This window comes from Hymenobacter sp. (genome assembly GCF_036387835.1).
Taxonomy (GTDB): domain Bacteria; phylum Bacteroidota; class Bacteroidia; order Cytophagales; family Hymenobacteraceae; genus Hymenobacter.
Genome location: NZ_DASVSY010000007.1, coordinates 57,672 through 112,747, shown reverse-complemented (window position 1 = coordinate 112,747; position 55,076 = coordinate 57,672). Strand labels below are relative to the sequence as shown.

Below are 55,076 nucleotides of genomic sequence, written 5' to 3'. Positions count from 1 at the left end.
TGAGGCCTGCTCCGGTTAGGCGTAGCACGTAGATGCCGGGGCTCAGCTGCTGCGTGTTGAAGGTAGCAGGAGCCATGCGGCTGTTGAGGAGTAGCTGCTGCTGGATTACCTGCCGGCCTAAGGCGTCATAGAGCGTCAGGTCGGCAGTTTTGCCGTTGCCAGTACCCGTCAGTTGCACCGTGATATGCTTGCCAACGGCCGCCGGATTGGGGAACACGCTTAATGCAAAGCCAGTTAGTTGCTCGTCGCGCGTGCCTTGTACAATGTTAGCAACCGTCAGTGTGCGCGAAACTACGTTGTTGGTCTCGTTGCTTTCTGCAATATCGTTCACATGGTCGGCCACAAATAATATGTAATAAGTACCCGCTGCTGTATTGGCAGGAATAAGGAGCGAAGTGCTCAATGGCTGCGAAGCACTTGGCCCTAGCAGCCCGGCCTGAGAATTGCCCAGGAAAATATCACTGCTACCAAATACAGCATCCGTCGAGAGATAATAACCGATAGCACTCTGTGGAGCTGTTGTATTGCCTTGATTGTTCAGTAAGCAGCTGGCAGCAGTCGCGCTACCTGCTAGTAGGGTGCTATTCGATAGGGCTGCCTGCGCAATCACCAAGTCAGGAAGCATCGGCGACGACACAAACAGATTCGTAAACGTTACGTTGTTGTTTTCACTGATTTCTGCAACACTGTTCTGCGGATCAGCCACATACAGCAGATAGTAGTTACCCGTTACCACCGAATTAGGAACAGTAAACTGCCCCCCACGCACCGCAGTTTGAGTCGGTACCAATGATCCGCCCGTTACGTTGCCCAATAACAGGTCAGAGGCATCGAAGGTAGTATTGGTCGATAGATAGAAGCCGAGAGTGCTGCTAGTAGCCGCAATGCTGCCTTGATTTCTAATTGACGAAACCAGCGTTATCGTACTACCCGCGTTTGCAAAGCTTGGGTTACCGGTAGAAGATAGTGGAACAAGGTCAGGCAGCGCTGCCGGAACTACGCACGAAACGGCTGCTTCGAAGCCGGTATTTACTACACTGCCATCCGTGTTGAACTGCAAAGTGAGTGCCCCAGTGCTGTTAGAGGCCGTAACAATGCCCGGATTGTTGACAAAAGTACCAATTATGGGCGACGAAGTACTCGGACCATCATAAATTGTTAAACGGTCGCAGCAGGTTTCAACGGCAAAAGAGTTGAACACAAGCTGAATTTTGCTACCCGCCGTGCCAGGGTTGATGACCAGAGTGCCATTTGCATAATCATCATAATTGCTGGTGCCGCCATGGTCGTATACCGTCGTGTTACACGTAGTAATGGTAGCCGTACCGGAGTAAGGCACTAGTACACCGTTGAAAGGTGCTGTCACGACAAACGCCAGCCCAACCACGTTGTTATTCTCGTTGGTTTCATTCACCAATCCGGTGTGGTCGGCTACATACAATATGTAATAGTTGCCGGGCGTGGTACCAGCTGGTATGCCAAGCACAGCACTGCGGCTGCTGTAGTCGTTAGCGGCCAAAAATCCACCGCTCGCTGTCCCGAGCAGCACATCACTCGCACTTAGCACATTGTCAGCAGAAAGGTAGTATCCAACGTTACTGCTCGAAGCAGCTGAGTTGCCCTGGTTATTGATGGATACATAGGCATTGAATGAGACGCCTGCCCCGGCAGAAGTACGCGAAAGGTTAGGTTGCGACAAGGCGAGGTCTATTCCGGGAGCAACAACTGTGAGTATTACGCTCCGAACGTTGTTGGTTTCGTTGGTCTCCGCTACAACATTCAAGTTATCGGCAACGAACAGCACGTAGTAGGTACCAGGCGTAGTTGTGCTTGGCAGCGTAAACTGCGGATAAGTGGTGTATCCCTGATTGGTTGTTAGCTGAGGCACGCTGTTAGTTATCAACAACTGATCGTTGGAGCTCAGCGTGGCATCAGTAGATAAGTATACCCCCGTGCTGCTGTTTCCGGAAGTGGTATTTCCTTGGTTATAAGTAAATGCTGTTGCACTGACACTACCGCCCGGCACTGCTGAGACCTGACTAATTTGGGCCTGCTGTACCACAAGGTCTATGCTTGGGGCCGATATTGTAATTGATACCGCAGCTACGTTGTTGGTTTCGTTCGACTCATTAACAACGTTTTGATAATCGGCGGCAAATAAAATATAGTAGTTACCAGGTGTAATACCAGGTGGTACGTTGGCCGAAGCACTGCGGTACTGGTTGAAACTAGGTGTTAGCTGTCCACCAAACGAGGATGTTAATAGCTGGTCGTTCGCATCAAGAGCAATATCCGTGGAAATGTAGTAGCCAACACTGCTGAAGTTAGCCGTAGCATTACCCTGATTCACTATCGTGCACGACAAGTTAAGTGTATTGCCTGGTGCCGTGTTGGGCGTAAGTACGTTGCTTTGCTGAATTACCAGATCGACACTAGGGGGCACCACGTTTACCGAGATGCTGGCAATGTTGTTGTTTTCATTGCTCTCATTCACCACGTTCAAGTAGTCGGCGGCAAACAGCAAATAGTAGTTGCCCGTGGGCGTAGAAGCTGGCACCGGCAACGTAGCCGAGCGGTACGACGACTGATTGGCCCCTAGTGCGCTACCAAATGAGCTTCCCAGCAGTACATCGTTGGCACTCAACGTAGCATCCGACGACAAATAATAGCCCACGTTGCTACTTTGCGCGGTTGCCCCGGAAAGGTTGTAAACCGTGCAGTTCACTGATAAAGTATTGCCGGGCACAATGGCCAATGGCTGCGCAGATGCGCCCTGAATAGCTAAATCAGCCTGCGGAGCAGAGTTCACACAGGCAATAGTAGCCGAGAAACCACTATACTGTCCTACGAAGTCGCTAGTAAAACGCACTGTGAGGGTGCCAGCACTAGTGGTGGCATACACAGTACCCGGAGTCTGCGAATCGTAGGTACCAATAAGGGGAGCCGCCGTACTTGAGCCATCGTAGATATAGAGCCGATCGTAGCCAGTCTCTATATTGAATGAGGTAAAATCCAGGCGAATCTTGTTGCCGGCCGTAGCGGGCGTCAATGTCACCGCACCATCAACGTTCGCCGAATACGTGCCGCCAGCACCGCCATCGTCGTAGAGTGTACCACTACAAGTAGTGAGAGCGGTTGAACCTGTAGTAGGTAGCAGATAGGTCTGGGCCGTGGCAGGAAACGCCAAAACTAAGGGCAGTAACAAGCTTCCAAACAACGAGAATAGTCGTCGTTTAAGCAAAAGGTAGAGTTGGGCCATACAATAATGAGAAAGGATAAAAAAGAAAAAGCCAACCCTACGCTCCTGACTAGGAGCGGGCTGGCAAAAAGAAAATGTAAGTAAAAAACGCCTGAAGGCGCAAAAAGCTATTTTCCCTCTTGGTGAGGCACCAGAATAAATACGTCTTCACTAGGGCGTTTCATAATATATCGTTCTCGGGCAAACTTTTCCAGTAGCTCTGGGCTACTCAGCAGCTCTGCCCGCTCTTTTTTTACTGTCTCAATATTTTCTAGATAATAATTACGCTCGGCCTGCAATTCGTGCAGCTTAGCATACATATCATATTGTTTTGCGAAGTCGTTCGCATCAAACACCAGCATCCACACCAGGAAGCTTACACCTACATAAAAGTAAAAGCTGCGTAAAAAACCAGGAATGCGCATGTTTGTACTACTGCTAATCAACTTTCAAATATAGAATCAATTATGGTAGATTTAAAAGATAGCGGCATTCTTTTATTCTCCGGTCATCTACCTCTTTACCTACCACACCATATAGTGTAAACGAAACAAAAACGGTCCTGTTGCCTTCAAGCAACAGGACCGTTTTAATACAGAGCAGCCTAAGCTACTGTCTAACGTTACATTTTGCGACCAGGGAAGTATGCTACCTCTCCTAGTTCCTCCTCAATACGGAGCAATTGGTTGTACTTCGCCATGCGGTCAGAACGCGAAGCCGAACCCGTCTTAATTTGACCGGTGTTCAATGCTACTGCCAGGTCGGCAATAGTGTTGTCCTCAGTTTCGCCTGAACGGTGGCTCATGATGCTCTTATAGCCGTTGCGGCGGCCTAGGTTAATAGCGTCAATGGTTTCGGTGAGCGTACCAATCTGGTTCACTTTAATCAGGATAGCATTGGCAATTTTCTCGTCAATACCACGCTGCAACCGAGTTACATTGGTCACAAACAAATCATCGCCTACCAGCTGCGTAGTAGAGCCAACGCTGTCCGTCAGCGCCTTCCAACCAGCCCAGTCGTCCTCGTCCATACCATCTTCCAAGCTGATGATCGGGTATTTCTTGGTCCAGTCGGTCCAGTAAGCTACCATCTCCGAAGAGGTCAGCTTGTCGCCAGTGCTTTTCTTGAAGTGGTACACGCCATCCTCGTAGAACTCCGATACGGCAGCATCCATAGCAATCATCACATCTTCACCAGGACGGTAACCAGCCACTTCTATGGCCTGAAGTACAATCTTGATGGCGTCTTCGTTGGATTTGATGTTTGGGGCAAAGCCCCCCTCATCGCCTACGTTCGTGCTGAAGCCTTGCTTCTTGAGTACGTTCTTCAGGTGGTGGAAAATTTCGGTACCCCAACGAAGCGCCTCCGAAAACGAAGATGCGCCTACTGGCATAATCATGAACTCCTGGAAGTCGATAGAGTTGTCGGCGTGCGAACCACCGTTCAAGATGTTCATCATGGGTACGGGCAGCGTGGTAGCCCCTACCCCACCCACATAGCGGTAGAGCGGCATACCGGCCTCTTGTGCAGCAGCACGGGCAATTGCCAATGAAGCACCCAAGATGGCATTAGCACCAAGGTTAGCCTTGTTGGGTGTGCCATCCAGTTCCAGCATAATCTTATCGAGCAAACCTTGCTCGAATACCGAAAAACCAATCAGCTCTTCGGCAATCTGGCTGTTCACGTTCTCAACTGCTTTGAGCACGCCTTTGCCCATGTACATGCTCTTATCGTCGTCGCGCAACTCTACGGCTTCGTGCTTGCCGGTGCTGGCACCCGAAGGAACGGCCGCCCGGCCTACCGTACCACTGTCGGTGGTCACGTCCACTTCTACGGTCGGGTTGCCGCGCGAATCAAAAATCTGACGGGCATGAATGGCGGTGATGATGCTCATAATGGAAAGAATGAGGTTGGAAAAAGTTGGGTAACCGCGAAACGAGCAACTACTACAGCTCGACAAAAACACTTTTGTTTGTGGCGGCAAGGTAAGGAATTCAGAAAACAGCCTATCCTGTTTCAGCACCTTTTGCCTGAATCCTTTTAAGGCGACGCTGATTAAACTTCACTCAAATAAAAAGGGACGTACCAGCCGGCACGTCCCTTTCGATTCATATACTAGATGCTCAGACTATGAAGCCGACTCATCGTCCTTCTTCTCGTCACGGGTTTCGCCTTCTTTCAGCGTATCCGTAGCAGTATCTTCAGGAGCAGCAGCAACAGGAGCTTCAGCTACTACTTCAGCCGACGATTGGCCTTCGCCAGCCGTAGCCTTCTTCTTGCCGCGCGAACGACGAGTGGTAGTAGTCTTCGCTTCAGCAGCTGATTTAGCTTCCAGCAGCGTTTCGTTGTAGTCCACGAGTTCGATAACGCACATCTCAGCGTTATCGCCAAGACGGCTCTCGCTTAGTTTGATAATGCGAGTATAACCACCCGGACGAGTAGCAATTTTAGCTGCTACATCGCCGAACAGTTCTTTCAAGGTTTCCTTGTTCTCCAGTACCGAGAATACCGTACGACGCGAGTGCGTAGTGTCGTTCTTAGCCTTAGTGAGTAGGGGCTCCACGAATTGACGTAGAGCTTTGGCTTTAGCTACTGTAGTTGTCACGCGCTTGTGCATGATCAGAGACGAAGCCATGTTAGCCAGCATCGCATTGCGGTGCGAAGCTGTGCGGCCGAGGTGGTTAATGGTTTTACCGTGACGCATAAAAAAAGAAAAGTGTGGGCTTGCGAACGACGACCACGGCGGAAGGCAAGCTAGTTACGTTGCCTCCTCATTAGAACCGTCGCCCCTTGGGCTCACTAATGAAAAAAGTGAGTGGGCAAAAAAAGGTGCTCTTCCCATAGGCCGGAGCCATAGCGGGAAGAGCACCAATACAATCTATTCTTCGTCGAGCTTATACTTGCTCAAGTCCATGCCGAAGTTCAAGCCTTTCTCCTCTACGAGGTTTTCCAGCTCGGTCAGCGACTTCTTACCGAAGTTGCGGAACTTCATCATGTCCGACATATCCAACTGTACCAAGTCACCAAGGGTCTTGATGTCGGCGGCCTTGAGGCAGTTGTAGGCACGTACGCTCAGATCCATGTCCGCCAGCGGCGTCTTCAGAACCTTACGCATGTGCAGCGTTTCTTCATCCACGGTCTCCTCTTCTTCAGCTTTAGCCGTTTCGAAGGTCATGGTGCTGTCCGAGAACAGCATGAAGTGCTGGATCAAAATATTGGCAGCACCTTTCAGCGCTTCTTCCGGATGAATAGAACCGTCGGTATGAATCTCGATGAGGAGCTTCTCGTAGTCGGTTTTCTGTTCTACGCGGGTGTTCTCGATGCTATACTTCACGTTCTTGATAGGTGTGAAGATGGCATCGATGGCAATCTGTCCGAATACCTGGTCGGTTGGCTTGTTCTCTTCAGCTGGCACGTAACCACGGCCTTTCTGAATAGAGAACTCAAACTCCAGTTCCACCGAAGGATCGATGTGGCAGATTACGAGGTCCGTATTCAGGACTTCGAAACCGTTGGTGAACTTGTTGATGTCACCAGCAGTAAACGTCTCCTGGCCTTTGATGCGTACGGTGATTTTGTCCTCGATAGCATCACTAACCTTCTTGAAGCGTACTTGCTTCAGGTTGAGGATGATTTCGGACATGTCCTCAATCACACCTTCAATGGTCATGAACTCGTGCAGAACGCTGCTGGTGCGAACCGACGTGATGGCGTAGCCCTCCAGCGACGACAGCAGGATACGGCGCAACGCGTTGCCGATCGTGACGCCGTAGCCTTTCTCCAGCGGTTTAAATTCAAACGTTCCGTAGAAGTCGTCGGATTTCTCCATCACTACCTTCTCCGGCATTTGAAAAGCTAAGATTGACATAAGTTGGGGCGGTTTTAGTATTGAGTAATGGGTATTGAGTATTGAGAAAGCTCTCAGTACCCACTACCCAATACTTGAATCCATTTAAAGAAAGTCGAAGTAAGAAAGCAGCCTGCGCTAACAGGCTTACTTTTAAGATTACTTCGAGTACAACTCGACAATAAGCTGCTCGGTAATCTTCTCCGGAATCAACTCACGTGAAGGAGCGCTGATGAACTTACCAGCCATTTCCTTGCCGTCCCATTCCAACCACGAGAATGCGCGAGCATTACGAGCGCTCAAGCTAGTGGTAATAGCTTCCAATGACTTCGACTTCTCACGTACCGCCACGATGTCGCCAGCGCGGAGCTTGTAAGAAGCAATGTTCACAATTTCACCATTTACAGTAACGTGCTTGTGCAACACCAACTGACGAGCAGCACGACGCGTTGTGGCAATGCCGAAACGGTACACAGTGTTGTCGAGGCGCGACTCCAGCAAAGCCAGCAGGTTGTCACCGGTGATACCGGGCATCGTAGCTGCTTTGTGGAACAAGTTCTCGAATTGCTTCTCGAGCACACCGTACATATATTTAACTTTCTGCTTCTCCATCAACTGGACAGCATACTCGCTTTGTTTTTTGCGACGACCACGGCCGTGCTGGCCGGGAGGATACGCTTTCTTGGTGAGTGCCTTGCTTGGGCCAAAGATCGGCTCACCAAAGCGACGGGCAATCTTGGTTTTTGGACCTGTATAACGTGCCATTTCGGGGTTATGAAGTTTTGAGGGGGTTGAACTGCGCGTGTCGGGCTTCTTAGATCCGCCTTACTGAATAGAAAAGGCGCATCAGAAACCCGACACCGGTGGCAAACACTAGGCTTGCCAGTTCAGATAATTATACGCGACGACGTTTGGGGGGACGGCAGCCATTGTGGGGCAGCGGCGTCACGTCCTTGATGGTCGTTACCTCAATACCCACGTTACCCAACGTACGGATAGCCGACTCACGGCCAGCACCCGGGCCTTTAACAAACACTTCGGCTTTGCGCATGCCTAAATCATGAGCTACTTTACCGCAGTCGGTAGCAGCCATCTGAGCAGCGTAAGGCGTATTTTTCTTGGAGCCACGGAAGCCCATCTTGCCAGCAGAAGCCCAAGAAATAACTTGGCCGTTGTTGTTGGTGATGGAGATGATGATGTTGTTGAACGAGGCTTTGATGTGTACCTGGCCTACTGGCTCAACAACGACAACGCGCTTTTTGGCTTTGTCTTTTCTTTTTTGTGCCATTTGGTTATCGCGAAAATGCGCGGAAGGTGTTGACGCCTGCTTTGAGAACATCAAAGCAGGAGCCGATTCCCGCTACGGTTTATTTAGTAGCCTTCTTCTTACCAGCAACAGTCTTGCGCTTGCCCTTACGGGTACGCGAGTTGTTCTTGGTGCGCTGACCACGAACAGGCAGACCTTTGCGGTGACGCAAACCCCGGTAGCAACCGATGTCCATGAGGCGCTTGATGTTCAGCTGCACTTCTGAACGCAGTACACCTTCGGTTTTAAACTCAGCGGCAATTACGCCACGGATTTCGCCTGCCTCTGCTTCGGTCCAGTCTTTCACCTTCTTGTTCAGGTCAACGCCTGCTTTGGTGAGGATCTGCTGAGCAGAAGGACGGCCAATGCCGAAAATGTAGGTCAGCGCGATTTCACCGCGCTTGTTGTCTGGGATATCTACCCCTGCAATACGAGCCATGTGCTTTATTAAAAAGTCTGGTGCTACTACCCTTGACGCTGCTTGTAGCGTGGGTTCTTTTTGTTGATGACGTAGAGCTTGCCATTACGGCGGACGATTTTGCAATCGACACTACGCTTTTTGATGGACGTTTTGACTTTCATATCGTCGGTTATTTGTAACGGTACACAATTCGCCCCTTCGACAGATCGTAGGGTGACATTTCTAGCTTTACTTTATCTCCCGGCAAAATCTTGATGTAGTGCATCCGCATCTTGCCCGAAATGTGGGCAATCAGTTGGTGACCGTTCTCCAGTTCCACCCGGAACATGGCATTAGAAAGGGCTTCCAGGATGACTCCGTCTTGCTCAATGGAAGTTTGTTTGGCCATAAGGCTACTGTAAGGCTTTTTCTATGTATTCGAAGGAAGTAAGAATCTCTGCTTTATCTTTTCGTATTACTACGGTGTGCTCGAAATGCGCTGAAGGCTTATAGTCTTTGGTGCGAATGGTCCAGCCATCCTTCTCTTGTACTACATCCTTCTTTCCTAGGTTCACCATCGGCTCGATAGCAAGAACTAACCCCGTTTGCAACTTTAGTCCCGAACCACGTTTACCGTAGTTAGGTACCTCAGGCCGCTCGTGCAGCTTCTTACCAATCCCATGGCCGACAAGTTCCCTAACCACTCCATAACCTTGTTTTTCAACATGGTTTTGAATGGCATAGCTAACGTCTCCCATCCGGTTACCCGCCACTGCCTGCTCAATACCGAGATACAGTGACTTTTTGGTTTCCTCTAAAAGCCGGAGTACTTCCGGCGCCACTTCCCCTACTGGATAAGTGTAAGCACTATCTGAGTGATACCCATTCAGCAGTACTCCGCAATCGACCGAAATAATGTCGCCACTCTTCAGCATATGGTCACCTGGAAAACCATGGACCACAACAGCGTTAGGTGAGATGCAGAGACTGTAAGGAAAATCATTATAACCTTTGAAAGAAGGCTGTCCGCCATGGTCACGAATGAATTCCTCTGCGCGCTGGTCCAACTCTCGCGTCGTTATTCCTTCCCGAATCATACCCGCAACTTCTCCGTGGGCTTGAGCTAGCACTTTCGCACTGGCCCGAATGAGTTCTATTTCTTCCTCAGTCTTGTAAACAATCATGACTGGTTAAGATGCCATAGCTATGTTCTGCGAACGGCCACGCAACTTGCCAGTTTTCATCATGCCATCGTAGTGACGCATCAACAAGTAGCTTTCTACTTGGTTGAGCGTATCCAGCACCACTCCTACCATGATGATAAGCGAGGTACCGCCATAGAAAGCTGAGAAAGGACGAGTAACGCCAGCCAGCAGAGCAAGCGACGGGAAAATAGCAATCAGTGCCAGTGCTACAGCACCCGGCAAGGTGATATGAGTTAACACCTCATCAATGTACTCCGAAGTATCGCGGCCAGGCTTAACACCGGGCACGAAACCACCACTCCGCTTCAAGTCATCAGCAATCTGATTAGGATTGACGCTGATGGCTGTGTAGAAGTAAGTGAAGACAATGATAAGGGTAGCAAAAACCAAGTTGTACTGCCACGACGTGTAATCCGAGAATTTCACACCTATATAGCTAGCAGTTTCGCTATCGTTCTGCCAAACCGAAGCAAGAATAGCGGGCACGAACATCAACGACTGAGCGAAGATGATCGGCATTACACCGGCTGCATTCACCTTCATCGGGATGAACTGACGCTGCGCATTCAACTGAGCAGTGCTACCTACTTGCTTAGCATACTGAACCGGAATCCGGCGTACAGCCTGCGTCAGTACAATAACTGCCATTACCACTAAAAACAGAACAACCAGTTCAATCAAGAAGATCAATGAACCGCGCATGCCTTTAGCAGCCGCCTCACCGATGATAGCACCTGGCAGACGTGATACAATCCCGATCATAATGATCATAGAAATACCGTTGCCAATACCTTTATCGGTGATCTTTTCACCCAACCACATGCAAAACAGTGTTCCGGCCGTAATAATCAACATCGTGGTGACGGTGAAGAACGTGCCAGGGCTGATAATGGCATCAGCGTTAATGGTAGCGATGAAGCCAACCGACTGCGCCATTACAATAGGAATGGTGAGAATACGTGTATACTGATTGATCTTCTTCCGGCCCGACTCCCCTTCTTTTTGAAGTTTTTGGAAATATGGCACTGCTATCGTGAGCAATTGCAACACGATAGAGGCTGAAATGTAAGGCATAATGCCCAAGGCGAAGATGGAAGCATTACTGAACGCACCGCCAAGCAGCGTGTCTAGAATGCCAAACACCCCTGATGCACCACCCGTTTTAAGACGAGTTGCATCAACGCCCGGCAGCACCACGAAAGAACCTAACCGGTATATGGCAATGAAGAAAAGCGTATTGAAGATCCGCATACGCAGATCTTCAATCGCAAAAATGTTCTTGATCGTAGTGATGAACTTGTTCATTGCCAATCTTGCTTTACAGCGTCACAGCTTTACCCCCGGCTTTTTCGATAGCTTCAACAGCCGATTTCGAGAAGGCGTGAGCGTGAACTTCCAAAGCCTTGGTGATTTCACCACGACCTAGAACTTTGATCTTAGCGCTTTTCGAAACCAGACCAGCTGACACGAAGAAAGCACTATCAAGCGTAGTAGTAGCACCGCCTTCGGTTAAACTAGCCAGTACGTCTAGATTAACTGCCTTGTACTCGATCCGGTTAATGTTCTTGAAACCGAACTTAGGCACACGGCGCTGCAAGGGCATCTGGCCACCTTCGAAACCAGACTTTTTGGAATAGCCCGAACGGGACTTTTGGCCTTTGTGACCGCGCGTTGAAGTGCCGCCACGGCCGGAACCCGTGCCACGGCCAAGGCGCTTATTATTGCGCGTTGAACCTTCGGCGGGTTGGAGATTACTGAGATTCATGGTCGGGATATCCTAGAGTGCGGTTACTTCCAACAAGTGCTGCACGGCAGCCACCATACCAGCTACTTGAGGAGTGTTTTCCACTGCCTTAGTGCTGCCAATTTTACCAAGGCCAAGGGCCTTAATCGTGCGTTTCTGACGCTCAGGGCGGTCAATAACGCTCTTGACGAGTTTGATTTGGATCTGCGCCATCGTTAGTTAACCGTTAAAAACTTGGGCGAGAGTGATACCACGAGCCTGAGCGATTTGCATCGGGTCGCGCATCTTTAGCAGAGCATCAAAAGTAGCCTTTACTACGTTGTGGGGGTTCGACGAACCCTTTGACTTGGCTAATACGTCTTTGATGCCAGCGCTTTCAAATACAGCACGCATAGCACCACCGGCAATTACGCCTGTACCTGCTGCTGCTGGCTGTACCAACACAAAGCCACCAGAGTATTTGCCTTCCATCACGTGAGGCACAGTGTGCTTGTAAAGAGGAACGCGTACTAGGTTTTTCTTGGCGTCGTCAATGCCTTTGGCAATGGCGTCGGTTACTTCGTTGGCTTTACCGAGGCCATAGCCTACAGTGCCATTGCCGTCACCTACTACTACGATAGCCGAGAAGCTGAAGCGACGACCACCTTTTACTACTTTGGCTACGCGGTTGATGGCTACTACCTTCTCTTTCAGATCAGATTCGCCAGCACGAGGAGCTTGCTGCTCACGGTTGCCACCACGTTCACGGTTTTGGCCTTGGCCGCCGCGATTATTGTTGTCTTGGGCCATATTCTTAGAAATTGAGGCCGCCTTCGCGGGCTCCTTCTGCCAATGATTTTACGCGGCCGTGGTAGAGATAACCGGAACGGTCAAATACCACTTTCGAAATTCCTTTTCCTGTAGCACGGGCGGCAATTTCTCTGCCGACTGCGGCGGCGAGGGCGACTCCGTTGCCCCCTTCCACCGAAACGTGCTTCGAGGAAGCAGACGCCAACGTGTGGCCGGTAGTGTCGTCAATAATCTGAGCATAGATGCCCGTATTGCTGCGAAACACCGACAGACGTGGACGCTCGGACGTGCCAGCCACCTTGGTGCGGATGATGCGCTGGATCCGTTTTCTTCTAGTTGCTTTATCGAAAGCCATGGTCTGTTATTATTTCGAAGCTGTTTTACCGGCCTTACGACGAATCTGCTCACCCACGAAGCGCACGCCTTTGCCTTTGTAGGGCTCAACTTTGCGCAACGAACGAATCTTAGCGGCCACTTGACCGAGCAGTTGTTTGTCGATGCTGTTTAGCGTAACGATAGGGTTCTTACCTTTCTCAGTTACAGCAGTAGCAGTTACTTCCTTTGGCAGAGCCAAGAAGATGTTGTGCGAGTAACCCAAAGATAATTCGAGCGTAGTACCAGCCATTGCGGCTTTGTAACCTACACCAACTAGCTCCAGTTTGTGCTCGAACCCGTTGCTAACACCTTGGATCGAGTTGTTGAGCAGCGAGCGGTAGAGACCGTGCATCGCCTTGTGGCGCTTCTGCTCGGTCGGACGCTCCACTACCAACTGACCGTCGGCTTGCGAAACAGTGATGTCGCGGTCAACTGGAACTAGCAAAGTGCCTTTCGGGCCCTTTACAGTTACTTGATTTTCTTTGCTCACTTCAACCTGAACACCGGAGGGCAGGCTGATGGGCAGTTTACCAATGCGTGACATATCTAGTTCTTGTCGATTAGTAAACGTAGCACAGCACTTCGCCGCCCACGTTCTCGGCTTTAGCTTCTTTTTCCGTCATTACCCCTTTCGAAGTAGAGAGGATAGCAATACCCAGGCCGCTCAACACGCGGGGCATATTGTCAATGGCAGCGTACGTACGCAGACCAGGTGAGCTAATACGCTCCAGCTTCGTGATGGCAGGCTGCTTGGTAGCAGGGTTGTACTTCAACGCGATTTTGATCGTGCCTTGTACTGCAGCATCGTCAAAACGGTAGCTCTGAATGTAGCCTTTCTTATAGAGTACCTTCGTGATTTCCTTTTTGATGTTGCTGGCCGGAATCTCTACAACCCGGTGGTTTGCCTTGATGGCATTGCGCACCCGGGTCAGGTAATCGGCAATTGGATCTGTATTCATTTCGGGGTAAAAAAAGAGGCGCCCTTTTTTAGGGAGCCGCAAAGATATGAAAAATTTCACCGCCGCCGTAAGCGGCGGTGAAATTTTCGTATAAGACTTCTTGGCTCGTCTTTGCGGGAGCGGCCAATGGTTTCTCTCGGCAACCTGCCAAGTATAATTGCTTCTAGCATGAGCTAAAAAGCAATAGGCAACAAATTACCAGCTGGATTTTGTTACGCCGGGGATCTTACCAGCCAACGCCATCTCGCGGAAACGTACACGGCTGATGCCGAACTTACGCATGTAACCACGGGGGCGGCCGTCAATCAGGTCGCGGTTGTGCAAACGCACGGGCGACGAATCACGGGGCAGTTTGTCTAGGCCTTCATAGTCACCAGCAGCCTTCAGCGCTTTGCGCTTCTCAGCATAGCGGGCAACTAGGGCGATGCGCTTACGCGCTCTTGCTTTTGCTGATTCCTTAGCCATTGTTGTCTTGCTTCTTGGCGTTAGCGAAAGGCATTCCGAAAGCGCGGAGCAACTCGTAGCTCTGCTCGTCGTTTTCAGCGCTGGTTACGAAAGTGATATCCATACCCGAAATCGACTTGATCTTGTCGATCGAAATTTCGGGAAAAATGATTTGCTCTTTAACGCCGAGAGTATAATTGCCACGACCGTCGAAGCCCTTGTCATTGATACCCTTGAAGTCACGAACTCGGGGCAGAGCCACCGTCAGAAGACGGTCCATGAACTCGTACATCCGCTCGCCACGCAGCGTTACGCGGGCACCAATTGGCATCCCTTCACGCAGCTTGAAGTTCGAAACTGAACGCTTGGCGATGGTCGGAACAGCTTTTTGACCAGTGATGGTCGACAGTTCATCTACACCATTGTCCACTAGCTTCTTGTCAGCTACGGCAGCACCAATACCGCGGTTAATGCAGATCTTGGTGATGCGCGGTACCTGCATGATGCTCTTAAACTGGAATTTCTCCTGGAGCGCCGGTATTACTTCCTTGTTATATTTCTCTTTGAGTCGTGCCATTGTCGTCGTATCGAATTAGGCTTTTGGAGCTTCCACTGCCTTCACGTTACTCACGTGAATACCAGCTTCGATCTTGGTGATGCCGCCCTGTGGGTTTTTCGCACTTGGTTTATTGTGCTTAGTCACCAGGTTCAGGCCTTCTACGATAACGCGCTCCGTGGTGCGGTTCACCGACTTTATAACGCCGGTTTTACCTTTTTCATCACCAGCGATAACCAAAACGGTATCACCAGTTTTCACGTGCAGTTTCGCAGGCTTTTTGTCTTTGGTCTTCGTTGCCATTGCTTAGAGAACTTCAGGAGCGAGCGAAACAATCTTCATGAACTGCTTCTCGCGCAGTTCGCGGGCCACTGGACCGAAGATGCGGGTACCGCGGGGCTCATCGTTGTTGTTGAGCAGTACCGCAGCGTTGTCGTCGAAACGAATGTAAGAACCGTCTTTGCGACGAATCTCTTTCTTCGTGCGAACTACAACTGCTTTTGATACAGTGCCTTTTTTAGCGTTGCCGGAAGGAATAGCCGACTTGATGGCTACTACAATCTTGTCGCCTACGCTGGCGTATTTCTTGCCCGTGCCACCGAGGACACGAATGCAGAGAACTTCTTTGGCGCCGCTGTTATCAGCGACGGTCAGACGGGATTCTTGCTGTATCATCTTACTTGGCGCGTTCTACAATTTCAACCAATCTCCAGCGCTTGTTCTTGCTCAACGGGCGGGTACCCATGATGCGAACAGTATCGCCTTCGCCACATTCGTTATTCTCGTCGTGCGCCATGAACTTGGTCGACTTGGTAACGAACTTACCGTAGATCGGGTGTTTCATTTTGCTCTCCACCATTACCGTGATGGACTTGTCCATCTTGGCGGAAGTAACGCGCCCGATGATTTCTTTGCGCAGATTCCGCTCAACGGCGGATGTTGCCTGCTGCTCTTCGTTGCTTGCCATCGTTAGTTAGCAGTTTTAGTAGCCTGCTCGTTCTTCCGACGGGTCTGCTCAGTCAGCAAACGGGCGACGTTCTTGCGGCTAGTTTTCAAACGACCTGGGTTTTCCAATGGGGAAATAGCATGCGCGAAACGCAGCGACTGACCATTGGCTTTTTCGGTCTTAATTTGTTCGTTCAGGGCCTCGTCCGAGAGGGCCAGGATTTCAGTGTTCTTCATCTTACTTGCTTTCTACGTAGTCGCGACGAACAACAAACTGAGTCCGAACTGGCAACTTCTGAGCAGCCAGACGGAGTGACTCCTGAGCCACTTCCAGCGATACGCCGTCCGATTCAAACATGATGGTACCAGGCTTCACGCAGGCTACCCAATACTCGGGCGAACCTTTACCCTTACCCATCCGCACTTCAGCAGGCTTCTTGGTAATTGGCTTGTCTGGGAAAATACGGATCCATACTTGCCCTTCACGTTTCATGGCGCGGGTCATGGCGATACGAGCAGCCTCAATCTGGCGAGCCGTAATCCAAGCCACTTCCAACGATTTGATAGCGAAGGAACCGAAGTCTATGGAGCTGCCGCGGAAGGCGAGACCTGTCACGCGACCCTTTTGCATCTTGCGATACTTGGTCCTTTTCGGTTGTAACATGAGTTATTAAAATTGAAATTCAGAAGAAGGAAAAGGACTAGCGACGTGGAGCACCACCGCCACCACGGTTGCCACCACCGGCAGGACCGTTACGACGTGGGCCAGCATTGCCACCACCACGGTTGTCACCGGTACCAGCACCACCGCCGCGGTTCTCACCGCCACGGTCGCCACCACGGTCACGACGTGGGCCACGGTCACCACCACGGTCGCCACGCTCACCGCGTGGGCCGCGCTCGTTACCACCGCGCGTCTCGTTGCCTTGGTTAGCAGGAACCTGATTCGGGGAGAGGTCGGGCTTACCGAACACTTCACCACGCATCACCCATACCTTGATGCCAATTTTGCCATACACGGTCTGAGCTTCCGACAAAGCATAGTCGATATCAGCGCGCAACGTGTGCAGCGGCGTACGACCTTCTTTGTACTGCTCGGAACGGGCAATTTCAGCACCACCCAAACGGCCACCGCACTGGATCTTGATGCCTTCGGCACCAACACGCATTGCAGCCTGGATAGACATCTTCATAGCACGACGGAACGAGATACGCGCTTGCAGCTGCTGAGCAATGCTCTCCCCTACTAGCTTGGCGTCGAGTTCCGGACGCTTAATTTCGAAGATGTTGATCTGAACGTCTTTGCTGGTGATCTGCTTCAGTTCGTCCTTGATCTTGTCAACTTCAGCGCCACCTTTACCAATTACCACACCCGGACGAGCCGTGTTGATAGTGATAGTGATACGCTTGAGGGTACGCTCGATAACGATGCGGCTAATGCCACCTTTCGGGATACGAGCGAGTATATATTTGCGGATTTTTTCGTCCTCAACCAGTTTATCGGCAAAGTCCTTGCCGCCGTACCAGTTCGAGTCCCATCCTTTGATGACGCCTAGACGGAAGCCAACCGGATTTACTTTCTGTCCCATAGTGCTTATGCGGAGGCTTGAGCCGTAGTTTCAGTGGATTTCTTGGCTGAGCTACGACGAGTTTTCGTGGCTTTGCCTTCAGTAGTTGTAGCAGCAACAGCTTCGATAGCTGCTTTGCTCCCAATACGCTCAACTTTTGCGTCAATCACAAGAGTGACGTGGTTGCTACGCTTGCGGATGCGGTGACCACGACCCTGAGGAGCAGGGCGCAGACGCTTCAACTGACGTCCTTCGTCCACGAAAATCTCCTTGATGTAGAGATTAGCATCCTCGATGCGCTCGTCCTCGTTCTTCTGCTGCCAGTTGGCCAAAGCCGAAAGCAACAGTTTCTCGATACGCTCGGCACCTGAGTTGGCTTCGAATTTTAGCAAGCCCAAGGCGCGGGTCACTTTCTGACCACGTACCATGTCGGCTACCAAGCGCATCTTGCGCGGCGAGGTAGGAACATTACTTAGTTTAGCTCTTGCTTCCATCTTAGCGTTTGCCTTTATCTTTCTTGGCTACGTGGCCACGGAAGTTGCGCGTTGGAGCGAACTCGCCGAGCTTATGACCGACCATGTTTTCGGTCACGTATACCGGGATGAATTTATTGCCATTGTGCACCGCGAAGGTGTGGCTAACGAAGTCTGGAGAAATCATCGAGCGGCGCGACCAAGTCTTGATGACGGCCTTTTTGCCCGACTCTTCCATCGTCGTTACTTTTTTCTCGAGCCGAAAGTCAATGTACGGCCCTTTTTTTAGTGAACGTGCCATTGGTTATTTCTTGCCTTTGCGATTAACGATGAGCTGCTCTGAGTACTTGTTCTTGTTGCGGGTCTTCTGACCCTTAGCGAAGATACCGTTACGGCTACGTGGGTGACCACCCGACGATTTACCTTCACCACCGCCCATTGGGTGGTCAACAGGGTTCATTGCAACACCACGAACGCGCGGACGACGACCTAACCAACGATTACGACCAGCTTTGCCGAGACGTACGTTCATGTGGTCACCATTCGATACGGTACCAACGGTAGCCATGCAGGTTACGAGAACCATGCGCATCTCACCGGAAGGCAGTTTCAGAGTGGCGTACTTGTCTTCACGAGCTACAAGCTGAGCGTACGTGCCAGCCGAGCGGGCCATTGCTGCACCAGCACCGGGCATCAGCTCGATGTTGTGAACAATAGTACCAAGTGGGATTTCGCGGAGCGGCAATGCGTTGCCTACTTCCGGCGCAACACCGGTACCCGATACAACCGTACGGCCTACTTCAACACCAGCGGGCGCAATGATATAGCGCTTTTCGCCATCGGCATACTGAAGCAAGGCGATACGAGCCGTGCGGTTTGGATCGTACTCGATGGTCTTCACTATAGCAGGCACGCTGGCCTTGTCACGCTTGAAGTCAACGATACGATACTTGGCTTTGTGTCCACCACCGATGTAGCGGTTAGACATTTTACCAGAGTTATTGCGGCCACCGGAGTTTTTCATGGGTGCCAACAGCGACTTCTCCGGCGTCGACGTCGTAATCTCGTCGAACGTCGGGGCGATACGGAAGCGCTGACCCGGTGATGTTGGTCTTAGTTGTTTGAGTGCCATTACTCTTGCTTAGGAATTATTCTTTTGCAGAAAGGCGAAGGCTAGATGCCGTTGTAGAAGTCGATAACATCGCCTTCTTTCACGGTCACGACGGCTTTTTTGCCGTGGGCGCGACGGCCCGAGATGGACCCACCCTTCGTGAACTTAGATTTGATCTTGCCGTTCGTGCGCATGGTGCTGATGCCAGTCACCGTTACGCCGTAGAACTGCTCGATGTCTTTCTTGATCTGAACCTTGTTCGCGGTACGCTCTACTTCGAAAACGTACTGACCTTTTTCATTCAGGCCCGTGGCCTTCTCGGTCACGATTGGTTTCTTCAGTGTGCTCATTACTCAGCGACGGTATAAAGTTGTTCCAACGACTTCAGGCCGTCCTCTGACAGCAGCAGCGTATCCGTGTTCAGCAGGTCGTGGGTATTCAGAGCAACGGGCGTAGCCACGGTTACACGCTGAATGTTACGAGCGGACAGAACTACATTTTTGTCTACTTCGCCAGTTACCAGGAGGGTCTTTTTGCCGTTGTTCAGCTTGAGGCCGTTCAGGATGCTGAGGAAGTCTTTGGTCTTAGGAGCCGACAGAGTGATGTTCTCTACCAAGGCTACTTTGCCATCTTTAGCCAAGCTCGAAAGAGCTGACAGACGAGCAAGACGCTTAGTTTTTTTGTTAAGCTTGAAGCCGTAGTCACGGGGCTCAGGACCGAATACACGGCCACCACCGATGAACACTGGCGACTTCATGCTACCAGCACGAGCACCGCCGGTGCCTTTCTGCTTCTTCAATTTCTTGGTAGTACCGTGCACTTCATTGCGCTGCTTCGACTTGTGCGTACCCTGGCGCTGATTGGCCAAGTACTGCTTCACGTCGAGATACATCACGTGCTCGTTAGGCTCCAGACCGAATACGGCTTCCGGCAGCATTACCTTGCGACCGGTGTCTTCACCCTTGATGTTATATACTGACAGTTCCATCTTCAAGGTTATTTTTCCAGGACCACGAAAGAGTTCTTGGCACCGGGAATCGAACCACTCACCAGGATGAGGTTCTTGTCGGCTACCACGCGCATCACCTTTAAGTTCTGCACTTTCACCCGGTCGTTACCCATGCGGCCACCCATGCGCATCCCTTTGAATACGCGCGAAGGCCACGAGCAGGCACCAATAGAACCAGGGTGACGTAGACGGTTGTGCTGACCGTGGGTCTGCCCGCCTACACCGGCAAAGTTGTAACGCTTAACAACGCCCTGAAAGCCTTTGCCTTTCGAGGTGCCTACTACGTCAACAAACTCACCCTCCTCGAAGGAAGAAGCGTTGATTTCAGCGCCGGCAACGTACGTAGACTCTGTATCAAGGCGGAACTCAACTAATTTTCTTTTGGGGGTAGTACCGGCTTTCGCGAAGTGACCAGCCAAGGCTTTGGTGGTGTTCTTTGCTTTTTTCTCGCCGTACCCGAGCTGGACAGCTGTATAGCCATCCTTGTCGATAGTCTTAACCTGCGTCACTATGCACGGACCCGCTTCGATGAGCGTGCAAGGGATGTTTTTCCCGTCCGGAGTGAAGAGGCTTGTCATACCGATCTTTTTACCGATGATGCCAGGCATTCTGTTTTAGTTTAGTAAAAGACACAGAAGAAAACGCCCGAGTGGCGTTTTCGTAATGGGAGTGCAAAGCTAGGAAATTGTTACGAGAATTAACAGCGTCATTCTTAAATATTTTCACTGTCACGACTTTAGCTCCAAACGCATGATTTGCCATGAGCTAGTTAGTGCCATGTAATTGGGTTTTTCCAACTAAGCTCAAAGAATAACCATTCCCACGTTGTAAAAAAAATACCCTACTGGCTCGAAAGCCGGTAGGGTATCACCTAATCAGTCGACAGCCTCAGTCCTCAGACTTTGATTTCAACGTCAACGCCGCTTGGCAATTCAAGCTTCATTAGTGCATCTACGGTTTTCGACGAAGTCGAGTAGATGTCAACGAGACGCTTGTAAGTGCAGAGCTGGAATTGCTCACGCGACTTCTTATTCACGTGGGGGGAGCGAAGAACGGTGAACTTCTCTTTGTCGGTCGGCAATGGAATGGGGCCGCTTACGATAGCGCCCGTAGCCTTCACCGCCTTCACGATCTTCTCCGACGATTTGTCCACTAAATTGTGGTCGTAGGATTTGAGTTTAATGCGAATTTTCTGGTTCATGTCTTATGTGTGAAAGCGGATTAGCGGATAGCGTTACCCTTTTGCTTGGCAATGATTCCTTCGGCAAGGTTTTGCGGCACCTGATCGTAGTGCGAGAAAGTCAACGAAGCCGAAGCACGACCTGAAGAAATCGTACGCAGGGTAGTTACGTAGCCGAATAGCTCGGACAGCGGAACGTCGGCTTTGATAACCTGAGCACCACCTTTGGTGTCCATGCCTTTCATGATGCCGCGGCGACGGTTCAAGTCACCCGTTACCGGACCGGTGTATTCATCTGGCGAAACCACTTCTACTGCCATTATGGGCTCGAGCAATTTCGGACCAGCTTTCTTGCCTGCTTCACGGAAACCACCACGAGCTGCGAGTTCGAACGACAGAGCGTCCGAGTCAACATCGTGATAAGAACCGAAGAACAGACGAACACGCATACCCTCAATAGGGAAGCCTGCCAATGGGCCGTTCTTCATAGCCTCTTCGAAGCCTTTCTGAACTGGCGAAATGAATTCGCGAGGGATGACACCACCCGTGATATCGTTCACGAACTCCAGACCTGGCTTCTCTGGATCAGTTAGTTTTGGACCGAGTTCGAATACAATGTCACCGAACTTACCACGACCACCAGTCTGCTTCTTGTAAGTCTCGCGGTGCTCAACCGTTTTGGTAAGTATTTCTTTGTAAGCAACCATTGGAGCACCCTGGTTGATTTCCACCTTAAACTCCCGACGCATACGGTCGATGATGATTTCGAGGTGAAGCTCGCCCATACCTTTCAGTACGGTCTGGCCCGTTTCAGGGTCAGTCTGCACGACGAGGGTAGGATCTTCTTCCACCAGTTTGGCAATGGCCATACCCATCTTATCGACGTCGGCCTGAGTTTTAGGCTCAATAGCGTAGCCAATAACCGGCTCGGGGAACGACATCGACTCGAGCACAATGCGCGACTTCTCGTCGGTCAATGTATCACCTGTCTTTATGTCTTTGAAACCCACACCAGCAGCAATATCACCAGCTTGGATTTTATCAATCGGGTTTTGCTTGTTAGAGTGCATCTGCATAAGGCGCGAGATACGCTCCTTCTTGCCCGTGCGGTTGTTGAACACATACGAACCAGCATCCAACACGCCGCTATAACAGCGGAAGAAGCACAAACGACCTACGAAGGGGTCAGTAGCAATTTTGAATGCCAGTGCGGTGAAAGGCTCGTCGTTATCAGGGTGACGCTCCAATTCGGCACCGGTATCAGGATCGGTACCAATGATGGCCGGCATGTCGAGAGGCGAAGGCAAGTAAGCCATTACACCGTCGAGCATCGACTGAACACCTTTGTTTTTGAAGGCCGAGCCGCACATTACGGGCGAGAACTTCATGTCGATAACCGCTTGACGGATAACAACCATCATTTCCTCGCGCGTGATGCTGTCCGGATCATCAAAGAATTTCTCTAGCAGAACCTCGTCGTATTCCGCAACGCTTTCTACTAGCTTCTGACGCCATTCAGCCACGGTGTCCACCAGATCCTCGGGAACGGGAATCTCATGGTACGACTTGCCTTGGGTAGCATCATCCCATACGATAGCTTTACCAGTTAGCAAGTCAACAACACCTTTGAAAGTGTCTTCGGCTCCGATTGGAATCTGCAACGGCACGGGGTTAGCACCTAGCTTCTCCTTGATTTCGTTAACCGCCTTGAAGAAGTCAGCACCAGCACGGTCCATCTTGTTGACGAAGCAGATGCGGGGCACTTTGTACTTGTCAGCCTGACGCCATACGGTTTCCGACTGCGGCTCTACACCCGATACGGCGCAGAACAGAGCAACAGCACCATCGAGAACCCGCAACGAGCGTTCAACTTCTACGGTGAAGTCAACGTGGCCGGGAGTGTCAATCAGGTTGATTTTATACTGCTTGGTGTCTGGAGTCGGATCACCTTGCTCGTTGGTAGGATAGTTCCAGAACGTAGTAGTGGCAGCCGACGTGATAGTGATACCACGCTCCTGCTCCTGCTCCATCCAGTCCATCGTGGCGGCACCTTCGTGCACTTCCCCGATTTTGTGGGTCTTACCGGTATAGTAAAGAATGCGCTCCGAGGTTGTGGTCTTACCGGCGTCGATGTGCGCCATAATCCCAATGTTGCGGAGGTATTGCAGGTCTTTGTTAACAGCCATGTCCTTTATATGAGGGAATGAGAGATTGAGTGAATAAGTGATTGTCGAGTTTGTGGTCTTAACCATTAAACTCATTCACTCATTCACTCAAGCACTCATTTTTTTAGAAGCGGAAGTGCGAGAAGGCTTTGTTGGCCTCAGCCATCCGGTGCGTATCGTCTTTTTTCTTGACGGCAGCACCTTCGCCTTTAGCGGCAGCGATGATTTCGCCAGCCAGCTTGTCTTTCATGGTTTTCTCACCACGACGACGAGCGTATTGAATCAGCCACTTAGCACCTACCGAAATCCGACGGTCGGGGCGAACTTCGATTGGAACTTGGAAGGTAGCACCACCTACGCGGCGGCTCTTAACTTCTACGGTTGGCATCACGTTGTTCAAGGCTTTGCGCCACATTTCAACGCCGCTTTCTTTGGTGCGCTGCTCCACTAGGTCGCAAGCATCATAGAAGATGGTATAGGCCAGGTTTTTCTTCCCGTCGTACATCATGTAGTTGACGAAACGGGTTACTAGCGTCTCCTTGTACTTAGGGTCGGGCAGGAGGATGCGCTTCTTTGGTTTTGACTTTCTCATGGGTATAGAAATGAGTTGAGGCAAGGGGAAGTGGGATAAGAACCATGTGCTATCCAGCACTTCGCGTTACCTCACTCGGTTTCGATTACTTCTTCTTAGCTCCTGGTTTGCCGCCCTTGCCTGCTGCAGCAGCTGGTTGACCGGGCTTCGGACGCTTAGCGCCATATTTAGAGCGACGCTGCGTACGACCGTTTACACCGGCAGTATCCAAAGCACCACGGATGATGTGGTAACGTACGCCGGGCAAGTCTTTCACGCGGCCACCACGAATCAGCACGATGCTGTGCTCCTGCAGGTTGTGGCCTTCGCCTGGAATGTAGGCGTTGACTTCCTTGCCATTGGTGAGGCGCACACGAGCTACTTTACGCATAGCCGAGTTCGGCTTCTTGGGCGTGGTGGTGTATACGCGGGTGCAAACGCCACGGCGCTGCGGGCACGAATCAAGAGCCGGCGACTTCGACTTCGTCGTCAGCTTCTCGCGGCCTTTTCGTACTAACTGATTGATGGTAGGCATTTAATGTATGTTTTGTCAAGGAGGGTTCTCTCCCAAAAAATTAGGCTTGCAAAGGTATAGAAGTTGAGTTGAAATAGCAAACGGGTTGAAATAGATAATTTTAGAGATACTCACTGGCCTAGATTCCGCTCCCTATTCGACGTTTTAAACCTCGATTCAGATTGGTACTAAACAAGAAAACGCTCCTGCTTATGTCTAGAAGCGTTTTCCTTGTTGGAGTATTTGCCGAAGCTACGCCTCCCCTATTTTTCCACCGAATCCCATTGGGTAATTGGGCGCATCCTGCTGCGCCTTAATAGTGCCGAACGCCTGTTCAAACCGCTCGATGTTTTCGCCTAGCGCAGCATGTAGCCGCTTCGCATGCTCAGGCGTGATGACAATGCGGGCCTTCACCTTGGCCTTAGGCAAGCCGGGCATCAACCGAATGAAGTCGATAACAAACTCGCTGCTGCTGTGCGCAATCATGGCGAGGTTGGCGTATTCACCTTCCGCTATTTCTTCGGAGAGTTCGATGTTGATGGCGTTGGGGTCTTGCGGTACGTTCGGGTCGGGCTGTTGGGGTTGGTTCATGTAATATTAGTTGAGTTGGAAATGCTAAAGATTTGTTACTGCATGGTTAATGGCAATGGGCGCATGTTTCTCACTTACTCTATTTGCGGAGCCACGAAAACGCCTTATACAATCCTAGTAATAGTGGCAAGAAAAGCACAAAAAATAATACTTTACCGTCATCATCCCATATTTGTGCTGAAGCGAGAGCTAGAATCCAAGCAAGCACCAACCCAATGGTACGGTAAGTTGGGTTGTTTTTCAGCACTAGAAATAAAGCTATGGCGAAGCCAATGATTAATATAAAGGCCGTTATAAAGGTCATTATCGACCCCACAAGCCCTAAAATATATTCGTCGCTTAAAAGCAATGAGAGAATCATACTCTGCAAAATATGTGAAACTCCTACAAAGAAAAAGCCGGCCGAATTACTCCGGCCGGCTTTCCTTTATTTGCTTAATGCAGGACTAGTCCTGAACCGATTCGCGGCGTGAGGCGCGAGCCGTACGCTTGGCGGGAGCCACAACATCGTCGGCTTTTGGCGACTGAAGTGCCTCCAGTTCCTCTTTCGAGCCGACAATCTGGCGAGTGTATTCGCGCAGACCGGTACCGGCCGGAATGAGGTGACCAACGATTACGTTCTCCTTCAGGCCCAACAACTCGTCGGCTTTGCCACGGATGGCAGCTTCCGACAGCACCTTGGTCGTTTCCTGGAAGGATGCGGCCGAGATGAACGATTGGGTACCCAACGAAGCCTGCGTGATACCCTGCAAAGTTGGGCGAGACACGGACGGCTGTGCGTCGCGTACTTCTACCAATTGCAAGTCGCGGCGGCGCAGGCTGGAGTTTTCGTCGCGTAGGCGGCGGGCACTCACAATCTGGCCGGGCTTCAGGTTTGGCGAGTCGCCGGCTACAGTTACCACCTTCATGTCGATGATGGTGTCGTTCTCCTCCATGAAGATAATCTTGTCGATTACCTGGTTTTCGAGGAACGACGTGTCACCGGCATCCAGAATCACAACTTTCTGCATCATCTGGCGAACTACCACCTCGATGTGCTTGTCGTTGATTTTCACACCCTGCAAGCGGTATACTTCCTGAATCTCGTTCACAAGGTATTCCTGCACCGCACCCGGACCCTGAATGTTTAAGATGTCGGATGGCGTGATAGCACCGTCGGAGAGTGGCATACCGGCCCGGATGAAGTCGTTGTCCTGTACCAGGATGTGCTTGGACAGCGGCACCATGTACTTCTTCTTGACGCCGTCTTTCGACTCCACGAAGATTTCACGGTTACCACGCTTCACGGTACCATACGTTACCACACCGTCGATTTCCGACACAACGGCCGGGTTCGAAGGGTTACGTGCTTCGAAGAGCTCGGTAACGCGGGGTAAACCACCGGTAATGTCGCGGGTTTTGCCTACGGCACGCGGAATCTTAGCTAGAATGTAACCAGCCTTGATTTTCTGGCCATTTTCCACATTCAAGTGAGAGCCTACCGGGATGCTGTAGCCACGCTGACCTTCTTCTTCGCCCTTCTTACCAGGGCGAATAATGATGGACGGGTTCTGATCCTTAGCCTTCGATTCGATAATCACTTTCTCACGGTGACCGGTCTGTTCATCCGACTCCTCACGGTAGGTAATACCTTCCGTTATGGCATCGTACTGAACCGTACCATCGAACTCTGCCAGGATGACGGCGTTATAAGGGTCCCAATTGCAAAGCTCAGCGCCCTTCTCCACTTCCTGACCTTCCTGCACGAGCAGGAACGAGCCGTATGGAACGTGGTTGGAGATGAACACTTTGCCGGTGCCTTTCTCCACGATACGTACTTCGCCCGAGCGACCCATTACAACAGTTGCAGTTTCACCATCACTGTTCACGGAGTCCACCGTGCGGATATCCTCGAACTCGACAACACCAGCAAACTTGGCTTTGAGGCTGGCTTCTACCGCAATGTTAGAAGCTGTACCACCTACGTGGAAAGTACGCAGGGTCAGCTGAGTACCAGGCTCACCGATAGACTGCGCGGCAATTACACCAACGGCTTCACCCTTCTGGACCATGCGGCCCGACGACAGGTTACGGCCATAGCACTTGGCGCAGATACCACGCTTCGATTCGCACGTCAGTACCGAACGGATTTCCACCGATTCAATACTAGCATTGTCGATACGACGTGTGATGTCTTCTATGATTTCCTCGCCAGCGGCCAAGATTACCTCGTCCGTTACCGGATCAATGATATCGTGTACCGCTACACGGCCAAGGATACGCTCCGACAGCGGCTCTACCACGTCCTCGTTATCCTTTAGAGCGAAGGTTTCGATACCGCGCAGGGTACCACAGTCGTTCTCGTTTACGATAACGTCCTGCGATACGTCTACCAGACGACGAGTCAGGTAGCCAGCATCAGCCGTTTTCAGTGCCGTATCAGCAAGGCCTTTACGAGCACCGTGGGTTGAAATAAAGTACTCGATAACGTCTAGACCTTCTTTGAAGTTAGACAGAATCGGGTTTTCGATAATCTCACCTACTGAACCTTGCAACGACTTCTGTGGCTTGGCCATCAGACCCCGCATACCGCCGAGCTGACGAATCTGCTCACGCGAACCACGGGCGCCGGAGTGCATCATCATGTAAATCGAGTTGAAGCCCTGGTCCTCTTTTTCAAGACGGCCCATGAGGGTTTCAGTGATTTGGTTGTTGATGCGGGTCCAGATATCGATAACCTGGTTGTAACGCTCGTTGTCGGTAATCAGACCCATCTGGTAGTTCTGAGTCACGGCCTTCACGTCGTTCTGCGCTTGCAGAATCAGGGCATCTTTCTCTTTCGGGATGTTGATGTCGCCTAAGCCCATCGACAGACCACCTTTGTAAGCCGACTGGAAGCCGAGCGTCTTGATGTCGTCGAGGAACTGAGCAGTGCGAGCCATACCGGTCCGCTTGAACACCATCGAAATGATTTGCTGCAGCTTCTTCTTGGTCAACAGCTCATCCACGAAACCTACTTCCGTTGGTACGAGCTGGTTGAACAGCACGCGGCCAGCTACAGTCTCGATGATCTTCGTAACGAGGTTATCGTTCTCGTCGCGAACCTGCGTGCGCACCTTAATATAGGCGTGCTTCGAGAGTTGACCTTCGTTGATAGCAATAACAACTTCCTCGTCCGAGTAGAACATGCGGCCTTCGCCTTGGATGCTCTCGTCGGGAGTGCTGCGCTTGCCTTTGGTTACGTAGTACAAGCCAAGAACCATGTCCTGCGACGGTACCGCAATGGGCGCGCCGTTGGCCGGGTTCAGGATGTTGTGCGACGCTAGCATGAGCATAGAGGCTTCCAGAATAGCGGCTGGTCCGAGGGGAACGTGCACAGCCATTTGGTCACCGTCAAAGTCAGCGTTGAAAGCGGTACACACCAGTGGGTGCAGCTGAATAGCTTTGCCCTCAATGAGGCGCGGCTGGAACGCTTGGATACCCAAGCGGTGCAAGGTAGGAGCACGGTTCAGCAGGACCGGGTGGCCCTTCAGTACGTTCTCCAGGATGTCCCATACCACAGCGTCTTTGCGGTCAACGATTTTCTTCGCCGACTTCACCGTCTTCACGATGCCGCGCTCGATGAGCTTACGGATAATGAACGGCTTGAACAGCTCAGCAGCCATGTTCTTAGGCAGACCGCACTCGTGCAGTTTCAGCTCGGGGCCTACCACAATAACCGAACGGCCAGAGTAGTCGACACGCTTACCGAGCAAGTTCTGACGGAAGCGACCCTGTTTGCCTTTCAGCATATCGGACAGCGACTTCAGGGCACGGTTACCTTCAGCACGCACGGCATTCACCTTACGCGAGTTGTCGAACAGCGAGTCAACAGCTTCCTGCAACATGCGCTTCTCGTTCCGCAGGATTACTTCAGGCGCTTTGATTTCGATCAGGCGCTTGAGGCGGTTGTTCCGGATGATAACGCGACGGTACAAGTCGTTCAAGTCGGAAGTAGCGAAACGGCCACCATCCAACGGCACGAGAGGACGCAGTTCCGGTGGAATTACCGGCACCATGCGGATTACCATCCACTCAGGCTTGTTCTCTACACGGGTGGCAGCGTCACGGAAAGCTTCTACTACACGCAGACGCTTCAACGCTTCAGCCTTACGCTGCTGCGAAGTCTCGTGCGCAGCAGAGTCACGCAGCGAGTACGATAGTTCATCGAGGTTAATACGCTCCAACAGGAGTTGCAGCGCGTCGGCCCCCATGCGGGCAATGAATTTATTCGGGTCCTCGTTTGGCAGCATCTGGTTCTCCCGGGGGAGTTTGTCGATGATGTCGAGGTACTCGTCTTCCGTGAGGAAGTCGAGTTGCTGCACGCCTTCTTCGGCGAGCACACCCGGCTGCACTACTACGTAGCGCTCATAATAGATAATCTGGTCGAGCTTCTTGGTAGGCAAGCCTAGCAAGTAGCCGATCTTGTTGGGCAGGGACTTGAAGTACCAGATGTGCGCAACGGGCACCACCAGTTCGATGTGGCCCATCCGCTCCCGACGTACTTTCTTTTCAGTCACCTCCACGCCGCAACGGTCGCAGATGATGCCTTTGTACCGGATGCGCTTGTATTTACCGCAGTGGCATTCCCAATCCTTTACCGGACCGAAAATACGCTCGCAGAACAAGCCACCCATTTCGGGCTTGTACGTCCGGTAGTTAATCGTCTCCGGCTTCACCACCTCCCCGTTCGACCGCTCCAGAATGGATTCGGGCGAGGCCAGCGAGATAGTGACTTTCGAGAAGTCCTGTACCAGTTTTTTGTTTTTTGCAAACGCCATGTAGAGAAGCTGTTAGCTGTTGGCTTTGTGGGCTGCTTTGAATGATCGGCTCTTCTTAAGAAAAGTCCGAAAAACCAAAACAGTTCGACTCTGATAAAAGTGCTCTGCAGACCGGATAGGTACGTCGTACAGCAGGTTTTACTAGGTCTTGTTGATACTATGGTCTGTCTTTCAATAAATGCAAACCTCGCTACGGCCAGATGCTTCCGGAAATTGTTGCCGCTCTGACCTATCTCGGAACGGCTCCGGCAGCAACTGCAATCAGCTATTCCGACCGCAGACTTTATCTATTGAACAAGTAGCTGCCGGTACCGAAGCACCGACAGCTACTTATCAACAAGCGTTACTCTAGCGTGATTTCCAGGGCCAGACCACGCAGCTCGTGAATGAGTACGTTGAACGACTCGGGGATATTCGGCTTCGGCAACACGTCACCTTTTACAATAGCCTCATACGCTTTGGCACGGCCTACCACGTCATCCGACTTTACCGTCAGGATTTCCTGGAGCACGTTGGAAGCACCGAACGCCTCAAGCGCCCATACTTCCATTTCGCCGAAGCGCTGACCACCAAACTGCGCCTTACCACCCAGCGGTTGCTGCGTGATGAGCGAGTACGGCCCGATAGAACGAGCGTGCATCTTGTCATCAACAAGGTGACCCAGCTTCAGCATGTAAATCACACCAACCGTTACCGGCTGGTCGAAACGCTGACCAGTCAGACCGTCGTGCAGATACGCACGACCAAAGTGCGGCAAGCCAGCTTCCGCCAGTTCTTTTGATACTTCCTCTTCGGTAGCACCGTCAAAAATTGGGGTAGCGTAGGTGCGACCCAGCTTGAGGCCGGCCCAGCCCAATACCGTCTCGTAAATCTGACCGATGTTCATCCGGCTTGGTACACCAAGCGGGTTGAGCACGATGTCCATTGGCGTACCATCTGGCAGGAACGGCATATCCTCATCGCGCACGATGCGGGCTACCACCCCTTTGTTACCGTGACGACCAGCCATTTTATCACCCACCTTCAGCTTACGCTTCTTGGCGATGTACACTTTGGCTAGCTGCACGATGCCTGCTGGCAATTCGTCGCCTACTTCCAGCGTGAACCGGTCGCGCTTGAAACGAGCCGTAATGGTGTTGCGGCGCTTGGCGTAGTTTTTCACCAGCTGCGTCACCATCGTGTTTACGCGAGCATCAGAAGTCCAACCTTCAAGAACCAAGTCCTTGAACATGTTCACTTCTTCTGGCACGGCGTAGTTGCTCTCGTCCTTGTAAGGGTTCTTCTCAGGGAACAACGCCTCAGCAATGTTCTTTTTCCCGAATTTTACGCCCTTCGACAGGATTTCGTCGCCGAACTTGTGCTTCACTCCTTGCGAAGTTTTGCCTTCCAGCAACTGTACCAGCTTGTCGACCATTACAACCTTCACAGCACGAAGCTCCTTGGCGTAAGCGTCCTTCAGCTCTTCCACTTCCTTCTTCGACTTGGCCCGGAGGTTTTTGTCTTTCTTAGGACGTGAGAACAGCTTGGTGCCGATAACTACACCGTTCAAGGATGGCGGCGCCTTAAGCGAAGCATCCTTCACGTCGCCGGCTTTGTCACCAAAGATGGCACGGAGCAGCTTCTCTTCCGGCGTCGGGTCCGTCTCGCCTTTCGGCGTGATTTTACCGATCAGAATGTCACCTTCCTTGACCTCAGCACCCAAACGGATAATACCGTTGTCGTCGAGGTTACGGACAGCTTCTTCGCTCACGTTCGGAATTTCCGACGTCAGCTCTTCTTCACCACGCTTGGTTTCGCGCACTTCCAACTCGAACTCCTCGATGTGAATCGAAGTGAAAATATCGTCGCGCACTACTTTCTCGGAGATGACGATGGCATCCTCGAAGTTGTACCCCTGCCATGGCATAAACGCCACCTGCATATTACGGCCGAGGGCCAGTTCCCCTTTATTGGTACCGTAGCCTTCGCAGAGCACTTGGCCTTTCGCTACCCGCTCACCGGTCTTCACCAGCGGCGTTAGGTTAATGCAGGTATCCTGGTTGGTGCGGCGGAACTTGATGAGGTCGTACGAAATCTTCTCAGCATCGAAGCTTACGAGGATATCGTCTTCCGTCAAGTCGTAGCGTACCACGATGCGGTTAGCATCTACGTAGTCGATTACACCGTCACCTTCCGCTACCACGAGGGTGCGAGAGTCGCTGGCTACGCGGCCTTCCAGACCAGTGCCCACAATCGGAGCCTCGGCTTTTAGCAGCGGAACTGCTTGCCGCTGCATGTTCGAACCCATCAGGGCACGGTTGGCGTCATCGTGCTCCAGGAACGGAATCAGCGAAGCAGCAACCGATACAATCTGGTTAGGAGCTACGTCCATGTAGCTGTACTCCGAAGGACCTACAACCGGGAAGTCACCTTCGAAACGACCTTTTACAAGCTCGTTTGTGAAGTTGCCTTCTTCATCGATGCGGGCGTTAGCCTGCGCGATGTGGTGCGTGTCTTCTTCTTCAGCCGTCAGGTATTTCACGTTCGAGCTAACGTCAACCTTGCCGCCCTCTACGTTGCGGTAAGGCGTCTCGATGAAACCCATCGAGTTAACCCGAGCGTGCACGCAAAGCGACGAAATCAGACCGATGTTCGGTCCTTCCGGCGTTTCGATGGTGCACAGACGGCCGTAGTGGGTGTAGTGAACGTCACGTACTTCGAAACCAGCCCGCTCGCGCGACAGACCTCCTGGCCCGAGTGCCGATACGCGACGCTTGTGCGTCACCTCGGCCAGCGGATTAGTCTGGTCCATGAACTGCGAAAGCTGATTGGTACCGAAGAACGAGTTGATTACGCTCGACAAAGTACGAGCGTTGATCAAGTCAACTGGCTTGAAGTCCTCGTTGTCACGCACGTTCATGCGCTCCTTGATGGTACGCGCCATACGGGCCAGACCTACGCCAAACTGAGCGTACAGCTGCTCCCCTACCGTGCGGACACGACGGTTGCTCAAGTGGTCAATGTCATCGACAATGGCCTTCGAGTTGATCAGACCAATCAGGTACTTCACAATCAGAACAATGTCCTGGTTGGTCAATACCCGAGCCTCTTGGCTCATATCGATGCCAAGCTTCTTATTGATACGGTAGCGGCCTACGTCACCGAGGTCGTAGCGCTTATCCGAGAAGAACAGCTTCTGGATGATGTCGCGGGCAGTTTCTTCGTCAGGAGCCTCCGTGTTTCGGAGTTGACGGTAGATCTGCTCAACGGCTTCTTTCTCCGAGTTGGAGTTATCCTTTTGAAGCGTGTTGTATATGATTGCGAAGTCCGCAATGTTCACGTTCTCCTTATGCAGAATCACCGACTTAGGGCCTGCATTGAGAATCGTTTCGATGTCGTCTTCCTGAATAGTCGAGTCGCGCTCCAGTAACACTTCGTTACGGTCGATAGAAACCACTTCTCCGGTATCCTCGTCCACGAAGTCTTCCGTCCAGGTGCGCAGCACCCGGGCAGCCAACTTGCGGCCCACTGCGCGCTTCAGATTCTTGCGGTCAGCCTTCACCTCTTCCGACAGCCCGAACAAGTCGAGGATGTCTTTGTCGGTACCATAACCGATGGCGCGGAGCAGCGTAGTAACCGGAAACTTCTTCTTCCGGTCGATGTAAGCGTACATCACGTTGTTCACGTCCGTGGCAAACTCAATCCACGAGCCTTTGAACGGGATGATACGAGCTGAGTACAGCTTCGTACCGTTGGTGTGCTTGCTTTGCGCAAAGAACACTCCCGGCGAACGGTGCAGCTGCGATACAATAACACGCTCAGCACCGTTGATAACGAACGAGCCTTTCTCGGTCATGTAAGGGATATTCCCCAAGAACACTTCCTGCTCGATCGTCTCGAAATCCTCGTTGTCCGTGTCATTGCAGACCAGGCGCAACTTAGCTTTCAGTGGCACTGAATACGTCAAGCCACGGTCAATACACTCATCTACCGAATATTTCGGAGGATCTACGTGATAGTCGATAAAGGTTAGAACAAAGTTCTCGCGAGAATCCGAAATCGGAAAGTTCTCGGCGAACACCTTGAAAAGGCCCTCATCAGTGCGGTTTTCGGCAGCCGTCTCCAATTGGAAGAAGTCCATGAACGAGCGAACCTGCACGTCCAGGAAATCCGGATACTCGATAACCTTTTTAATCTTGGCAAAATTGATCCGCTCGTCAGCGGCCTGCAGCTTCTGCAATGCAGTTTGTGCGTTCGGTGTAGCCAATGTATGTGGGGTTAAAAAATGACACTGGGAAAGCACTGACTCACCAAAATAATTTTGGTGACAAATTATCGGCAAGCCGTCTGAAAGCTTACTTAGCCGATACACAGAAGCGCGAAGCAGAACTTCACGCATCAGGGTCCGTAGGCACAAAAAGCCGCAAAGCGGCGTGCAAACGGACTTCAGTATAGTTTGTTGCCTACAAACAGGAAAAGACCTGGCTTAGTTGCCAGGCCTCCCCTTATTTGTCGGTTAAAAGCGGCGTTGCAGGCAGGGTAATTACTTAACCTCTACTTCAGCACCAGCTTCTTCCAGCTGCTTCTTCAGCGATTCAGCTTCGTCTTTGGTTACGCCTTCTTTCAAAGGCTTAGGAGCACCGTCAACTAGTTCTTTAGCTTCTTTCAAGCCAAGACCGGTTAGGTCTTTCACCAGCTTCACAACAGCCAGCTTAGCGCCACCGGCAGCCTTCAGGATTACGTCAAACGAAGTCTTCTCTTCTGGAGCCTCAGCTACAGCAGCGCCGCCACCAGCAGCAGCTACGGGAGCAGCAGCAGCAGCAGGCTCAATGCCATACTCGTCCTTCAGGATGGTAGCCAACTCGTTTACTTCTTTTACCGTCAGGCTAACGAGCTGCTCGGCGAATGCTTTCAAATCTGCCATTTCTGTAGATTGTTAAAAAAAGGGGTTGTTGAACTTTTGAATTGTATAGGTGAAAAAGATGAGCAGCGGTTAGCCTGCAACCTCTTCTTTTTCGGAAAGCGTTTTGAGGATGCCAGCCAGTTTGTTGCCGCCGCTCGACAGAGCAGAGATAACATTCTTGGCAGGCGACTGGAGCAGACCGATGATATCACCGATAAGTTCCTGCTTGCCTTTGATCGTGCTGAGCGTTTCGAGCTGGTTGGAACCAACGTAAATACTAGCATCGATGTAGGCGCCTTTCAGAGCAGGTTTCGGAACAGCGTTTTTGCCGTAGTTCTGCGCCTTATAGAAATCCTTCAGCAGCTTAGCAGGTGCCGAGCCCGACTCTTTCGAGAACAGCACGCCCGACTGGCCAGCCAGTGCAGCATCCATCTCGGTCGTGTCGCCACCTAGCGTGTCGAGGGCCTTACGGATGAAGGTGTTCTTGTACACCTTGTACTCCATCCCACGGTTGAAGCACAGGCGACGGAATTCATTGATTTTCGCCACCGACATTCCCGAAGCATCGGCAATGTAGAACGCGTTGTGCGATTGAAACTTCTCGCTCAACTCGTCGACTAGGGCTTGTTTTTCTTCCCGGTTCATATCGTCGTGTTGGTTTTACTTAAGCGGAAGTTACCTGCGTGTCAACCGGAACGGCCGGGCTCATCGTGCTCGAAAGCGTGATGCTCTTGATGTAAGTGCCCTTGGACGAAGAAGGCTTCAAACGGGTCAGCGTCTGAATTACTTCAATAGCGTTTTCGGCGAGCTTCTGCTCATCGAACGACACTTTGCCTACCGAGCAGTGGATGATGCCAGTTTTGTCAACTTTGAAGTCGATTTTACCAGCTTTCACTTCCTGCACCGCCTTGGCTACGTCTGTAGTTACGGTACCCGACTTTGGGTTTGGCATCAGGCCGCGAGGACCGAGTACCCGACCCAAACGACCAACCTTAGCCATCACAGATGGCATCGTGATGATTACGTCAATATCCGTCCAGCCTTTCTCGATTTTCGAGATGTAGTCATCCAAGCCAACAAAGTCGGCACCAGCAGCAGTGGCTTCGGCTTCCTTGTCGGGAGTCACGAGAGCTAATACACGTACAGTTTTGCCGGTACCGTGGGGCAACGTAGCTACGCCACGTACCATTTGGTCGGCTTTGCGAGGATCAACACCCAAACGAACGTCGATATCTACAGAAGCATCAAATTTGGTATAGGTGATATCCTTAACCACTTTGGCTGCTTCTACCAGATTACGAACTTGCGTCAGATCGTGCTTAGCAAGGGCTTCCTTGCGCTTTTTGCTTACTTGTGCCATGTCTTCTCCGTCGTTAATTATTCAGCAAAAGGAGAAGCGCCCGACACAGTGATGCCCATGCTACGCGCCGTACCGGCTACTTGCAGCATTGCCGACTCCACTTTGAAAGCATTCAGGTCTGGCATCTTCGTTTCTGCGATAGTGCGCACCTGGTCCCATGATACCGAACCAACCTTGTTACGGTTAGGCTCTTTCGAACCGCTCTGGAGTTTAGCAGCCTCCTTGAGGAGAACTGGCACCGGAGGAGTTTTCACGACGAAGTCAAACGACTTGTCGGTGTACATGGTGATGAGTACAGGACAAACTTGGCCGGCCTTATCTTGAGTGCGCGCATTGAATTGCTTGCAGAACTCCATGATGTTAAGGCCCTTGCTACCAAGTGCAGGTCCAACCGGCGGCGCGGGGTTCGCGGCACCTCCCTTTATCTGAAGCTTCAGATAACCTCTAATTTCCTTAGCCATTTGGTTTATAAGGCTTTGGACTCAGCGACGTAACCCGCATCATCCTCAGTTTTGTAATAACTCCGAGTGGAAGCCCCGCCGGTCCGGAGTCGATAACCGACGACGTTTTTTTTAGTAAGAAGTCGTTGGTAGTAAGTAGTGAGACTACATGAAATCTTACTACTTACTACCAACGACTCTATATGCTATGACTCTTTCTCAACCTGCGTATAGCTCAACTCCATAGGAGTGCTACGGCCGAATATTTTTACGATTACGTTGAGCTTCTTACGCTCTTCAAATACCTCCGACACGTTGCCCGAGAAGCCACTGAAGGCACCGTCCACTACTTTCACCAACTCGCCTACAACGAAAGGAGTTTCCAGTGTTGCCGTTTCCTCTTCCGTCTCGTCCACAATACCAAGGATACGATTTACCTCGGCCATCCGTAGTGGCACTGGCTTCGTATTAGCCGACTTACCTTCTTTGTCACTTAGGAAGCCAAGAATGCCAGGCGTACTCGTGATGATATGGTCCACTTCACCGTGCGACAAGTCAGCATGGATCAAGATGTAACCAGGAAAGAAGTTACGTTCGCGCACGCGCTTCTTACCGTTACGCATCTCGTACACCTTCTCGGCCGGAATTAATACCTGAGGCATTAGGTCTGAAAGACCATGCCGGCCAATTTCAGTTTCGAGATAGGTTTTGGCCTTCTTCTCTTGTCCGCTCACCGAGCGAACCACGTACCATTTCAACTCACCCATCTGTAGACCGCTTAACGAAAGGAGTTATAGAACGCCTCCAGACCGGTTCTGAAAATTACGTCCATTAGGCCCACGACAGCAGCGAAAACCAACGAACCAATAAGTACCAAACCGGCACTTTTTTGAAGCTCTTCAAAGGAAGGCCACGTTACTTTGTAACGCATCTCCTCGGTAGTGTCGCGGAAGTATTTAGTTAGCTTGCTCATTATGCGTGGCCTAGCGGCTAGCTTTTGATAACTCGAAAATGGGCTAGACCCACTTTTCTAGAGCACGAGTGGAGAGATTCGAACTCCCATCAAAGGTTTTGGAGACCTCTATTCTACCCTTGAACTACACTCGTGTATTTGCCCCGATATCACCTCTGTGAGATTGGGACTGCAAATGTACTGAACTACTTAGACAAAACAAATCCGCCCCCGAAAAATCGGAGGCGGATTTGTTTTGTTTTAGCAGAAAAATTAGTCGAGGATCTCAGTTACCTGACCAGCACCTACCGTACGGCCACCTTCGCGGATAGCGAAACGTAGGCCTTTTTCCATTGCCACCTTGTTGATCAACTCAACAGTGATGGTAACGTTATCGCCAGGCATTACCATTTCCACGCCTTCGCCTAGAGTGATGATACCGGTTACGTCGGTGGTACGCAGGTAGAACTGCGGACGATAGTTGTTGAAGAACGGTGTGTGACGGCCACCTTCCTCTTTCGAGAGAACGTAAACCTCGGCCTTGAACTTCTGGTGGGGAGTTACTGAACCTGGCTTGCAGATAACCATACCGCGACGGATGGCTTCTTTTTCAATTCCACGAAGCAACAGACCTACGTTGTCACCAGCTTCGCCACGGTCAAGAATCTTGCGGAACATCTCAACACCGGTTACGGTCGACTTCAGGCCGGGGGCAGCGCCCATACCCAAGATGTCAACTTGCTCACCCGAGTTGATGATACCACGCTCGATACGGCCGGTTGCAACCGTACCACGACCCGTGATAGAGAACACGTCCTCTACAGGCATCAGGAAGGGCAGGTCCGTCAGACGAGCAGGAATCGGAATGAAGCTGTCAACAGCGTCCATCAGTTCCTCGATCTTGGGAACCCAGTTGGCATCGCCGTTCAAGCCACCTAAAGCCGAGCCTTGGATAACTGGAATGTTGTCGCCGTCGAAGTCATAGAAAGAGAGCAACTCGCGGATTTCCATTTCCACCAGCTCAAGCAGCTCAGGATCGTCTACCATGTCCACTTTGTTCATGAACACAACGAGCTGAGGTACACCTACCTGACGAGCGAGCAGAATGTGCTCACGAGTCTGAGGCATTGGGCCGTCGGTAGCAGCTACTACGAGGATAGCGCCGTCCATCTGAGCAGCACCAGTTACCATGTTCTTCACATAGTCAGCGTGACCAGGGCAGTCAACGTGCGCGTAGTGACGATTAGCAGTAGCGTACTCAACGTGAGCGGTGTTAATCGTGATACCGCGCTCTTTTTCTTCGGGAGCGTTGTCGATTGACGAGAAGTCACGCTTAGCGGCCAAACCTTTGCCCGCCAATACCGTGGTGATAGCAGCAGTCAGGGTGGTTTTGCCGTGGTCGACGTGCCCGATCGTACCGATGTTCACGTGCGGCTTGGAACGATCAAAATTTTCTTTGGCCATTGTAATAAGATTAAAGGAACTTTAAGGTAAGTGGGCGGAAAAACGTGACTCAACTATACTGCAAGAAAGCGAAACGCAGCTCCATATGAATGAGAATTGCACATCGCTTCACTTATCTGATAGATCCAATCAAAACAGACTTGCTATTTTGGTGGCACTCGTAATTCTGAGCCATTTATGGGATTTGAACCCATGACCTCTTCCTTACCAAGGAAGTGCTCTACCACTGAGCTAAAACGGCTTATTTTATTTTGCAAAGCTACAACGAATGCCGCACAGTTTGTAAACTACTTGTCATCTGTTGCACTGAGCGGGAGACGAGGTTCGAACCCGCGACCTGCAGCTTGGAAGGCTGCCGCTCTACCAACTGAGCTACTCCCGCGTAAAAATAAATTGAGTAGCTGAGTAAATAAATGAATTCTAAACTCACTTAGCTGCTCAATTACCAACTCGTGGGGGCGAAAGGACTCGAACCTTTGAACCCGAAGGAGGTGAGTTACAGTCACCCGCAATTGCCGCTATGCGACGCCCCCGTACACTTTTCAAAGCCGTTTACCCCGAAAAATATTCCCTTACAATCCGGGCTTGTTAGAGCAGGTTGTTAAAAGGAGTTGCAAAATTAGCGGGTTTATGATGTAAGTCAAGCCCTGTACCTAAAACAATAGATATTTTTTCAAGACCATAACCGGATTCACAACGATGAAATGGGCTAACTAGTTGATTGTTTATAGAAAGCGACGTAGCTGTGGCCAACTTAAATACTCAATTTTTTTTGCCGCTTTACTGCATCAGGGCGTAATATGCCTTCACCTGCTCGTCTTTTTCCTTGTTACGGATGTCTTGCATGGTAGCTTTTAGAGTTGGCATGTTAGATGATAAAATGCTCAACCCTTTATAGGCACCTAGGCGCACATAGTCATTGGGGTCAGTGCGCGCTAAGCTTTCGAGGCGCTGTACTCCTTTATCACGTTCGATTGGAGGAATACGCAGCATGAAAGTAGCGAAGTTAGGCAGGTAGGCTTGATACAAGTCTACTTTACTTACGTCAGGCATACGACGCAAAAACCATTGATACTGCTCAATAGTGTTACCATTCAAAGCATAAAATGCCGACAAAGCACTCAATACTTCATGGCTATTTGTTTCCTGAAGCCCGTTGACACGGTCACGCGAATCAGTGGCAGGTGACTTGGCTAAAGCCTGAACAGCTGCACTAACTACATGATACGAGCTATCGTTGAGGGCCGCCGTATAGTTGGCGCTGTAGTTTTCGTTGATGAAGGCTGACAGAGTAGTCAGAGCAGTTGCTCGTACTAGGCTCTTCTTATCGGAGGTTGCTACACGCTGCAATTCTTTGCGGACGGCGTTGCCTTCTGCTCCTTTGTAGCGACGGAGAGCTTGAACGGCGGCTAGCCGTACAGCCCAAAAGTTGTCATTGAGAGCGTTGCGCAGCATTCCACTTACTGCTAAGTCGGAATTTTTGGTACGTAACAGGTCGATGGCTTCGTACTTCTGCAAGTAATTGCGCGCATGGCTGAACTGGAATAAAAGCTCATCCTGGTTCCGCTCTTCGTCTATCTGAGCTAATAGTTGGGCCTCACTATCAAACTTGACGAGGTTAGGACGCTGAGAGCTGTTAAGACGAAAGGTTTGATCTGACTTTGTGACGACAATACGATGGTCAGTTGCCTGGTTGTTGATCCAGGTTGTAACAGTAACCGGTAGCCGGTAGATAGGCGAGAACGTTGAGTCCTGTAACTGTTGCACGCGCAGGGTAACCTGACCATTGGCGAAGCTGTGGGTAACTTTAAGCTCTGGATGCCCACGCTGCAAAAACCACTGGTCAAAGAACCACATCAAGTCTTCGCCAGTCGTTTCTTCAAAAGCTATGCGAAGCTTGGCTATTTCGGAGGGTGAAAACTTGTTTTGAGTTAAGTAGCGGTTCAGCGCCGTGAAGAAAGCATCATCACCTACATATTTGCGCAGCATATGCAGTACGCGGCCACCTTTATCGTAGGAGTGCCGGTCGAACATATCTTCTTGAGAAGCATAGTGATACCGGATAAGCGGCTCACGCTTGCTTTGTGCTTCATCTAAGTAACGGCTCATCTTTTCCTGCTGCACTAATGCCGCCGCATCCACGCCATACTTGTATTCAGCCCATAGCAGCTCGGAATAATCAGCAAAAGATTCGTTGAGCGGCAGATTGGCCCATGATTCACTCGTTACATAGTCGCCGAACCAGTGGTGAAAAAGCTCGTGTGCTACGGTTGACTCCGGGTCGTAACCGACATCAGGTAGTTCACGAGCAGTGAACTGCACCAAGCTTTGCTCGAATGTGACGGCTGTGGTGTTTTCCATAGCTCCCGACACAAAATCGTGAACAGCTATTTGGGAATACTTTTCCCAAGGAAAATCAACGCCTAACTTTTTAGAGAAAAAATCCAGCATCTGCGGGGTATTGCCGAAGATGGCCTTGGCAGTGCCCGCAAACTGAGGATCGACATAATAATCAACCGCCTTCCCTCGCCAAGTATCGTTTACTACAGCAAAGTTGCCGACAGCCAGCATAGTCAGGTAAGGGGCATGCGGTAAGCTTTGCTTCCAAATGTCGGTGCGCGTGCCGTCGCTGTTTCTCTTAGAGGAAGTTAGTAGCCCGTTAGACAGCGTTTTCAGGGATTCCTCTACCGTGAGGCTAACCTCTTGCGTCATGCGCTGGTTAGGCTTATCGATAGTAGGAAACCAGCACGAACTACCTTCTGTCTCGCCTTGGGTCCAGATCTGGCGCGGCTTGGTTTTGTCGGCACCTTGCGGATTGACAAAATACAACCCCTTATCCTGCGTAATGGCGGCACTACCTCCGGCTTCCAGATCATTGGGCTTGGCCGTGTACTGGACGCGCACTTGATAGGTTTCGGTACGGCTATACGACTGGTCAAGAGCAATAGTAATTTTCTTCTTGTCGTAGGTGTAGTTGAGGTTCTTTTCCTTGTTAGCGGTGACTAAACGCACGTTTTTAATATCAAACCCTTTGGCGTCGAGCACCAGCTGGTTTTGGGGATAAAAGTGCGGTCGGAGGGTAAGCGTAGCCGTGCCTAACACCCACTGCCGATTCCAATCGAAGCGAATATCAAGTTTAGTATCTAGTAGATCATGCACGATAGTGGCGGCCGGCTGCACTGGATTAGTAGGTGGCAACCAAGAAGGTACTACCAGAGTAGCAGGCGCTGGAGTAGCGGGAACTGGCTCGCTGGCCGCCGACGTTTTTTTGTGCGTAGTTGATTTAGTGGCCGCCGGCTTGCCGGACCTAACCGCTTGAGCCGGTGCTTCCAACTGACACGCGAGGACTAGGCCTAGAACGCCGAGAAGCGAATATTTCATGCGAAAATGCAATGATTGGATGGGACCTCAAGTTCCGAAATTATTTCAGAATTGGGCTATCTTTAAGCCCTTTTCCGCCCTAGCCTTCCCCTTTGCTTATGTTACAGGTCAGCACGAATTCAACTCAAACCTGGGACGTAGATTACCGCGCCGAGAACCTGATAACTATCAATAACGAGCCTTTTAGTTGGGATATCGTGGTTTTAGGTCCGGGACGTTTTCATATACTTCACGAAAATAGATCGGTAGCAGCGGAGGTGATTCAGGCTGATTATAGCACTAAAACTTTTCAGTTTAAGCTCAACGGTCAGCTAGTGGATCTGCAAGTTAAGGATCGGTTCGATTTATTGCTTGATAAGCTTGGCCTGAGTGCCGCTATAGCCAATAAGATAAATGAGTTGAAGGCCCCAATGCCTGGCCTCATTGTAGCTGTACGCGTGGAGACCGGCCAGGTGGTCCAAAAAGGCGACCCATTGCTTGTGTTGGAAGCCATGAAAATGGAGAATATTTTGAAAGCTCCCGGTGATGGTGTGATTAGCGCTATCAAGGTTGGTGTGCGCGACAACGTCACCAAGGGGCAAGTCCTCATTCAGTTCAGCTAGCCTACACCTGCGTACAGCATTGCTCTTTACAGAAGCATAGAGCCCAACTGTACAAGAGCACGTACGTGTTGCCTTCTCCTGTTTCAACTATTTGTTTTTACTCCTGATGAATGATAAGCAGCGCCTTCGTGAAATAGAGGAAGTGTTAACTGTAATTTTGCAGGAGCAAGAACGCCTAAAAGCTGAGATGCACTGGCTACGCGCCGAGCGTGACCGAGCAGAAGAACGTATAAGCAGGCTGGAACGAGCTGTGGAAGCGCAACAGCAGGGTCATTACCCGTTTGTGGGTTTCACCAACGAAAGCATGCAGCTGCTTCAGGCCGAGCGTTTGTTGCTCTTACTGACTCAGCCGCAGACGCAGAATTAATAGTCCAGAAAAATTCACCTAGATTCTTCACTTAACCTCCCTTGTTTTGAAGTACAAACGAATCCTACTCAAGCTAAGCGGTGAGGCTCTAATGGGCCACCAACAGTATGGCATTGATGCTACACGGCTCATGCAATACGCCGAGGAAATCAAATCGGCGGCCGCTACGGGTACCCAGGTGGCCGTTGTGATTGGGGGGGGCAACATCTTCCGGGGAGTGCAAGCCGCTGCGCTAGGGCTAGACCGGGTGCAAGGTGATTACATGGGTATGCTCGCTACCGTCATCAACTCTATGGCGTTGCAGAGTGCCTTGGAAAAGCTGGAAGTAAGCACTAGGCTGCTTTCCGGACTAACCATACAGCGGGTGTGCGAGCCTTACATTCGGCGGCGCGCTGTACGCCATCTAGAGAAAGGACGGGTTGTTATTTTTGGGGCGGGTATTGGCTCCCCCTATTTCACTACCGACTCAGCCGCCTCGCTACGAGCTATTGAGATAGAAGCGGATGTTGTTATGAAGGGCACTCGGGTAGACGGAATTTATACGGCTGACCCGGAGAAGGACCCTTCCGCTGTGCGGTATCCGGAAATCACTTTTGAGGAAGTGATGGAGAAGAATCTTAACGTAATGGACATGACGGCCTTCACGTTGTGCAAGGAAAATAATTTGCCCATCATTGTTTTCGACATGAACCAGGAAGGCAATTTACAACGTCTTATCGACGGCGAAACAGTGGGCACACTGGTAACTATGAGCGGGGGTGACAAATCGGCTGCTCTAGACTCCAAACACAGCAGCCTTCATCCTAGTCTGGATGCGCCTACCAACCACGAATAATTTGTACTTAAAGGCTAAGGGCAAAAGCTTCAAAGCTTATCTACCACTGCCTTTTACTACTTGGTTTAAATTCTTTCTTTTCACACATGGACGAAGAAATTCAGTTTTACTTAAGCGAAGCCGAAGAATCAATGGGCAAGTCGCTGCAACACACTGGTTTAGAGTTGAGCCGCATTCGTGCAGGCAAAGCTTCTCCGGCGATGCTCGATTCCTTGCGTGTTGATTACTACGGTACCCCCACGCCTATTGCCCAGATTGCCAATATCTCGACTCCTGATGCTCGCTCTTTGTTCATCAAGCCTTGGGAAAAGAACATGATTTCGGAAGTAGCAAAAGCTATCAAAAACAGTGACTTAGGTTTGAATCCTGCTTCGGATGCGGAAGGTATACGCCTCAATATTCCGCCTATGACGGAGGAGCGCCGCCGCGACCTAGTGAAGCAAGTGAAGAATGAAACGGAAAGCGGGAAAGTGCGTATCCGAGGCATCCGCAAAGACGTGAACGACTCTTTGCGTAAGCTGCTGAAAGATGGAGCCGCGGAGGATGCCATCAAAGACGCGGAGGCAAAGGTCCAAAAAGCAACCGATACCTATATCAGTAAGATTGATGAGCTAATGAGCAAAAAGGAATCAGAAATCATGACCATCTGATTTGTTGTCTACGGTGCTCTAAAACAACAATGCCTCCTAAAGCTTAGGAGGCATTGTTGTTTTAGCGTATGTCAGTTTTGCCAATAGCCACCGGCTACAATTTGTTGCTCTACCACTTCAGGGACCAGATAACGGATGGATTTGCTGGTTTGAACGCTCTGCCTGATAAAAGTGGCAGAAATGTCTAGCAGAGGCGCCGCGACAATACGCAAGCGTGGGTTTTGGCTTGCCTCGTCCGGCAAAGGATGACCTGGCCGCGGATAAACATAAATGTCGAATTCGTGTTGAATACGCGCGGTGTCTTTCCAACCAGCTAAGCCAAGTAAGTTGTCTCCCCCCATCAGGAGCACAAACTCTGATGTTGGGTGTAACTGACGAAGTTCGTCGAGCGTGGTGATAGTGAAATTCGGCTTAGGGAGCCTGAACTCTATATCCACAGCGCGCAACTGCTTGTTACCCATAATAGCAGCCGCTACCATTGCGAAGCGTACATCTTCAGGTAGCAGCTCTTGGTTTACTTTATAAGGACTCTGGGGCGACACAACAAACCACACTTCCGCTAAATCGGTGTGCGTGGCCATATGCTGCGCCAAAATCAGGTGCCCAATATGAATTGGGTTAAAAGAACCAAACAGTAACCCAATGCGTGCCGAACCGGAGGCAGCTGTGGTGCTCACAGAGTAGCAGGGTCAGGAGCCGCAATAAAATTACGTACCAAGCGTTCAGCTGTTGCTGTGGCTTCATCGAGGTCGTCGTTGACTACCGTAACGTCGAACCGGTCCTCGAACGTGAGCTCGAAGTTGGCTTTGTAGAGGCGAGCGGAAATGCTCGCAGCCGAGTCGGTGGCGCGATGACGCAAGCGGCCTTCGAGAACCTCTAAAGATGGAGGCTTGACGAAAATAGCCAGCGCCCGGTTTTTGTAAAACTCCTTGATGCTTAGCCCGCCTTTCACGTCTACGTCGAGTACGGCGTGTTTGCCGCTCTGCCAGATGCGTTCAATTTCGGATTTAAGGGTGCCATAAAAAGCGCCCTCATACACCTCTTCCCATTCCACAAAGGCATTCTCCCGGATTTTATCCTGGAATTCCTGGACGGAAATAAAGTAGTAATCCTTGCCGTTCGCCTCGGCCCGACCCCGACGGTCGCGGGTACAAGCAGAAATAGAGAAGTTTAGCTCTGGAATACGCTCCAACAGCCGATGAACTATAGTGGTCTTACCAGCTCCTGAAGGAGCCGAAAATGCTATGATTTTGCCCTGCATCGGGCAAAATTAGACCATTTCCACTTGTAAGCGCGACAAAATAGTTTGCGACAAGGAATTTGGGGCACCTTTACGGTTGACATAAGTAGTCAGGAAGCCGACGAAAGCCTGCTGCTTACTGATATCGTCAAAGCAAGGCGAACAATCATCGGCGTGGCTAACGATGTATTCTTCGTCTTCCACGGTAGGCTCATGGCCTACTACAAGCTGGTCGAGTATCATATTCACACGTTCACAGTCGGCAGCGGGCGTTACGGCTTGCTGCGTGGGAGATTTGGTTTGAGTAGTAGAGTTGCTTTCCATGATTTTCTTTCTTTTTTAATCAGTTGTGATGTCGTCTTCGTCGGTTTCCTGGTCTTCGGCCCCGCTGCCGTAGCCCATTGACTGTGCGTACTTGTCTAACTTGTCCTTCAAGAAATTCCGGGCCCGGTGGAGGCGTGAACGGACCGTTCCGATCGGGATATCCAGCACTTTGGCCATCTCCTCGTAGGTGAACCCTTCCAGGTCGCAGAGGATGATGACGGTGCGAAAATCCACGGGCAGTGAGTTGAGTGCGCTAGCCACTTCGTCGCCGATGAGGTCGCGCACGGCTTGCTGCCGCATATCAGACGAGGTACCACCCGCGTCACTGTCGGACTCGACGTCTTCCGAATTGTAATACCCTTCAATTTCGCTATAGTCGACTTTGGCGGGTTGCTTACTCTTCTTTCGGAAGTCGTTGATGAACGAGTTTTTCAGGATGCGAAACAGCCATGCTTTCGCGTTGGTTCCCTGTTCGAAGTACTCAAAGAACCGATAGGCCTTCAAATAGGTCTCTTGGACGAGGTCATTGGCATCGTCTTCATCGAGAGTTAGGCGGAAGGCAAAATTGTACAGAGAGTCGATTACAGGCATTAGCTCCGCCTGGAACCGTCGGTCCTTTTCTTCTTTACTTAACTTCGGAACCCGGTCGGGAGAGTCGCTCATAGAGGCTCGGCAGATAGAGGCAGCTTAGTGAAAACTACCTTGTAAACAAATGTACTAATTATACTATCCCGTTCAAGTGGCTAAAACAGCCGTATGGCGGGCCTCTCGTTCAACGCTTGCTACTAAAAGATAGTAGAGAAACAAGAACATATTGAAACAAATTTGCACTTGTAGCAGCGAAGTAACCAAGTTGGCCACGCTCATTTGTGAGCAGGAAATGTATCACGTACGGATTTCTACGTAACGGAGGTTGCGAAAAGGTGTAACAGAACTTATCCACCACAGCAACAACTCTATCACTCCGCCACCAACAGCGTAGCATAGGCACTGGTTATGAGGCACAGCCGAGTTTTGGGTCCAAGGCCAAAATTATAGTACGCGGCGCTAGACCAGCGTGACCTTTTCCCCACTGTGTTGCTATTCTTGCAAGTGAAGTGCCTGCTTTAGATGATACCAAGGCAAGTCAAATGCTGCAAGGAATTTTTAAGCAGCTTAAGCAGCTGGTAGCAGGAACTGCACCTGTCAACTAGCCGAGTTAGGCAGGGGTTTCCACGCTAGAATATGCTGCAAGGCTTGTGCAGGAGCCAGAGCTTTTATACAAGTACAGGAGGCAGGCTGGCGGCGGCACTTCTGACAATCGGGCTGGTTGAAAACAAGATACTCAGCGTGTGAACCTAAGGGCGCCCAGCGGCCCGGATGCATGGGCCGAATAGGTGGATAGATGCCGAGTGCGTAACGTCCTAAGGCGGCAGCTATGTGTAAGGGCCCAGTGCTGCCCGCTACTATTCCGTCGGCCTCGTACAAAAAAGTCAGTAGTTGGGGCAAAGTCAGGCAGCCCGTTAGGTCGGCAGCTAAATACGGCTGGTGTTCTGTTAGCCACTCTCGTAGTTCCTCTCCTTCGGCAGCGGTTCCCGTCACGAATACGCGGTGACCCGCCGTGTGTAGCAGCCGGGCCAGCGTGCCGAAATGAGGTAGTCCCCATTCGCGGGCGCTACCACGGCTACGTGGGTGCAGCACAACGTTGAGCTGAGTTTCTGTTCGTTGGTTTAGCACGTCTTGCCATTTTGTGGCAAGTGGCTCCAACGGCTGTAATCGAACCAAATCGGCTACCTGAGACAAGGGCAACAGGACGTCGTTGTGAAGCGGCGCTAACAGCTGCAAATTCAATTGCGCTTCGTGCAAGGAAGAGTGGCGCCGACTAAGTGCAACTAGGCGGTTGCAGGTGAACCAATGAAACAGCCGGTTGCGGGTGCCGATGCGGGTAGGAATACCCGCCTCGCGAGCAAGGCCGGCGAGCAGTTTATTGGGAAATACGTGTAGAATAGCTTCGGCCTGCTCGGCTTGCAGTTGTCGGACCTGCTCGGTCCTGGAAAGTGCGCTTAGAAGGTCAAAATTCAGAAAACCGTCCACCCATGGGCAGGCTTCAGCTACAGCTTGCGTGTAGGTGCGCCCAATCAGGACTACCCGACAACCTGGAAACAGCTGTTTGAGTCGCCCACATACGGGCAGCGTGAGTACCACGTCGCCAATAGCATCTGTACGGCTTACCAGGAAGGTCATTTTTGATGATTATGTAGGGGAAAGTGCAGGTGAGGGGTAACGGGTCGCAAATGAGAGGTAAAGAGGTAGCCTGTTTGGCTTGTCACTTATCACTTCTCCTCCCCTATCGCCTTTTCACTTCGTGTAAACTTAAGCTTGGCAAATTTCAAGAACACTCCGAGAGCGGAAATGACAGCGATACTGAGTCCGGCAAAGCCATCTAAAAAACCAAGGCGGAAAAAGTAACCGTGTAAAAACCGCCACCAAGGCTTCAGCAGCAGATGAAACAGGTTGACTTTGCGCCGGCCGCGCAGCCACAACTCATCGGCGGCAATGCTAGTGAAGCGGTTGAGCTGGCTGACGTGCTGCTCTACGGAATGGTAGGAGTAATGCAGCAAATCGCCGGACAAAGTGCCCACTGACTGACCGGAAACTAACTCGAAACGTTCATGCAGCAACACGCCTTGCCACTCGCCCAGCCGCCGGTCATAGAGGCGCAGCTTCCGGTCGGGATACCAGCCGCCGTGGCGCACCCAGGTACCGCAGTAGTTAGTGAGGCGCGTCAGGGTGTAGCCTGCGTGCTGCCAATGCTGCTTTGCGTGGCGAATACTGGCGCGTAGCTCTTCCGTAAGCACCTCATCGGCATCGAGTTGCAACACGAAGTCGTGTTGGGCTTGCGTGGTGGCGAAGTTCTTTTGCGCTACATATCCCTCGAATGCGTGCTGCACGACACGGACGCCGTGTTGCTGACAAATAGCAACGGTGCGGTCGGTGGAGAAGGAGTCTACTACTACTACGTCCTCTGCTACGTCGTACAGGGCCTCCAAACACCGCCCAATATTTTGCTCTTCATTGTAGGTGATAATGACAACGGACAAGTGGACAGTAGGCATGGCTTGCAAATATCCGGGATTTCTACGGCCTGGGTTACTTCTTTGCTTGAATAGCATTAAAAGCCGCTTATCCGCCGCCGTATGCCTGCCTCCAACTTATTTCGATCAGGCCGCTTGTGTCTTTGGCTGTGGTTGTTGTTTTGGTGCGCAGGCTGCGAAAGGCTAACTGATTGGCCACCGCATTTTTACTTTAGTCGCTACCCGGTACATCACTCGCTCGACCTAAGCAAGATACTCGGACAAGAGGCGCGTCTGCTCTCCTCTCAGGATACCCTGGAACTACGTATTCAGCACCAACCAGCTACTGGGCTCACTCTTATTACAGACGCGGTTACCGGTGACACCCTACAGCAAGTGTGGGTAACACGCTACCGGCATCTCTATTATTTTACCTGGCCTATCAACGATACCTGCTATTGGGTTCATGCCGTGCGAATTAGGCGGGGGCAGGTGCAAGGGTTGGGGCTAGATGGGGCTTATTATCAACTTCATCAGCTAGACAAGGCGGTTCGAGCTGGCCAGTTCCCGGAGTTAATGCAACGCCAAGACTCGGCCAGCGGCCTTATGGAAATTCGCTTCGAGCCCAACAAGCTGCAGAAGTTTTATGCCGGAGTCCTCGACAGTCTGCCTGTATACCATCTTGAATCTAGCCTAGCTCATCTGCATACCACTATTTCGACGCCGCCTACTCCACCCACACAGTATCGGGCAGAGCCACTATTTTGCCGCATGTATCCTAATCCGGCCGCGGATATTCTAACACTACAGCCTGCAAACGACGGGCTATATGAGGTAACGATTCTAGATATGCTTGCCAAGCCGGTACAAGTCGGTTCAGTTTCGAAAGGCATTGCCACTGTGCGGGTGCAGCATTTGCCTGTGGGTCGCTATGTGGTTTGGGTGCGAGAAGAAACTACCGGTCGCGTTACGAAGCAACAGTTGTTGATTGAGCGTTAGTGCCGTCAATAAAGATTTTGAATCCAGGAGTGGCCTCAACCGTTAGCCTGCGTATACTTCGGCTATATTCCACTCAACTCATTGTATGCCTAACTTGAAAGACAAAATTGTTCTTGTTACGGGGGCCACGTCAGGAATTGGTGAAGTGACAGCCCGTGAGTTGGCCAAGCAGGGCGCCCACGTCATATTGCTAGCCCGCAGCGCTGAAAAAGCGGAGGCCACGCGCCGTAAAATAGTAGCCGCCGCTGGCCACGACCTGGTGGGAGTACTACTCTGCGACCTGTCGGATTTAGGGCAGGTTCGCAAAGCCGCCGAAACGTTCAGGCAGATTTATCCGCGTCTCGACGTGCTCGTCAACAACGCCGGCCTGTTATTTGGCCACCCCCGCAAGGTATCGGCTGATGGCTACGAAATGGGAGTGGCAACCAATCACCTAGGCGCTTTCCTGCTCACCAGTCTGCTGCTCGATGAGTTGAAGAAGAGCCCGGACGGACGCATCGTGAACCTAGCCTCGGAAGCTTACCATTTTGCCAAGCCTGACCTCTCGAATTTTCAGTCGGAGCGCAACTACAGTCCGATGCGGGTTTATGGCAACACCAAGCTATACAACATCATGTTCACGCAGGAATTGGCGAGGCAGCTACGGGCACGCAACATCCACAACGTAACGGTAAATGCAGTACACCCAGGAGCCGTAGCCAGCAACTTCGGCGACAGTTCCAACGGCTGGTTATCTACGCTCACTAAGCTATTCCGGCCGTTCATGCTAACGGTGGAGGAAGGGGCCGCAACCAGCATCTTTTTAGCCTCCGAGCCAACGGGCGCTGAAGTGAGTGGCGGGTACTTCGAGAAGAAGCAGGCTAAAGCGGTAAAGCACTCCTTCAATACTCCTGAAAACGCGCAGGCCTTGTGGCACGAAACAGAGCGCCTAGTGCAACACAATTTCTTTCAGGACTGAGGTATCATTTCTCCACAGGGCTGTTCGCGTGGTATTCTGAACATCGCGTGGTCTTTGTTGAGTATAGCGTTGCTAGTAAGCTTCCCGCATACTTGCTTCCGGGCTGCTAAGCTCCTGAGCACATAAAAAGAACCCCCGCCCAGCATAGTGCCGAGCGGGGGTTCTTTCACTTGGAGACTGAAACCAATTAATAGCGGTACAGGTCAGATTTGAACGGACCCTCCACCGATACTTTGATGTAGTCGGCTTGCTTAGGCGTCAGCTCATCCAGCTCAACACCAATCTTGGCGAGGTGCAGGCGAGCTACTTTCTCGTCGAGGTGCTTGGGCAGGGTGTACACTTGCTTTTCGTACTTATCGGCGTTCTGCCACAGTTCCAACTGCGCCAACGTTTGGTTGGTGAAGGAGTTCGACATTACGAACGATGGGTGACCCGTGGCGCAGCCAAGGTTTACAAGGCGGCCTTCAGCCAAGATTATAACTTCCTTGCCTTCGATGTTATAAAGGTCAACCTGCGGCTTCACCGTGTCTTTGGTGTGGCCGTAGTTGCCATTCAGCCACGCCATGTCAATTTCATCGTCGAAGTGACCGATGTTGCAGACAATAGCTTTGTCTTTCAGTGAACGGAAGTGCTCTTCGGTGAGAATATCGCAGTTGCCGGTAGCCGTTACTACGATGTCAGCTTCTTTAACAGCGTTCGTCAGCTTTTTCACGGCGAAGCCGTCCATAGCAGCTTGCAAAGCGCAGATAGGGTCGATTTCGGTTACGATAACGCGAGCACCGGCACCAGCCAAGCTAGCGGCCGTACCTTTTCCTACGTCGCCATAGCCAGCTACTACGGCCACTTTACCAGCCATCATAACATCAGTTGCCCGACGGATAGCATCTACAGCCGACTCTTTGCAGCCGTACTTGTTGTCGAACTTCGACTTGGTAACGGAGTCGTTTACGTTGAAAGCTGGGAACAGCAAGGTGCCGTTCTTCACCCGCTCAAACAGACGCAGTACACCAGTAGTGGTTTCTTCGGAAACACCTTTGATGCCAGCAGCCAATTCAGGATACTGGTTGAGCACCATGTTGGTGAGGTCGCCACCGTCGTCGAGGATCATGTTCAGGGGCTCGCGCTTCTCGCCGAAGAACAGCGTCTGCTCGATGCACCAGTTGAACTCCTCTTCGTTCATGCCCTTCCAGGCATACACCGGAATGCCAGCAGCCGCGATAGCCGAAGCGGCGTGGTCTTGGGTAGAGAAGATATTGCACGACGACCACGTTACATCAGCCCCCAGCGCAATCAGGGTTTCGATGAGCACAGCCGTTTGGATAGTCATGTGCAAGCAGCCGGCGATGCGTGCGCCCTTCAGCGGCTTCGATGCACCGAACTCCTCACGCAAGGCCATCAGGCCGGGCATTTCTGCTTCAGCCAAACGGATTTCCTTGCGGCCCCACTCCGCGAGGCTCATGTCTTTTACTTTGTACGGAACGTAAGCCGTGGTTTTGGTCTCAACCATGATATAGAAGGTTTTTTGCGAATCAACTGCAAAGATAGTTAAAATGTTATTTGAACCTGGCCGCAAAAAAGCCTGCCTCATATGAGAAGCAGGCTTTTTGTTGAGCTATTAGGACCTAATTATTTTGAATAATTACTGCTTTTGCTTCTTGAGCAGCCGGGACACCAGCCCCTGCAATGCCACGCACGACAACAGTGTAAATCTTGCCAGCCTCAAAAGTTTTGGTACCTGTTCCCGAGCCAGTTCCGTCTCCTACAACCAACACTTGAGTGCGCGGTGTACCATTAGCAGTAATAGTCAGATTAAGAGGTGCTCCAGCATTTAGCGCCACAAAGCTAGAAGCTGTCCCGAAAGCAACATCAGAGGTTATATCCGTGCCAGCACCCCCTGGAAGAGGAGAAGGCAGGGTTAGCCGAACAGGGGAAGGTGCACCTACAGCCAAATGTACTAAACGCACTTTTGCCTGACCAGCCGCCGGTAGAGCTAAGTCGTCTGTAATGGATAATAACGCCACGCTTCCAACGGCAGCTGTTGGCGAATAAGCAAACACTGAATAGTTCTGATTTCCCTCAATAGTTAAGGCCTGCGTGGTAATCACTTGGCTACCATTATTGATACGGAATGTAGGCGAACCGGCGTTAACAGTAAGATAGCTCGAATTCTGACCGTAATTAAGCTGGCCAACTTGTTGATCGTTCACAAATGCCGTCACCTGTACAAGAGCCGAAGCGGCAGCATGTGAAATCAACACTTTGCCTTGAGCAGGTGCGGCCGGGTTGTCGTCTCCGCAGCTTGAGAAAGCTAGGGCGGCGGGTAAGGCGACGAATAAGAAAGAGCGGTGAAATAAAGTGGAAAAGGATTTCATCAGCGAATACTGTAGTGAAGGGAATAGGTAAGACTGCGCCAAGAACGAAAAGTCTAACACTTTTGTTGAGCTACGACGGAAATCTTTTATTATCAGGAATTTAGTTTTTCGCCTGATAGTCTATTAAATTTGTGCTATGCACTTCGACCCCTCCACCACCTCACGCACACACCTTCGCGTAATTGTTCAATTTTTTAGCCTTGCACTACTATTCGCTAGCCCGCTTCATGCGCAGCAAGGCTCCACTACCATCAGGCTAAGCCCAGAAGATGAGCGGCGGGGACTTAACGGGGTTCAAAAGAACTTTTATTTCACGACGAAAGACACCCCTTCCGAAAACGATTATCAGAACGCCGGCTATTTCGGACAACGGCTACGTCCCTACTTGGCCGACAACCGGGAGGCGTTAGAAAATCTGAACTCGTACCGGCGCCAGAAATGGCTGTTTTTGGCCGAAAGAGCCGTGTTTGTTGGCTCCGTGGCCACCTATGGAGCGCAGGTGCTGCAAGGCGACGGTGAACAGCGTTATTTCGAGGACCGGCAGAAAGTAACTATAGGCGTAGCAGCAGTCAGCTTGTTGGCTAACGTTTTTATTACCCGTCATACCAACGAGCATTTCGAGCGGGCTGTAAGTGCCTACAACGCCAGCCAGCCGGCCGCTCACCGCACGGGGAGCCTGATGCAGCGGTTAGCGCCGAGTGCCGTAGGCGTAGCCGCTGCGCCAACTGGCCAGCCCCAGCTGGCTTTGCGCTGGCAGATTCGCTAGCACTATTTGCTGCATTGAGCTGCCTTCCTGAAGCGCAGTAAATAACAGCCTAGACGGTTTGAGTTTAGGCCCGATATACTTATCTGGCTTTAAACCGTTTACTTCACAACACTTACCTGAGGAGCAACCTGTTTGGGGGCTCCCTCCAGGTCTTGGTTAGGCAAGAAGGCCAACCACGCTTTTTTTTGTTCGTAGGAGTAGTTCATGGAATTTCCGTTGCCCGAGGCGGCGCGTCGGTACGTTGCGAAGCATCTGTACGACGACCCCGCCCAATTGGCTTTACAAGCCCGCCGTTATCCCAGTCTGCCCGTTCCGGAACTGGTCCGTCAGATTCAGGCCCGTCAAAAGGCCCGTTTAAAGGTACCTGAGTGGGCCGATAATCCTGACCTCATCTTTCCGCCTACGCTCTCGGTAGAGCAAGCTTCCTCGGCCCGCACGGCGGCTTTTAAAGCTTCCTTGGTTAACGGGCAACGCTTGGTTGACTTGACGGGCGGCTTCGGGGTTGATGTGTCTTACTTTGCCGAACAGGTACCCGAAGTGCATTATGTAGAGCGTAATGCGGCTTTAACAGACGTAGTGCGCTACAATCTTACGCATTTAGGTGTCACCAACGTGCAGTTTCATACGGCCGATGCGGTGAAC

General features: G+C 51.2%; 64 protein-coding genes and 4 tRNA genes (2 of these 68 cut by a window edge). 8 read left to right on the top strand and 60 right to left on the bottom strand.

The features are described 5' to 3' along the window. The 52 genes from VF639_RS01240 to VF639_RS00985 all read right to left on the bottom strand — a co-directional run. On the bottom strand, positions 1-3,187 hold the 5' portion of the coding sequence (locus tag VF639_RS01240) for a CARDB domain-containing protein (protein WP_331144057.1). Its footprint begins 29 nt before the window's first position; 3,187 of the gene's 3,216 nt are visible here — the first part of the coding sequence; its start codon is at positions 3,185-3,187; its stop codon lies off the left edge, out of view. A gap of 179 nt (positions 3,188-3,366) precedes the next feature. After that, complete coding sequence (locus VF639_RS01235) at positions 3,367-3,663, bottom strand: FtsB family cell division protein (protein ID WP_331144056.1); 297 nt, start codon at positions 3,661-3,663, stop codon at positions 3,367-3,369. 197 nt (positions 3,664-3,860) lie between these two features. Continuing rightward, entirely contained in the window at positions 3,861-5,132 is a 1,272-nt protein-coding gene (gene eno / locus VF639_RS01230) for a phosphopyruvate hydratase (protein ID WP_331144055.1), read from the bottom strand. Positions 5,133-5,366: 234 nt separating this feature from the next. Further along, positions 5,367-5,942: a 50S ribosomal protein L17 gene (gene rplQ, locus VF639_RS01225; RefSeq protein WP_331144054.1), complete on the bottom strand. Its 576-nt coding sequence runs from the start codon at positions 5,940-5,942 to the stop codon at positions 5,367-5,369. A gap of 174 nt (positions 5,943-6,116) precedes the next feature. After that, on the bottom strand, positions 6,117-7,106 hold the full coding sequence (locus VF639_RS01220; protein ID WP_331144053.1) for a DNA-directed RNA polymerase subunit alpha: 990 nt from the start codon (positions 7,104-7,106) through the stop codon (positions 6,117-6,119). A gap of 138 nt (positions 7,107-7,244) precedes the next feature. Beyond that, positions 7,245-7,850, bottom strand: a complete 606-nt coding sequence (gene rpsD / locus VF639_RS01215) for a 30S ribosomal protein S4 (protein ID WP_331144052.1) — start codon at positions 7,848-7,850, stop codon at positions 7,245-7,247. Positions 7,851-7,980: 130 nt separating this feature from the next. Next, positions 7,981-8,373, bottom strand: a complete 393-nt coding sequence (gene rpsK / locus VF639_RS01210) for a 30S ribosomal protein S11 (RefSeq protein ID WP_022822149.1) — start codon at positions 8,371-8,373, stop codon at positions 7,981-7,983. Positions 8,374-8,452: 79 nt separating this feature from the next. Next, positions 8,453-8,830 (bottom strand): 30S ribosomal protein S13, encoded by a 378-nt coding sequence (gene rpsM, locus VF639_RS01205; RefSeq protein WP_022822148.1) that lies wholly within the window; start codon positions 8,828-8,830, stop codon positions 8,453-8,455. Between the two features lie 26 nt (positions 8,831-8,856). Then, positions 8,857-8,973, bottom strand: coding sequence for a 50S ribosomal protein L36 (rpmJ, locus tag VF639_RS01200; RefSeq protein ID WP_022822147.1), 117 nt, complete (start codon positions 8,971-8,973; stop codon positions 8,857-8,859). 8 nt (positions 8,974-8,981) lie between these two features. Continuing rightward, positions 8,982-9,200, bottom strand: a complete 219-nt coding sequence (gene infA, locus VF639_RS01195; RefSeq protein ID WP_022822146.1) for a translation initiation factor IF-1 — start codon at positions 9,198-9,200, stop codon at positions 8,982-8,984. Between the two features lie 4 nt (positions 9,201-9,204). After that, positions 9,205-9,975 (bottom strand): type I methionyl aminopeptidase, encoded by a 771-nt coding sequence (gene map / locus VF639_RS01190; RefSeq protein ID WP_331144051.1) that lies wholly within the window; start codon positions 9,973-9,975, stop codon positions 9,205-9,207. A 6-nt stretch (positions 9,976-9,981) separates the two neighbouring features. Continuing rightward, positions 9,982-11,301, bottom strand: coding sequence for a preprotein translocase subunit SecY (gene secY, locus VF639_RS01185; RefSeq protein WP_331144050.1), 1,320 nt, complete (start codon positions 11,299-11,301; stop codon positions 9,982-9,984). 13 nt (positions 11,302-11,314) lie between these two features. After that, positions 11,315-11,761, bottom strand: a complete 447-nt coding sequence (gene rplO, locus VF639_RS01180) for a 50S ribosomal protein L15 (protein ID WP_331144049.1) — start codon at positions 11,759-11,761, stop codon at positions 11,315-11,317. 12 nt (positions 11,762-11,773) lie between these two features. Then, positions 11,774-11,953, bottom strand: a complete 180-nt coding sequence (rpmD, locus tag VF639_RS01175; protein ID WP_277231422.1) for a 50S ribosomal protein L30 — start codon at positions 11,951-11,953, stop codon at positions 11,774-11,776. 6 nt (positions 11,954-11,959) lie between these two features. Continuing rightward, positions 11,960-12,529, bottom strand: a complete 570-nt coding sequence (gene rpsE / locus VF639_RS01170; protein ID WP_243797577.1) for a 30S ribosomal protein S5 — start codon at positions 12,527-12,529, stop codon at positions 11,960-11,962. Between the two features lie 4 nt (positions 12,530-12,533). Continuing rightward, positions 12,534-12,884 (bottom strand): 50S ribosomal protein L18, encoded by a 351-nt coding sequence (gene rplR / locus VF639_RS01165; RefSeq protein WP_022822140.1) that lies wholly within the window; start codon positions 12,882-12,884, stop codon positions 12,534-12,536. Positions 12,885-12,893: 9 nt separating this feature from the next. Continuing rightward, positions 12,894-13,448 carry a 50S ribosomal protein L6 gene (rplF, locus tag VF639_RS01160; protein WP_331144048.1) on the bottom strand — a complete coding sequence of 185 codons (555 nt, stop codon included), beginning with the start codon at positions 13,446-13,448 and terminating at the stop codon, positions 12,894-12,896. 16 nt (positions 13,449-13,464) lie between these two features. After that, entirely contained in the window at positions 13,465-13,863 is a 399-nt protein-coding gene (gene rpsH / locus VF639_RS01155) for a 30S ribosomal protein S8 (RefSeq protein ID WP_331144047.1), read from the bottom strand. A gap of 195 nt (positions 13,864-14,058) precedes the next feature. Next, the gene (rpsN, locus tag VF639_RS01150) at positions 14,059-14,328 is read right to left on the bottom strand and encodes a 30S ribosomal protein S14 (RefSeq protein ID WP_022822137.1); all 270 of its coding nucleotides are present in this window, start codon (positions 14,326-14,328) and stop codon (positions 14,059-14,061) included. Continuing rightward, positions 14,321-14,884 carry a 50S ribosomal protein L5 gene (gene rplE / locus VF639_RS01145; protein WP_331144046.1) on the bottom strand — a complete coding sequence of 188 codons (564 nt, stop codon included), beginning with the start codon at positions 14,882-14,884 and terminating at the stop codon, positions 14,321-14,323. The genes rpsN and rplE overlap by 8 nt, the downstream gene beginning before the upstream one ends. 15 nt (positions 14,885-14,899) lie before the next feature. Next, positions 14,900-15,166 carry a 50S ribosomal protein L24 gene (gene rplX / locus VF639_RS01140; RefSeq protein WP_022822135.1) on the bottom strand — a complete coding sequence of 89 codons (267 nt, stop codon included), beginning with the start codon at positions 15,164-15,166 and terminating at the stop codon, positions 14,900-14,902. A gap of 3 nt (positions 15,167-15,169) precedes the next feature. After that, positions 15,170-15,538 carry a 50S ribosomal protein L14 gene (gene rplN, locus VF639_RS01135; RefSeq protein ID WP_022822134.1) on the bottom strand — a complete coding sequence of 123 codons (369 nt, stop codon included), beginning with the start codon at positions 15,536-15,538 and terminating at the stop codon, positions 15,170-15,172. A 1-nt stretch (position 15,539) separates the two neighbouring features. Further along, on the bottom strand, positions 15,540-15,830 hold the full coding sequence (gene rpsQ / locus VF639_RS01130) for a 30S ribosomal protein S17 (protein ID WP_206981617.1): 291 nt from the start codon (positions 15,828-15,830) through the stop codon (positions 15,540-15,542). 2 nt (positions 15,831-15,832) lie between these two features. After that, entirely contained in the window at positions 15,833-16,045 is a 213-nt protein-coding gene (rpmC, locus tag VF639_RS01125) for a 50S ribosomal protein L29 (protein ID WP_022822132.1), read from the bottom strand. A gap of 1 nt (position 16,046) precedes the next feature. Further along, complete coding sequence (rplP, locus tag VF639_RS01120) at positions 16,047-16,472, bottom strand: 50S ribosomal protein L16 (RefSeq protein ID WP_022822131.1); 426 nt, start codon at positions 16,470-16,472, stop codon at positions 16,047-16,049. 37 nt (positions 16,473-16,509) lie between these two features. After that, positions 16,510-17,397: a 30S ribosomal protein S3 gene (gene rpsC / locus VF639_RS01115; protein ID WP_331144045.1), complete on the bottom strand. Its 888-nt coding sequence runs from the start codon at positions 17,395-17,397 to the stop codon at positions 16,510-16,512. A 5-nt stretch (positions 17,398-17,402) separates the two neighbouring features. Continuing rightward, the gene (rplV, locus tag VF639_RS01110; RefSeq protein ID WP_022822129.1) at positions 17,403-17,870 is read right to left on the bottom strand and encodes a 50S ribosomal protein L22; all 468 of its coding nucleotides are present in this window, start codon (positions 17,868-17,870) and stop codon (positions 17,403-17,405) included. A gap of 1 nt (position 17,871) precedes the next feature. Then, positions 17,872-18,150 carry a 30S ribosomal protein S19 gene (gene rpsS, locus VF639_RS01105; RefSeq protein ID WP_022822128.1) on the bottom strand — a complete coding sequence of 93 codons (279 nt, stop codon included), beginning with the start codon at positions 18,148-18,150 and terminating at the stop codon, positions 17,872-17,874. Positions 18,151-18,153: 3 nt separating this feature from the next. Continuing rightward, complete coding sequence (gene rplB / locus VF639_RS01100) at positions 18,154-18,981, bottom strand: 50S ribosomal protein L2 (RefSeq protein WP_331144044.1); 828 nt, start codon at positions 18,979-18,981, stop codon at positions 18,154-18,156. Positions 18,982-19,022: 41 nt separating this feature from the next. Next, positions 19,023-19,310 carry a 50S ribosomal protein L23 gene (gene rplW / locus VF639_RS01095; RefSeq protein ID WP_277231398.1) on the bottom strand — a complete coding sequence of 96 codons (288 nt, stop codon included), beginning with the start codon at positions 19,308-19,310 and terminating at the stop codon, positions 19,023-19,025. After that, positions 19,310-19,948, bottom strand: coding sequence for a 50S ribosomal protein L4 (gene rplD, locus VF639_RS01090; protein WP_331144043.1), 639 nt, complete (start codon positions 19,946-19,948; stop codon positions 19,310-19,312). Before rplD ends, rplW begins: the two co-directional genes overlap by 1 nt. Before the next feature lie 8 nt (positions 19,949-19,956). Then, positions 19,957-20,577 carry a 50S ribosomal protein L3 gene (rplC, locus tag VF639_RS01085; RefSeq protein ID WP_331144042.1) on the bottom strand — a complete coding sequence of 207 codons (621 nt, stop codon included), beginning with the start codon at positions 20,575-20,577 and terminating at the stop codon, positions 19,957-19,959. 287 nt (positions 20,578-20,864) lie between these two features. Further along, the gene (gene rpsJ / locus VF639_RS01080) at positions 20,865-21,170 is read right to left on the bottom strand and encodes a 30S ribosomal protein S10 (protein ID WP_022822123.1); all 306 of its coding nucleotides are present in this window, start codon (positions 21,168-21,170) and stop codon (positions 20,865-20,867) included. A gap of 20 nt (positions 21,171-21,190) precedes the next feature. Continuing rightward, positions 21,191-23,335, bottom strand: a complete 2,145-nt coding sequence (gene fusA, locus VF639_RS01075) for an elongation factor G (protein ID WP_331144041.1) — start codon at positions 23,333-23,335, stop codon at positions 21,191-21,193. Positions 23,336-23,438: 103 nt separating this feature from the next. After that, positions 23,439-23,906 carry a 30S ribosomal protein S7 gene (gene rpsG, locus VF639_RS01070; RefSeq protein ID WP_206981605.1) on the bottom strand — a complete coding sequence of 156 codons (468 nt, stop codon included), beginning with the start codon at positions 23,904-23,906 and terminating at the stop codon, positions 23,439-23,441. Between the two features lie 85 nt (positions 23,907-23,991). Further along, positions 23,992-24,420: a 30S ribosomal protein S12 gene (gene rpsL, locus VF639_RS01065; RefSeq protein ID WP_022822120.1), complete on the bottom strand. Its 429-nt coding sequence runs from the start codon at positions 24,418-24,420 to the stop codon at positions 23,992-23,994. Positions 24,421-24,651: 231 nt separating this feature from the next. After that, positions 24,652-24,990: a DUF3467 domain-containing protein gene (locus tag VF639_RS01060; protein WP_331144040.1), complete on the bottom strand. Its 339-nt coding sequence runs from the start codon at positions 24,988-24,990 to the stop codon at positions 24,652-24,654. A gap of 79 nt (positions 24,991-25,069) precedes the next feature. Next, complete coding sequence (locus tag VF639_RS01055) at positions 25,070-25,351, bottom strand: hypothetical protein (RefSeq protein ID WP_331144039.1); 282 nt, start codon at positions 25,349-25,351, stop codon at positions 25,070-25,072. Between the two features lie 85 nt (positions 25,352-25,436). Next, a complete protein-coding gene (gene rpoC / locus VF639_RS01050; RefSeq protein WP_331144038.1) occupies positions 25,437-29,789 on the bottom strand; it encodes a DNA-directed RNA polymerase subunit beta' in 4,353 nt (1,450 codons plus the stop codon). Positions 29,790-30,132: 343 nt separating this feature from the next. Then, positions 30,133-34,035 carry a DNA-directed RNA polymerase subunit beta gene (gene rpoB, locus VF639_RS01045; RefSeq protein ID WP_414654645.1) on the bottom strand — a complete coding sequence of 1,301 codons (3,903 nt, stop codon included), beginning with the start codon at positions 34,033-34,035 and terminating at the stop codon, positions 30,133-30,135. Positions 34,036-34,311: 276 nt separating this feature from the next. Continuing rightward, positions 34,312-34,692, bottom strand: coding sequence for a 50S ribosomal protein L7/L12 (gene rplL / locus VF639_RS01040; RefSeq protein WP_331144037.1), 381 nt, complete (start codon positions 34,690-34,692; stop codon positions 34,312-34,314). Between the two features lie 69 nt (positions 34,693-34,761). Further along, entirely contained in the window at positions 34,762-35,316 is a 555-nt protein-coding gene (gene rplJ / locus VF639_RS01035) for a 50S ribosomal protein L10 (RefSeq protein ID WP_331144036.1), read from the bottom strand. A 19-nt stretch (positions 35,317-35,335) separates the two neighbouring features. Further along, positions 35,336-36,031 carry a 50S ribosomal protein L1 gene (rplA, locus tag VF639_RS01030; RefSeq protein ID WP_277231372.1) on the bottom strand — a complete coding sequence of 232 codons (696 nt, stop codon included), beginning with the start codon at positions 36,029-36,031 and terminating at the stop codon, positions 35,336-35,338. 17 nt (positions 36,032-36,048) lie between these two features. Then, positions 36,049-36,492, bottom strand: a complete 444-nt coding sequence (rplK, locus tag VF639_RS01025) for a 50S ribosomal protein L11 (RefSeq protein WP_331144035.1) — start codon at positions 36,490-36,492, stop codon at positions 36,049-36,051. A 185-nt stretch (positions 36,493-36,677) separates the two neighbouring features. Then, positions 36,678-37,238 carry a transcription termination/antitermination protein NusG gene (gene nusG, locus VF639_RS01020; RefSeq protein ID WP_206981585.1) on the bottom strand — a complete coding sequence of 187 codons (561 nt, stop codon included), beginning with the start codon at positions 37,236-37,238 and terminating at the stop codon, positions 36,678-36,680. A gap of 11 nt (positions 37,239-37,249) precedes the next feature. Then, positions 37,250-37,444 (bottom strand): preprotein translocase subunit SecE, encoded by a 195-nt coding sequence (secE, locus tag VF639_RS01015; protein WP_331144034.1) that lies wholly within the window; start codon positions 37,442-37,444, stop codon positions 37,250-37,252. A 63-nt stretch (positions 37,445-37,507) separates the two neighbouring features. After that, positions 37,508-37,578 (bottom strand) — tRNA-Trp (locus VF639_RS01010). Positions 37,579-37,696: 118 nt separating this feature from the next. Beyond that, positions 37,697-38,887 carry an elongation factor Tu gene (gene tuf, locus VF639_RS01005; protein WP_245119664.1) on the bottom strand — a complete coding sequence of 397 codons (1,191 nt, stop codon included), beginning with the start codon at positions 38,885-38,887 and terminating at the stop codon, positions 37,697-37,699. Between the two features lie 169 nt (positions 38,888-39,056). Continuing rightward, positions 39,057-39,128 (bottom strand) — tRNA-Thr (locus VF639_RS01000). 68 nt (positions 39,129-39,196) lie between these two features. Next, positions 39,197-39,269, bottom strand: a tRNA-Gly gene (locus tag VF639_RS00995). Positions 39,270-39,340: 71 nt separating this feature from the next. Continuing rightward, positions 39,341-39,420: transfer RNA gene (locus tag VF639_RS00990), tRNA-Tyr, on the bottom strand. Between the two features lie 247 nt (positions 39,421-39,667). Continuing rightward, a complete protein-coding gene (locus VF639_RS00985; protein ID WP_331144033.1) occupies positions 39,668-42,268 on the bottom strand; it encodes a M1 family metallopeptidase in 2,601 nt (866 codons plus the stop codon). A gap of 98 nt (positions 42,269-42,366) precedes the next feature. Here VF639_RS00985 and VF639_RS00980 point away from each other — a divergent pair, with 98 nt between their 5' ends. From VF639_RS00980 to frr, 4 genes are all read left to right on the top strand, one after another. Continuing rightward, positions 42,367-42,870: an acyl-CoA carboxylase biotin carboxyl carrier protein subunit gene (locus VF639_RS00980; RefSeq protein ID WP_331144032.1), complete on the top strand. Its 504-nt coding sequence runs from the start codon at positions 42,367-42,369 to the stop codon at positions 42,868-42,870. A gap of 106 nt (positions 42,871-42,976) precedes the next feature. Then, positions 42,977-43,237 carry a hypothetical protein gene (locus tag VF639_RS00975; protein ID WP_331144031.1) on the top strand — a complete coding sequence of 87 codons (261 nt, stop codon included), beginning with the start codon at positions 42,977-42,979 and terminating at the stop codon, positions 43,235-43,237. A gap of 46 nt (positions 43,238-43,283) precedes the next feature. Next, positions 43,284-44,072: a UMP kinase gene (pyrH, locus tag VF639_RS00970; protein WP_331144030.1), complete on the top strand. Its 789-nt coding sequence runs from the start codon at positions 43,284-43,286 to the stop codon at positions 44,070-44,072. 86 nt (positions 44,073-44,158) lie between these two features. Then, positions 44,159-44,722: a ribosome recycling factor gene (frr, locus tag VF639_RS00965; protein WP_331144029.1), complete on the top strand. Its 564-nt coding sequence runs from the start codon at positions 44,159-44,161 to the stop codon at positions 44,720-44,722. 71 nt (positions 44,723-44,793) lie between these two features. Here frr and nadD read toward each other — a convergent pair whose 3' ends face one another. From nadD to VF639_RS00935, 6 genes are all read right to left on the bottom strand, one after another. Continuing rightward, complete coding sequence (gene nadD / locus VF639_RS00960; protein ID WP_331144028.1) at positions 44,794-45,399, bottom strand: nicotinate (nicotinamide) nucleotide adenylyltransferase; 606 nt, start codon at positions 45,397-45,399, stop codon at positions 44,794-44,796. Beyond that, the gene (gmk, locus tag VF639_RS00955) at positions 45,396-45,983 is read right to left on the bottom strand and encodes a guanylate kinase (RefSeq protein WP_331144027.1); all 588 of its coding nucleotides are present in this window, start codon (positions 45,981-45,983) and stop codon (positions 45,396-45,398) included. The genes nadD and gmk overlap by 4 nt, the downstream gene beginning before the upstream one ends. Before the next feature lie 9 nt (positions 45,984-45,992). Next, positions 45,993-46,286, bottom strand: coding sequence for a hypothetical protein (locus VF639_RS00950; protein WP_331144026.1), 294 nt, complete (start codon positions 46,284-46,286; stop codon positions 45,993-45,995). 15 nt (positions 46,287-46,301) lie between these two features. Then, the gene (locus VF639_RS00945) at positions 46,302-46,949 is read right to left on the bottom strand and encodes a sigma-70 family RNA polymerase sigma factor (protein WP_331144025.1); all 648 of its coding nucleotides are present in this window, start codon (positions 46,947-46,949) and stop codon (positions 46,302-46,304) included. A 522-nt stretch (positions 46,950-47,471) separates the two neighbouring features. Next, a complete protein-coding gene (locus VF639_RS00940) occupies positions 47,472-48,509 on the bottom strand; it encodes a glycosyltransferase family 9 protein (protein ID WP_331144024.1) in 1,038 nt (345 codons plus the stop codon). An 89-nt stretch (positions 48,510-48,598) separates the two neighbouring features. Next, a complete protein-coding gene (locus VF639_RS00935) occupies positions 48,599-49,381 on the bottom strand; it encodes a glycosyltransferase family 2 protein (RefSeq protein WP_331144023.1) in 783 nt (260 codons plus the stop codon). Positions 49,382-49,915: 534 nt separating this feature from the next. Between VF639_RS00935 and VF639_RS00930 the strand changes: the two genes are divergently transcribed. Both VF639_RS00930 and VF639_RS00925 read left to right on the top strand, forming a co-directional pair. Further along, positions 49,916-50,338 carry a T9SS type A sorting domain-containing protein gene (locus VF639_RS00930; RefSeq protein WP_331144022.1) on the top strand — a complete coding sequence of 141 codons (423 nt, stop codon included), beginning with the start codon at positions 49,916-49,918 and terminating at the stop codon, positions 50,336-50,338. Positions 50,339-50,423: 85 nt separating this feature from the next. After that, entirely contained in the window at positions 50,424-51,296 is an 873-nt protein-coding gene (locus VF639_RS00925) for an SDR family oxidoreductase (protein WP_331144021.1), read from the top strand. Positions 51,297-51,483: 187 nt separating this feature from the next. Here VF639_RS00925 and ahcY read toward each other — a convergent pair whose 3' ends face one another. Next, positions 51,484-52,803, bottom strand: a complete 1,320-nt coding sequence (gene ahcY / locus VF639_RS00920) for an adenosylhomocysteinase (RefSeq protein WP_331144020.1) — start codon at positions 52,801-52,803, stop codon at positions 51,484-51,486. Between the two features lie 115 nt (positions 52,804-52,918). Then, positions 52,919-53,668, bottom strand: coding sequence for a DUF4397 domain-containing protein (locus VF639_RS00915; protein WP_331144019.1), 750 nt, complete (start codon positions 53,666-53,668; stop codon positions 52,919-52,921). Between the two features lie 136 nt (positions 53,669-53,804). Here VF639_RS00915 and VF639_RS00910 point away from each other — a divergent pair, with 136 nt between their 5' ends. Together VF639_RS00910 and VF639_RS00905 are read left to right on the top strand one after the other, a co-directional pair. After that, positions 53,805-54,434: a hypothetical protein gene (locus VF639_RS00910; protein ID WP_331144018.1), complete on the top strand. Its 630-nt coding sequence runs from the start codon at positions 53,805-53,807 to the stop codon at positions 54,432-54,434. 204 nt (positions 54,435-54,638) lie between these two features. Beyond that, positions 54,639-55,076 carry the beginning of a class I SAM-dependent methyltransferase gene (locus VF639_RS00905; protein WP_331144017.1) on the top strand. It continues 750 nt past the right edge of the window, so the window shows 438 of its 1,188 coding nt (coding positions 1-438); its start codon is at positions 54,639-54,641; its stop codon lies beyond the right edge, outside the window.

What these genes read in the sequence shown, in the direction of transcription:
- rplW (WP_277231398.1), bottom strand. Translation starts at nt 19,310, where the DNA reads ATGAGCACACTGAAGAAACCAATCGTGACCGAGAAGGCCACGGGCCTG.
- gmk (WP_331144027.1), bottom strand. Translation starts at nt 45,983, where the DNA reads ATGCAGGGCAAAATCATAGCATTTTCGGCTCCTTCAGGAGCTGGTAAG.
- VF639_RS00980 (WP_331144032.1), top strand. Translation starts at nt 42,367, where the DNA reads ATGTTACAGGTCAGCACGAATTCAACTCAAACCTGGGACGTAGATTAC.
- rplE (WP_331144046.1), bottom strand. Translation starts at nt 14,884, where the DNA reads ATGGCACGACTCAAAGAGAAATATAACAAGGAAGTAATACCGGCGCTC.
- rpmJ (WP_022822147.1), bottom strand. Translation starts at nt 8,973, where the DNA reads ATGAAAGTCAAAACGTCCATCAAAAAGCGTAGTGTCGATTGCAAAATC.
- rplC (WP_331144042.1), bottom strand. Translation starts at nt 20,577, where the DNA reads ATGCCTGGCATCATCGGTAAAAAGATCGGTATGACAAGCCTCTTCACT.
- rpmD (WP_277231422.1), bottom strand. Translation starts at nt 11,953, where the DNA reads ATGGCGCAGATCCAAATCAAACTCGTCAAGAGCGTTATTGACCGCCCT.
- rpmC (WP_022822132.1), bottom strand. Translation starts at nt 16,045, where the DNA reads ATGAAGAACACTGAAATCCTGGCCCTCTCGGACGAGGCCCTGAACGAA.
- rplF (WP_331144048.1), bottom strand. Translation starts at nt 13,448, where the DNA reads ATGTCACGCATTGGTAAACTGCCCATCAGCCTGCCCTCCGGTGTTCAG.
- tuf (WP_245119664.1), bottom strand. Translation starts at nt 38,887, where the DNA reads ATGGCCAAAGAAAATTTTGATCGTTCCAAGCCGCACGTGAACATCGGT.
- rpsE (WP_243797577.1), bottom strand. Translation starts at nt 12,529, where the DNA reads ATGGCCCAAGACAACAATAATCGCGGCGGCCAAGGCCAAAACCGTGAA.
- rplJ (WP_331144036.1), bottom strand. Translation starts at nt 35,316, where the DNA reads ATGAACCGGGAAGAAAAACAAGCCCTAGTCGACGAGTTGAGCGAGAAG.
- VF639_RS00925 (WP_331144021.1), top strand. Translation starts at nt 50,424, where the DNA reads ATGCCTAACTTGAAAGACAAAATTGTTCTTGTTACGGGGGCCACGTCA.
- rplP (WP_022822131.1), bottom strand. Translation starts at nt 16,472, where the DNA reads ATGTTACAACCGAAAAGGACCAAGTATCGCAAGATGCAAAAGGGTCGC.
- rpsC (WP_331144045.1), bottom strand. Translation starts at nt 17,397, where the DNA reads ATGGGACAGAAAGTAAATCCGGTTGGCTTCCGTCTAGGCGTCATCAAA.
- rplL (WP_331144037.1), bottom strand. Translation starts at nt 34,692, where the DNA reads ATGGCAGATTTGAAAGCATTCGCCGAGCAGCTCGTTAGCCTGACGGTA.
- eno (WP_331144055.1), bottom strand. Translation starts at nt 5,132, where the DNA reads ATGAGCATCATCACCGCCATTCATGCCCGTCAGATTTTTGATTCGCGC.
- rplD (WP_331144043.1), bottom strand. Translation starts at nt 19,948, where the DNA reads ATGGAACTGTCAGTATATAACATCAAGGGTGAAGACACCGGTCGCAAG.
- rpsN (WP_022822137.1), bottom strand. Translation starts at nt 14,328, where the DNA reads ATGGCTAAGGAATCAGCAAAAGCAAGAGCGCGTAAGCGCATCGCCCTA.
- rpsQ (WP_206981617.1), bottom strand. Translation starts at nt 15,830, where the DNA reads ATGGCAAGCAACGAAGAGCAGCAGGCAACATCCGCCGTTGAGCGGAAT.
- rplO (WP_331144049.1), bottom strand. Translation starts at nt 11,761, where the DNA reads ATGAATCTCAGTAATCTCCAACCCGCCGAAGGTTCAACGCGCAATAAT.
- secE (WP_331144034.1), bottom strand. Translation starts at nt 37,444, where the DNA reads ATGAGCAAGCTAACTAAATACTTCCGCGACACTACCGAGGAGATGCGT.
- rpsK (WP_022822149.1), bottom strand. Translation starts at nt 8,373, where the DNA reads ATGGCACAAAAAAGAAAAGACAAAGCCAAAAAGCGCGTTGTCGTTGTT.
- rplA (WP_277231372.1), bottom strand. Translation starts at nt 36,031, where the DNA reads ATGGCACAAGTAAGCAAAAAGCGCAAGGAAGCCCTTGCTAAGCACGAT.
- VF639_RS00975 (WP_331144031.1), top strand. Translation starts at nt 42,977, where the DNA reads ATGAATGATAAGCAGCGCCTTCGTGAAATAGAGGAAGTGTTAACTGTA.
- VF639_RS00985 (WP_331144033.1), bottom strand. Translation starts at nt 42,268, where the DNA reads ATGAAATATTCGCTTCTCGGCGTTCTAGGCCTAGTCCTCGCGTGTCAG.
- rpsM (WP_022822148.1), bottom strand. Translation starts at nt 8,830, where the DNA reads ATGGCTCGTATTGCAGGGGTAGATATCCCAGACAACAAGCGCGGTGAA.
- rpsH (WP_331144047.1), bottom strand. Translation starts at nt 13,863, where the DNA reads ATGAATACAGATCCAATTGCCGATTACCTGACCCGGGTGCGCAATGCC.
- rpoC (WP_331144038.1), bottom strand. Translation starts at nt 29,789, where the DNA reads ATGGCGTTTGCAAAAAACAAAAAACTGGTACAGGACTTCTCGAAAGTC.
- secY (WP_331144050.1), bottom strand. Translation starts at nt 11,301, where the DNA reads ATGAACAAGTTCATCACTACGATCAAGAACATTTTTGCGATTGAAGAT.
- rplR (WP_022822140.1), bottom strand. Translation starts at nt 12,884, where the DNA reads ATGGCTTTCGATAAAGCAACTAGAAGAAAACGGATCCAGCGCATCATC.
- rplB (WP_331144044.1), bottom strand. Translation starts at nt 18,981, where the DNA reads ATGGCACTCAAACAACTAAGACCAACATCACCGGGTCAGCGCTTCCGT.
- rpsG (WP_206981605.1), bottom strand. Translation starts at nt 23,906, where the DNA reads ATGAGAAAGTCAAAACCAAAGAAGCGCATCCTCCTGCCCGACCCTAAG.
- VF639_RS00915 (WP_331144019.1), bottom strand. Translation starts at nt 53,668, where the DNA reads ATGAAATCCTTTTCCACTTTATTTCACCGCTCTTTCTTATTCGTCGCC.
- rpsJ (WP_022822123.1), bottom strand. Translation starts at nt 21,170, where the DNA reads ATGAACCAGAAAATTCGCATTAAACTCAAATCCTACGACCACAATTTA.
- rplK (WP_331144035.1), bottom strand. Translation starts at nt 36,492, where the DNA reads ATGGCTAAGGAAATTAGAGGTTATCTGAAGCTTCAGATAAAGGGAGGT.
- rplX (WP_022822135.1), bottom strand. Translation starts at nt 15,166, where the DNA reads ATGGCAACGAAGACCAAAGACAAAAAGCCTGCGAAACTGCACGTGAAA.
- VF639_RS01220 (WP_331144053.1), bottom strand. Translation starts at nt 7,106, where the DNA reads ATGTCAATCTTAGCTTTTCAAATGCCGGAGAAGGTAGTGATGGAGAAA.
- frr (WP_331144029.1), top strand. Translation starts at nt 44,159, where the DNA reads ATGGACGAAGAAATTCAGTTTTACTTAAGCGAAGCCGAAGAATCAATG.
- ahcY (WP_331144020.1), bottom strand. Translation starts at nt 52,803, where the DNA reads ATGGTTGAGACCAAAACCACGGCTTACGTTCCGTACAAAGTAAAAGAC.
- infA (WP_022822146.1), bottom strand. Translation starts at nt 9,200, where the DNA reads ATGGCCAAACAAACTTCCATTGAGCAAGACGGAGTCATCCTGGAAGCC.
- VF639_RS00930 (WP_331144022.1), top strand. Translation starts at nt 49,916, where the DNA reads ATGCAACGCCAAGACTCGGCCAGCGGCCTTATGGAAATTCGCTTCGAG.
- VF639_RS01055 (WP_331144039.1), bottom strand. Translation starts at nt 25,351, where the DNA reads ATGATTCTCTCATTGCTTTTAAGCGACGAATATATTTTAGGGCTTGTG.
- rpsD (WP_331144052.1), bottom strand. Translation starts at nt 7,850, where the DNA reads ATGGCACGTTATACAGGTCCAAAAACCAAGATTGCCCGTCGCTTTGGT.
- fusA (WP_331144041.1), bottom strand. Translation starts at nt 23,335, where the DNA reads ATGGCTGTTAACAAAGACCTGCAATACCTCCGCAACATTGGGATTATG.
- VF639_RS00940 (WP_331144024.1), bottom strand. Translation starts at nt 48,509, where the DNA reads ATGACCTTCCTGGTAAGCCGTACAGATGCTATTGGCGACGTGGTACTC.
- VF639_RS01060 (WP_331144040.1), bottom strand. Translation starts at nt 24,990, where the DNA reads ATGAACCAACCCCAACAGCCCGACCCGAACGTACCGCAAGACCCCAAC.
- nusG (WP_206981585.1), bottom strand. Translation starts at nt 37,238, where the DNA reads ATGGGTGAGTTGAAATGGTACGTGGTTCGCTCGGTGAGCGGACAAGAG.
- rpsS (WP_022822128.1), bottom strand. Translation starts at nt 18,150, where the DNA reads ATGGCACGTTCACTAAAAAAAGGGCCGTACATTGACTTTCGGCTCGAG.
- VF639_RS00935 (WP_331144023.1), bottom strand. Translation starts at nt 49,381, where the DNA reads ATGCCTACTGTCCACTTGTCCGTTGTCATTATCACCTACAATGAAGAG.
- rplQ (WP_331144054.1), bottom strand. Translation starts at nt 5,942, where the DNA reads ATGCGTCACGGTAAAACCATTAACCACCTCGGCCGCACAGCTTCGCAC.
- map (WP_331144051.1), bottom strand. Translation starts at nt 9,975, where the DNA reads ATGATTGTTTACAAGACTGAGGAAGAAATAGAACTCATTCGGGCCAGT.
- rpsL (WP_022822120.1), bottom strand. Translation starts at nt 24,420, where the DNA reads ATGCCTACCATCAATCAGTTAGTACGAAAAGGCCGCGAGAAGCTGACG.
- rplV (WP_022822129.1), bottom strand. Translation starts at nt 17,870, where the DNA reads ATGGAAGCAAGAGCTAAACTAAGTAATGTTCCTACCTCGCCGCGCAAG.
- rplN (WP_022822134.1), bottom strand. Translation starts at nt 15,538, where the DNA reads ATGATACAGCAAGAATCCCGTCTGACCGTCGCTGATAACAGCGGCGCC.
- VF639_RS00910 (WP_331144018.1), top strand. Translation starts at nt 53,805, where the DNA reads ATGCACTTCGACCCCTCCACCACCTCACGCACACACCTTCGCGTAATT.
- VF639_RS00945 (WP_331144025.1), bottom strand. Translation starts at nt 46,949, where the DNA reads ATGAGCGACTCTCCCGACCGGGTTCCGAAGTTAAGTAAAGAAGAAAAG.
- VF639_RS01235 (WP_331144056.1), bottom strand. Translation starts at nt 3,663, where the DNA reads ATGCGCATTCCTGGTTTTTTACGCAGCTTTTACTTTTATGTAGGTGTA.
- VF639_RS00950 (WP_331144026.1), bottom strand. Translation starts at nt 46,286, where the DNA reads ATGGAAAGCAACTCTACTACTCAAACCAAATCTCCCACGCAGCAAGCC.